Annotated in this window: 54 protein-coding genes (1 of these 54 only partly in view); 27 read left to right on the forward strand and 27 right to left on the reverse strand. The window is 56.7% G+C overall.

The window, feature by feature from the left end; all coding sequences use genetic code 11:
- Positions 1–540 precede the first annotated feature (540 nt).
- Genes kdpE through kdpF form a run of 6 tightly spaced genes read right to left on the reverse strand, consistent with a single transcriptional unit; the run spans position 541 to position 8,328 of the window.
- Positions 541–1,218 carry a two-component system response regulator KdpE gene (gene kdpE / locus K2184_RS10995; protein ID WP_004100256.1) on the reverse strand — a complete coding sequence of 226 codons (678 nt, stop codon included), beginning with the start codon at positions 1,216–1,218 and terminating at the stop codon, positions 541–543.
- A complete protein-coding gene (gene kdpD, locus K2184_RS11000) occupies positions 1,215–3,902 on the reverse strand; it encodes a two-component system sensor histidine kinase KdpD (protein WP_163525746.1) in 2,688 nt (895 codons plus the stop codon). The genes kdpE and kdpD overlap by 4 nt, the downstream gene beginning before the upstream one ends.
- 1 nt (position 3,903) lies before the next feature.
- The gene (gene kdpC, locus K2184_RS11005; RefSeq protein WP_016807942.1) at positions 3,904–4,479 is read right to left on the reverse strand and encodes a potassium-transporting ATPase subunit KdpC; all 576 of its coding nucleotides are present in this window, start codon (positions 4,477–4,479) and stop codon (positions 3,904–3,906) included.
- A 10-nt stretch (positions 4,480–4,489) separates the two neighbouring features.
- Positions 4,490–6,538, reverse strand: coding sequence for a potassium-transporting ATPase subunit KdpB (kdpB, locus tag K2184_RS11010; RefSeq protein ID WP_017146339.1), 2,049 nt, complete (start codon positions 6,536–6,538; stop codon positions 4,490–4,492).
- Between the two features lie 21 nt (positions 6,539–6,559).
- Positions 6,560–8,239, reverse strand: coding sequence for a potassium-transporting ATPase subunit KdpA (gene kdpA / locus K2184_RS11015; protein ID WP_023320577.1), 1,680 nt, complete (start codon positions 8,237–8,239; stop codon positions 6,560–6,562).
- The gene (gene kdpF / locus K2184_RS11020; protein ID WP_016807944.1) at positions 8,239–8,328 is read right to left on the reverse strand and encodes a K(+)-transporting ATPase subunit F; all 90 of its coding nucleotides are present in this window, start codon (positions 8,326–8,328) and stop codon (positions 8,239–8,241) included. The genes kdpA and kdpF overlap by 1 nt, the downstream gene beginning before the upstream one ends.
- Positions 8,329–8,638: 310 nt before the next feature.
- Here kdpF and K2184_RS11025 point away from each other — a divergent pair, with 310 nt between their 5' ends.
- Positions 8,639–8,845 (forward strand): DUF2517 family protein, encoded by a 207-nt coding sequence (locus K2184_RS11025; protein ID WP_004100261.1) that lies wholly within the window; start codon positions 8,639–8,641, stop codon positions 8,843–8,845.
- A 253-nt stretch (positions 8,846–9,098) separates the two neighbouring features.
- Entirely contained in the window at positions 9,099–10,541 is a 1,443-nt protein-coding gene (phrB, locus tag K2184_RS11030) for a deoxyribodipyrimidine photo-lyase (protein ID WP_004111435.1), read from the forward strand.
- On the opposite strand, the gene dtpD is transcribed toward phrB, so the two are convergent.
- Positions 10,510–11,991, reverse strand: coding sequence for a dipeptide permease DtpD (gene dtpD / locus K2184_RS11035; RefSeq protein WP_004111436.1), 1,482 nt, complete (start codon positions 11,989–11,991; stop codon positions 10,510–10,512). The genes phrB and dtpD overlap by 32 nt on opposite strands.
- Positions 11,992–12,261: 270 nt before the next feature.
- On the opposite strand from dtpD, the gene K2184_RS11040 reads away from it, so the two are divergent.
- The 8 genes from K2184_RS11040 to nei all read left to right on the forward strand — a co-directional run bounded on the left by K2184_RS11040 (position 12,262) and on the right by nei (position 18,584).
- Positions 12,262–13,005 (forward strand): type 2 GTP cyclohydrolase I, encoded by a 744-nt coding sequence (locus tag K2184_RS11040; protein WP_004100265.1) that lies wholly within the window; start codon positions 12,262–12,264, stop codon positions 13,003–13,005.
- 15 nt (positions 13,006–13,020) lie between these two features.
- Positions 13,021–13,677 carry a 5-oxoprolinase subunit PxpB gene (pxpB, locus tag K2184_RS11045; RefSeq protein ID WP_004100266.1) on the forward strand — a complete coding sequence of 219 codons (657 nt, stop codon included), beginning with the start codon at positions 13,021–13,023 and terminating at the stop codon, positions 13,675–13,677.
- The gene (pxpC, locus tag K2184_RS11050) at positions 13,671–14,603 is read left to right on the forward strand and encodes a 5-oxoprolinase subunit PxpC (RefSeq protein ID WP_163525747.1); all 933 of its coding nucleotides are present in this window, start codon (positions 13,671–13,673) and stop codon (positions 14,601–14,603) included. The genes pxpB and pxpC overlap by 7 nt, the downstream gene beginning before the upstream one ends.
- Entirely contained in the window at positions 14,593–15,339 is a 747-nt protein-coding gene (gene pxpA / locus K2184_RS11055) for a 5-oxoprolinase subunit PxpA (protein WP_004100269.1), read from the forward strand. The genes pxpC and pxpA overlap by 11 nt, the downstream gene beginning before the upstream one ends.
- Before the next feature lie 66 nt (positions 15,340–15,405).
- Positions 15,406–16,131: a DUF969 domain-containing protein gene (locus tag K2184_RS11060; protein WP_163525748.1), complete on the forward strand. Its 726-nt coding sequence runs from the start codon at positions 15,406–15,408 to the stop codon at positions 16,129–16,131.
- Positions 16,128–17,123 (forward strand): DUF979 domain-containing protein, encoded by a 996-nt coding sequence (locus K2184_RS11065; protein ID WP_004100273.1) that lies wholly within the window; start codon positions 16,128–16,130, stop codon positions 17,121–17,123. The genes K2184_RS11060 and K2184_RS11065 overlap by 4 nt, the downstream gene beginning before the upstream one ends.
- A gap of 9 nt (positions 17,124–17,132) precedes the next feature.
- A complete protein-coding gene (gene pcp / locus K2184_RS11070) occupies positions 17,133–17,777 on the forward strand; it encodes a pyroglutamyl-peptidase I (RefSeq protein WP_004100274.1) in 645 nt (214 codons plus the stop codon).
- Between the two features lie 15 nt (positions 17,778–17,792).
- Positions 17,793–18,584 (forward strand): endonuclease VIII, encoded by a 792-nt coding sequence (gene nei, locus K2184_RS11075; protein ID WP_016807948.1) that lies wholly within the window; start codon positions 17,793–17,795, stop codon positions 18,582–18,584.
- A gap of 45 nt (positions 18,585–18,629) precedes the next feature.
- Here nei and gltA read toward each other — a convergent pair whose 3' ends face one another.
- Together gltA and K2184_RS11085 are read right to left on the reverse strand one after the other, a co-directional pair.
- Positions 18,630–19,913, reverse strand: coding sequence for a citrate synthase (gltA, locus tag K2184_RS11080; RefSeq protein WP_004100276.1), 1,284 nt, complete (start codon positions 19,911–19,913; stop codon positions 18,630–18,632).
- 213 nt (positions 19,914–20,126) lie between these two features.
- Positions 20,127–20,279, reverse strand: coding sequence for a hypothetical protein (locus K2184_RS11085; RefSeq protein WP_418268728.1), 153 nt, complete (start codon positions 20,277–20,279; stop codon positions 20,127–20,129).
- A 274-nt stretch (positions 20,280–20,553) separates the two neighbouring features.
- Between K2184_RS11085 and sdhC the strand changes: the two genes are divergently transcribed.
- The 8 genes from sdhC to sucD all read left to right on the forward strand — a co-directional run bounded on the left by sdhC (position 20,554) and on the right by sucD (position 30,359).
- Complete coding sequence (gene sdhC, locus K2184_RS11090; RefSeq protein ID WP_004100277.1) at positions 20,554–20,958, forward strand: succinate dehydrogenase cytochrome b556 subunit; 405 nt, start codon at positions 20,554–20,556, stop codon at positions 20,956–20,958.
- Entirely contained in the window at positions 20,952–21,299 is a 348-nt protein-coding gene (sdhD, locus tag K2184_RS11095) for a succinate dehydrogenase membrane anchor subunit (RefSeq protein ID WP_004100278.1), read from the forward strand. The genes sdhC and sdhD overlap by 7 nt, the downstream gene beginning before the upstream one ends.
- Positions 21,299–23,065 (forward strand): succinate dehydrogenase flavoprotein subunit, encoded by a 1,767-nt coding sequence (sdhA, locus tag K2184_RS11100; protein WP_004100279.1) that lies wholly within the window; start codon positions 21,299–21,301, stop codon positions 23,063–23,065. Before sdhD ends, sdhA begins: the two co-directional genes overlap by 1 nt.
- A gap of 15 nt (positions 23,066–23,080) precedes the next feature.
- Complete coding sequence (sdhB, locus tag K2184_RS11105; protein WP_004100281.1) at positions 23,081–23,797, forward strand: succinate dehydrogenase iron-sulfur subunit SdhB; 717 nt, start codon at positions 23,081–23,083, stop codon at positions 23,795–23,797.
- 380 nt (positions 23,798–24,177) lie between these two features.
- Positions 24,178–26,985 carry a 2-oxoglutarate dehydrogenase E1 component gene (gene sucA, locus K2184_RS11110; RefSeq protein ID WP_004100282.1) on the forward strand — a complete coding sequence of 936 codons (2,808 nt, stop codon included), beginning with the start codon at positions 24,178–24,180 and terminating at the stop codon, positions 26,983–26,985.
- Positions 26,986–26,999: 14 nt separating this feature from the next.
- Positions 27,000–28,220, forward strand: a complete 1,221-nt coding sequence (gene odhB / locus K2184_RS11115) for a 2-oxoglutarate dehydrogenase complex dihydrolipoyllysine-residue succinyltransferase (RefSeq protein WP_163525749.1) — start codon at positions 27,000–27,002, stop codon at positions 28,218–28,220.
- Positions 28,221–28,323: 103 nt separating this feature from the next.
- Positions 28,324–29,490, forward strand: coding sequence for an ADP-forming succinate--CoA ligase subunit beta (sucC, locus tag K2184_RS11120; RefSeq protein WP_004100286.1), 1,167 nt, complete (start codon positions 28,324–28,326; stop codon positions 29,488–29,490).
- Entirely contained in the window at positions 29,490–30,359 is an 870-nt protein-coding gene (gene sucD / locus K2184_RS11125; RefSeq protein WP_004100288.1) for a succinate--CoA ligase subunit alpha, read from the forward strand. The genes sucC and sucD overlap by 1 nt, the downstream gene beginning before the upstream one ends.
- A gap of 97 nt (positions 30,360–30,456) precedes the next feature.
- Here the strand turns inward: sucD and K2184_RS11130 are convergent, their stop codons facing one another.
- The 8 genes from K2184_RS11130 to otnK are packed head-to-tail and all read right to left on the reverse strand — an operon-like array spanning position 30,457 to position 37,208.
- Complete coding sequence (locus tag K2184_RS11130) at positions 30,457–31,110, reverse strand: aspartate/glutamate racemase family protein (protein WP_023329450.1); 654 nt, start codon at positions 31,108–31,110, stop codon at positions 30,457–30,459.
- A complete protein-coding gene (locus K2184_RS11135; RefSeq protein ID WP_004100290.1) occupies positions 31,107–31,526 on the reverse strand; it encodes a GlcG/HbpS family heme-binding protein in 420 nt (139 codons plus the stop codon). Before K2184_RS11135 ends, K2184_RS11130 begins: the two co-directional genes overlap by 4 nt.
- A 5-nt stretch (positions 31,527–31,531) precedes the next feature.
- On the reverse strand, positions 31,532–32,875 hold the full coding sequence (locus K2184_RS11140; protein ID WP_016807950.1) for a bile acid:sodium symporter family protein: 1,344 nt from the start codon (positions 32,873–32,875) through the stop codon (positions 31,532–31,534).
- Positions 32,876–32,896: 21 nt separating this feature from the next.
- Positions 32,897–33,709, reverse strand: coding sequence for a 3-keto-5-aminohexanoate cleavage protein (locus tag K2184_RS11145; protein ID WP_004111450.1), 813 nt, complete (start codon positions 33,707–33,709; stop codon positions 32,897–32,899).
- 22 nt (positions 33,710–33,731) lie between these two features.
- On the reverse strand, positions 33,732–34,514 hold the full coding sequence (locus tag K2184_RS11150) for a hydroxypyruvate isomerase family protein (RefSeq protein ID WP_004111452.1): 783 nt from the start codon (positions 34,512–34,514) through the stop codon (positions 33,732–33,734).
- On the reverse strand, positions 34,495–35,304 hold the full coding sequence (locus K2184_RS11155) for a DeoR/GlpR family DNA-binding transcription regulator (RefSeq protein ID WP_017146329.1): 810 nt from the start codon (positions 35,302–35,304) through the stop codon (positions 34,495–34,497). Before K2184_RS11155 ends, K2184_RS11150 begins: the two co-directional genes overlap by 20 nt.
- 6 nt (positions 35,305–35,310) lie before the next feature.
- Positions 35,311–35,955 carry a 3-oxo-tetronate 4-phosphate decarboxylase gene (gene otnC / locus K2184_RS11160; protein ID WP_004111456.1) on the reverse strand — a complete coding sequence of 215 codons (645 nt, stop codon included), beginning with the start codon at positions 35,953–35,955 and terminating at the stop codon, positions 35,311–35,313.
- Positions 35,952–37,208 (reverse strand): 3-oxo-tetronate kinase, encoded by a 1,257-nt coding sequence (otnK, locus tag K2184_RS11165; protein ID WP_163525750.1) that lies wholly within the window; start codon positions 37,206–37,208, stop codon positions 35,952–35,954. The genes otnC and otnK overlap by 4 nt, the downstream gene beginning before the upstream one ends.
- A gap of 378 nt (positions 37,209–37,586) precedes the next feature.
- On the opposite strand from otnK, the gene K2184_RS11170 reads away from it, so the two are divergent.
- On the forward strand, positions 37,587–38,279 hold the full coding sequence (locus K2184_RS11170; RefSeq protein ID WP_163525751.1) for a helix-turn-helix transcriptional regulator: 693 nt from the start codon (positions 37,587–37,589) through the stop codon (positions 38,277–38,279).
- 382 nt (positions 38,280–38,661) lie between these two features.
- Positions 38,662–39,564 carry a LysR substrate-binding domain-containing protein gene (locus K2184_RS11175; protein WP_004100304.1) on the forward strand — a complete coding sequence of 301 codons (903 nt, stop codon included), beginning with the start codon at positions 38,662–38,664 and terminating at the stop codon, positions 39,562–39,564.
- 271 nt (positions 39,565–39,835) lie between these two features.
- On the opposite strand, the gene cobO is transcribed toward K2184_RS11175, so the two are convergent.
- The 10 genes from cobO to glmS form a co-directional block, all read right to left on the reverse strand.
- The gene (cobO, locus tag K2184_RS11180; RefSeq protein ID WP_004100306.1) at positions 39,836–40,438 is read right to left on the reverse strand and encodes a cob(I)yrinic acid a,c-diamide adenosyltransferase; all 603 of its coding nucleotides are present in this window, start codon (positions 40,436–40,438) and stop codon (positions 39,836–39,838) included.
- 9 nt (positions 40,439–40,447) lie between these two features.
- On the reverse strand, positions 40,448–42,100 hold the full coding sequence (locus tag K2184_RS11185) for a class I fumarate hydratase (RefSeq protein ID WP_004100308.1): 1,653 nt from the start codon (positions 42,098–42,100) through the stop codon (positions 40,448–40,450).
- A gap of 11 nt (positions 42,101–42,111) precedes the next feature.
- Positions 42,112–43,113, reverse strand: coding sequence for a glutaminase A (gene glsA, locus K2184_RS11190; RefSeq protein WP_016807957.1), 1,002 nt, complete (start codon positions 43,111–43,113; stop codon positions 42,112–42,114).
- 74 nt (positions 43,114–43,187) lie between these two features.
- Positions 43,188–44,495: a dicarboxylate/amino acid:cation symporter gene (locus tag K2184_RS11195; RefSeq protein ID WP_004100312.1), complete on the reverse strand. Its 1,308-nt coding sequence runs from the start codon at positions 44,493–44,495 to the stop codon at positions 43,188–43,190.
- Positions 44,496–44,859: 364 nt separating this feature from the next.
- Positions 44,860–45,177 carry a DUF4387 domain-containing protein gene (locus K2184_RS11200; RefSeq protein ID WP_004100314.1) on the reverse strand — a complete coding sequence of 106 codons (318 nt, stop codon included), beginning with the start codon at positions 45,175–45,177 and terminating at the stop codon, positions 44,860–44,862.
- The gene (locus tag K2184_RS11205; RefSeq protein ID WP_004100315.1) at positions 45,174–46,544 is read right to left on the reverse strand and encodes an acyclic terpene utilization AtuA family protein; all 1,371 of its coding nucleotides are present in this window, start codon (positions 46,542–46,544) and stop codon (positions 45,174–45,176) included. The genes K2184_RS11200 and K2184_RS11205 overlap by 4 nt, the downstream gene beginning before the upstream one ends.
- A gap of 3 nt (positions 46,545–46,547) precedes the next feature.
- Entirely contained in the window at positions 46,548–47,789 is a 1,242-nt protein-coding gene (locus K2184_RS11210; RefSeq protein ID WP_004100316.1) for a methylaspartate ammonia-lyase, read from the reverse strand.
- Positions 47,789–49,234 carry a methylaspartate mutase subunit E gene (locus K2184_RS11215; RefSeq protein WP_163525752.1) on the reverse strand — a complete coding sequence of 482 codons (1,446 nt, stop codon included), beginning with the start codon at positions 49,232–49,234 and terminating at the stop codon, positions 47,789–47,791. The genes K2184_RS11210 and K2184_RS11215 overlap by 1 nt, the downstream gene beginning before the upstream one ends.
- Positions 49,235–49,250: 16 nt before the next feature.
- Positions 49,251–50,639 carry a methylaspartate mutase accessory protein GlmL gene (gene glmL, locus K2184_RS11220; RefSeq protein ID WP_049127271.1) on the reverse strand — a complete coding sequence of 463 codons (1,389 nt, stop codon included), beginning with the start codon at positions 50,637–50,639 and terminating at the stop codon, positions 49,251–49,253.
- Positions 50,639–51,088 (reverse strand): methylaspartate mutase subunit S, encoded by a 450-nt coding sequence (glmS, locus tag K2184_RS11225; protein ID WP_004100319.1) that lies wholly within the window; start codon positions 51,086–51,088, stop codon positions 50,639–50,641. The genes glmL and glmS overlap by 1 nt, the downstream gene beginning before the upstream one ends.
- 1,207 nt (positions 51,089–52,295) lie before the next feature.
- Here glmS and cydA point away from each other — a divergent pair.
- The 7 genes from cydA to tolR all read left to right on the forward strand — a co-directional run.
- Positions 52,296–53,864 (forward strand): cytochrome ubiquinol oxidase subunit I, encoded by a 1,569-nt coding sequence (gene cydA, locus K2184_RS11230; protein ID WP_004100321.1) that lies wholly within the window; start codon positions 52,296–52,298, stop codon positions 53,862–53,864.
- A gap of 15 nt (positions 53,865–53,879) precedes the next feature.
- A complete protein-coding gene (gene cydB, locus K2184_RS11235) occupies positions 53,880–55,019 on the forward strand; it encodes a cytochrome d ubiquinol oxidase subunit II (protein ID WP_004100323.1) in 1,140 nt (379 codons plus the stop codon).
- 15 nt (positions 55,020–55,034) lie between these two features.
- Complete coding sequence (gene cydX / locus K2184_RS11240) at positions 55,035–55,148, forward strand: cytochrome bd-I oxidase subunit CydX (protein WP_004100325.1); 114 nt, start codon at positions 55,035–55,037, stop codon at positions 55,146–55,148.
- Positions 55,148–55,438, forward strand: a complete 291-nt coding sequence (ybgE, locus tag K2184_RS11245; RefSeq protein WP_004100327.1) for a cyd operon protein YbgE — start codon at positions 55,148–55,150, stop codon at positions 55,436–55,438. The genes cydX and ybgE overlap by 1 nt, the downstream gene beginning before the upstream one ends.
- A gap of 149 nt (positions 55,439–55,587) precedes the next feature.
- Positions 55,588–55,992, forward strand: a complete 405-nt coding sequence (gene ybgC, locus K2184_RS11250) for a tol-pal system-associated acyl-CoA thioesterase (RefSeq protein ID WP_004100330.1) — start codon at positions 55,588–55,590, stop codon at positions 55,990–55,992.
- Positions 55,989–56,681: a Tol-Pal system protein TolQ gene (tolQ, locus tag K2184_RS11255; RefSeq protein WP_004100332.1), complete on the forward strand. Its 693-nt coding sequence runs from the start codon at positions 55,989–55,991 to the stop codon at positions 56,679–56,681. The genes ybgC and tolQ overlap by 4 nt, the downstream gene beginning before the upstream one ends.
- A 3-nt stretch (positions 56,682–56,684) precedes the next feature.
- Positions 56,685–56,892, forward strand: partial view of a colicin uptake protein TolR gene (gene tolR, locus K2184_RS11260; RefSeq protein ID WP_004100333.1) — the beginning only. Its footprint extends 221 nt past the window's final position; only the first 208 of its 429 coding nucleotides appear in the window; it begins with the start codon at positions 56,685–56,687; its stop codon lies beyond the right edge, outside the window.

Here is a 56,892-nt window from a genome sequence, read left to right on the forward strand (position 1 = left end):
TACAGGCCCGGCACATTTCCCGGAGGCGGCGCTTGAGGCGCCTGTCCGGGCTACCGGCCCGCAGTCGACGGTGAACCCGTAGCCCGGTCATACAGCAGCGCCACCGGGATGAAACAGCGCAGATGTTTCATGCCCGGCACATTTCCCGGAGGCGGCGCTTGACGCGCCTGTCCGGGCTACCGGCCCGCAGTCGACGGTGAACCCGTAGCCCGGTCAACGCAGCGCCACCGGGATGAAACAGCGAAGATGTTACAGGCCCGGCACATTTCCCGGAGGCGGCGCTTGAGGCGCCTGTCCGGGCTACCGGCCCGCAGTCGACGGTGAACCCGTAGCCCGGTCATACAGCAGCGCCACCGGGATGAAACAGCGCAGATGTTACAGGCCCGGCACATTTCCCGGAGGCGGCGCTTGGCGCGCCTGTCCGGGCGACTCCGCCTGCATTCCCCGGATTGCGACGTAAACGCCTTATCCGGGCTACCGCCTGGCAGACGACGGCGGAACTGTAGCCCGGCTAAGCGAAGCGCGAGCCGGGGACAACGGCTAGGGCATAAACCGATAGCCGATCCCCGTTTCGGTCAGCAAGTGCTGCGGACGGGCCGGGTCGGCCTCCAGCTTTTGCCGCAGGTGCCCCATATAAATCCGCAGGTAGTGGCTGTGCTCCACCGCATTTGGCCCCCAGACCTGGTTGAGCAGCTGTCGCTGGGTCAGCACTTTGCCAGGGTTGTTGAGCAGGACCACCAGCAGGCGAAACTCAATCGGCGTCAGGTGGATCTCTTCATCGCCGCGCACGATGCGGCGGGCGGGGATATCAACGTCAATATCGGCAAAACGCACTCGCGGCTCGTCGGCCTGGGCGCCGGCATGGCGACGCATCGCCACCCTCAGTCGCGCCTGCAGCTCGCCAATGCCAAAGGGTTTACTGAGATAGTCATCGGCTCCTGCGTCGAGGGCGGCGATTTTGTCCTGCTCCTCGGTGCGCGCCGACAGCACGATAATCGGCATCTGGCTCCACTGGCGAACCTCGCGAATAAACGCGTTGCCGTCGCCATCGGGCAGACCCAGATCGAGAATAGCTAAATCCGGCTTGCGGGTCGCGGCTTCGATCAGCCCGCGCTGCAGCGTCTCTGCTTCAAATACGCGCATGCCGTCGGCTTCCAGCGCGGTGCGCAGAAAGCGGCGGATAGCGTTTTCGTCTTCGATAATCAGAACGTTAATCACATTTCCTCGGCTAACTCTTCCAGTTCAGGGGGCGCTTCTCGCGGCAGTGTAACACGGAAACAGGCGCCGCCTTGCGGGCGCGTCTCGGCGCTAATCGTTCCGCCGTGCACCTCAACGATGGCCTGACAAATCGCCAGTCCCAGGCCTACGCCGGGGATCGCCGACTCTTTATTGCCGCGGGCGAATTTATCAAAGATAGCCTGTTCCTGCCCTGGAGGAATACCCGGCCCGTTATCCCACACCTCAAGCAATAAATGGTGCGGGTCGACATGCGCCGCGATGCCGATTTGCGCCTGCGGCCCGGTGTACTTCACCGCGTTTTCCAGCAGATTAATCAGCACCCGTTCAAATAGCGGGCCATCGACGTGTACCAGCAGCAGCGGGTCCGGCAGATCGAGCTGAATATGCCGCCCACCGAGCCCCGGTTCCAGCATGCGCAGCGCGCTGCCGACCACCTCTTCGAGGGTTAACCACTCTTTATGCAAATTAAAGCCGCCGGACTGAATCCGCGCCATATCCAGCAGATTATTCACCAGCCGGGTGGTGTTCAGTACGTGCTGGCGTATCTCATTGGCCTGCGGCGCGTGTTTCGACCCTTCGCTGGCAAGATCGAGGGTCAGGATCTCCGCCTGGCCGAACAGCACCGTCAGCGGGGTGCGTAAATCATGAGACAGTGCCGCCAGTAGCGAGTTGCGCAGGCTTTCCCGCTCGCTGTTCAGCCGCGCCTGCTCTTCGCTGGCGGTGAGCGTCAGTCTCTCCAGCGCGCTGGCGACCAGCAGGGTAAAGGTTTCCAGCAGGCGCTGTTGTTCGGGGATCATCAGCTGGCGCAGGTTAGCCGGCTCCACCACCACCAGCCCCCAGTTACGGGCGGCGCTTTTCAGCGGCAGGATTTGGTAGGGGACGCCGGGTAACGTATCGGTACCCGCCCCGGCGGGCAGCCCCTTATCGAAGCTCCAGCGGGCGATCGCGTCGTCCCAGGTGATGGCCGCGGTGGGTTGAGTCAATGGAGAGAGCCGGTTCATCTCATCGGGCAGCAGTAGCTGACTGCGCGCCTGAAACGTCGAGGCGATAAACCGTTCGCTGGTGGCGGCGATATCTTCACGGCTGCGGCCCACCGCCAGCGCTTTGGACATTTCGTACAGATGCCGGGTGCGCCGCTCGCGATAGCGCGCCACCCGCGCCTGGTAGCGAACGCCGGCGGTGAGGTTGCCGATAAGCAGCCCGACGGTCAGCATCACGCCAAAGGTGAGTAAATACTGTACATCTGAAACCGCCAGCGTACCGCGCGGCGCAACGAAAAACAGATCGAAGCTGACCACGTTAATCACCGTCGCCAGTACCGACGGCCAACGGCCATACACGAGAGCGATAATCACCACGCCAAGCAGATACAGCATCACCAGGTTGGCGGCCTCAAAGGCCATCAGCCACTGCATGGCGACAACGGTAATCACCGCGCACAGCGCGATGGCGACGACGCAGCCCTGGAGTTGTAGACGCCATTTATCCATCGCCGTCCGGCTATCGCTGGCGCGAGCCGGCAGGGAGGCGGCTTTTTCATCCAGCGCGATCACCACCAGATCGAGATCCGGGGCGTGACGGGCCAGCCGATCGGCGAAGCCGCCGCGATCCCACCAGCGCCTTTTCTGCTGGCGGCCAATCACTATCTTGCCGAGATTATGTTCGCGGGCGTAGTGCAGAACGGCCTTCTCTTCGGATGGATCGGAGAGGGTGGCGGTTTCCGCTCCCAGCTCCTGCGCCAGCCTGAGCGCGGCGAGAATCGCCCGCCGCTTCGCCTCCGACAGGCGGTGCAGCGACGGGGTTTCAACATACACCGCATGCCAGACGCTGCCCAATCTGGCGGCCAGCCGGGCTGCGGCGCGCACCAGCTTTTCGCTGCCGGTGTTATGGCCGATGCAGAGCAAAATGGCGTCGCGGGTATGCCAGACTTTTTCCTGGCCCTGGCGATCGCGCCAGGCGCGCATCTGCTCATCGACTCGATCGGCAGTACGGCGTAGCGCCAGCTCGCGCAGGGCGATGAGATTGCCCTTGCGAAAGAAGTTTTCAATGGCCCGCTCAGCCTGGCCGCCGATATAGACTTTACCTTCATTGAGCCGCTGACGCAGATCGTCCGGAGGCAGGTCAACCAGCACCACATCGTCGGCGGCGTCGAAAAACGGATCGGGGACGGTTTCGCGAACCTGCACGCCGGTGATGCCGCTGACGACATCGTTCAGGCTCTCGAGGTGCTGAACGTTAACGGTGGTAAACACGTCGATGCCGGCTTCCAGCAGCTCTTCGACGTCCTGCCAGCGTTTAGGATGACGCGATCCGGGCGCGTTGCTGTGCGCCAGCTCATCGACCAGGATCAGCGCCGGGCGGCGGGCCAGGGCGCCGTCAAGGTCAAACTCCTTCACGTAGCGCCCGCGGTGGGAAAGGCGGCGCTGGGGCAGGGTACTCAGCCCCTCAAGCATCGCCGCCGTCTCTTTACGCCCGTGGGTTTCCGCCACGCCAATCAGGATATCCAGCCCCTGGGCGCGCAGCCGCTGCGCTTCCGCCAGCATCGCCCAGGTTTTACCGACCCCAGCGCAGGCGCCGAAAAATATCTTTAGCTTACCGCGATGCGGGGCGGCGGCGTGTTGCAGCAGGCGATCAGGGTCCGGACGCAGCGGCTCATCACTCATCTTACTTATCCTTCAGGGCATCCAGCGACATATTCAGCTGCAGTATATTTACCACAGGTTGGCCGAGAAAACTGAGCAACGGTTTTTGCGTTGCCTCGTTCACCAGTTGCGTGACCTGCTCCACGCTGAGCTGTCGCGCTTTGGCGACGCGCGGCGCCTGCCACAGGGCGGCGGCAGGCGTCAGGCTGTAATCCAGTCCGCTCGCCGAGGCGGTGACCAGCTCCACCGGAACCGTGGCGCTGGCGTCCGGATTGGCGGCGCGCAGGGCCTGCACCCGTTCGCTGATGGCGTTGTCCAGCGCCGGATTGCTGGCGGCCAGGTTGCTGCCGCCGGAGGCCAGCGGGTTATCCGGCATCTCCGCCGTGGCGGAAGGGCGGCCCTGGAAATAGCCCGGCGCGGTAAAGTTCTGCCCGATGAGACGGGAACCGCGCACTTCGCCGTCAATCCGCACCAGCGAGCCGTTGGCCTGCTGTGGGAACCACCACTGTCCCAGCGCGGTGGTCAACAGCGGGTAGACGCCGCCGGTGAGCAGCGTTAACAGAATAAACAGTACAAGGGCAGGACGAATGAATGACATGGTTTTTTCCTCACAGCAGCCCGGTCAGGGTCAATAACAGGTCGATAGCTTTGATACCGATAAAGGGCACCAGCAGTCCGCCCAGGCCGTAGACCCACAGGTTGCGGCGCAGCATCGCCGAGGCCGTCAGCGGCTTATAGCTCACGCCCTTCAGCGCCAGCGGGATCAGGAAGATGATAATCAGCGCATTAAAAATCACCGCGCTCAGGATCGCCGAAGAGGGCGAGTGCAGATGCATCACGTTGAGCATCGCCAGCGGCGGATAGACGGCGGCAAAGGCGGCCGGAATGATGGCAAAGTACTTCGCCACGTCGTTGGCGATACTGAAGGTGGTCAGGGAGCCGCGGGTCATCAGCATCTGTTTACCGATATGTACGACCTCGATCAGTTTGGTGGGGTTAGAGTCGAGATCCACCATATTGCCCGCCTCTTTCGCCGCCTGGGTACCGGAGTTCATCGCGACCGCCACGTCGGCCTGCGCCAGCGCCGGGGCGTCGTTGGTACCGTCGCCGGTCATCGCCACCAGCCGACCTTCCGCTTGATACTGGCGGATCAACGCCAGCTTGGCCTCCGGCGTCGCTTCGGCGAGAAAGTCGTCCACTCCGGCTTCCGCGGCGATAGCGGCGGCGGTCAGTCGGTTATCGCCGGTGATCATCACCGTTTTAATCCCCATTTTACGCAGTTGGGCAAAACGCTCTTTGATGCCGCCTTTCACGATATCTTTCAGCGAGATAATCCCCAGCACCCGCTCGCCTTCGGCGACCACCAGCGGCGTCGCGCCAAGACGCGCCACTTCTTCAACCTGCTTATCGACATCGGCCGGAAAGTGGCCGCCGTTGGCCTCAACGTGGCGGCGGATGGCATCTACGGAACCTTTGCGGATCATCCGCTGGTCGATGTTGATGCCGCTCATCCGGGTCTGGGCGGTAAACGGCACAAAGGTGGCATGCAGCGACTGGAGATCGCGCTCGCGCAGGTTAAAGCGCTGTTTGGCCAGGACGACGATGCTGCGGCCTTCCGGCGTTTCATCGGCCAGCGACGACAGCTGGGCGGCATCGGCAAGGGTTTTCTCTTCCACGCCCTGCGCAGGCAGGAATGCCGAAGCCTGGCGGTTGCCGAGGGTAATGGTGCCGGTTTTGTCCAGCAGCAGGACGTCGACGTCGCCCGCCGCCTCAACCGCGCGGCCGCTGGTGGCGATGACGTTCGCGCCGAGCATGCGGCTCATCCCGGCAACGCCGATGGCCGACAGCAGGCCCCCAATAGTGGTGGGGATCAGGCATACCAGCAGCGCCACCAGTACCGTTACGCTGACCGCATTACCGCTCCAGGCGGAGAAGGGCCAGATAGTGGCGGTGGCCAGCAGGAATACCAGCGTCAGGGCAATAAGCAGGATGGTTAGCGCAATTTCGTTCGGCGTCTTGCGGCGCTGAGCGCCTTCAACCATGGCGATCATCCGGTCAAGGAAGGTTTCGCCCGGGTTGACGCTACAGCGGATCACCAGCCAGTCGGAGAGAATACGCGTCCCGCCGGTCACCGAGGCGAAGTCGCCGCCGGATTCGCGGATAACCGGCGCGGACTCACCGGTAATGGCGCTCTCATCTACCGACGCGCCGCCTTCGATAACTTCGCCATCGCAGGGGATAATATCTCCCGCTTCCACCAGCACCACGTCACCTTTACGCAGCTCTTCGGCGGGGACGTGGTCAATTTGCGCATCGTGCTGCGGCGCGCGCAGCTTACGGGCAAAGGCGGTCTTTTTGACACCTTTGAGGCTGTTGGCCTGCGCTTTACTGCGGCCTTCCGCCATCGCTTCGGCGAAGTTGGCGAACAGGACGGTGAACCACAGCCAGAGACTAATAGCGGCGGTAAATCCGGCGCTGCCGGCGATTTGCCCGCTCGCCATGGCAATGGCCAGCAGGGTGGTGAGCAGGCTGCCGATCCAGACGATAAACATCACCGGGTTACGCCACTGTACGGCAGGGCTCAGTTTTTTCACGGCGTCCAGCAGGGCCTGACGCACCAGCGTCGGCTCCAGCAGGGCTAATGATTTGCGACTCATAACAGGTTGCTCCGCAATCGCTTAAAGTAAGGAAAAGTGTTCTGCCAGCGGGCCGAGCGCCAGCGCGGGAATAAAGGTCAGGGCGCCGACCAACAGCACGGTGCCGATCAGCAGGCCGATAAACAGCGCGTCATGGGTGGCGAGCGTGCCGCTGCCGGCGGGCTGAATCTTCTTCGTCACCAGCGAACCGGCAATCGCCATCACCGGGATAATCACCGCGAAGCGGCCGACCAGCATGCAGAATGCCAGCAGCAGGTTCCAGAATGGCGTTGCCGCGCTAAGGCCGCCAAAGGCGCTGCCGTTGTTGTTCGCCGCTGAGGTGACGGCATACAGTACTTCGCTGAAGCCATGCGGCCCGGGGTTAAACATGCCCGCGCGACCGGCCTCGGTCAGCATCGCCAGCGCCGTGCCGAGGAGCACCAGCGTCGGGGTAACGAGGATCGCCAGCGCGATCATTTTCATTTCGCGGACGTCGATTTTTTTCCCGAGGTATTCCGGGGTGCGGCCAATCATCAGCCCGGCGATAAACACGGCCAGCATCACGAACAGCAGCATGCCGTACAGACCCGAGCCGACGCCGCCGAAGACCACTTCGCCTATCTGCATCAGCCACATAGGGACCATCCCGCCCAGCGCGGTAAAGGAGTCGTGCATGGCGTTGACTGCCCCGCAGGACGCGGCGGTGGTGACCACGGCAAACAGGCTGCTGGCGAGAATACCGAACCGGCTCTCTTTGCCTTCCATGTTGCTACTGCTGTCGGCGCCAAGGCTCAGCAAGTGAAGGTTGCCGCGGGTTTCTGCCCACATCACTACCGCCACGCAGACGATGAAGATGAGCGTCATCGCCCACAGAATCGCCCGACCCTGACGGCGATCGCCCACCGCCTCACCGAAAGCGAAGCACAGCGCCGCCGGAATGAGAAAGATCGCCAGCATCTGCACCAGGTTGGTCAGCGCGGTGGGGTTTTCAAAGGGATGCGCCGAGTTGGCGTTAAAGAAGCCGCCGCCGTTGGTACCCAGCATTTTTATCGCTTCCTGCGAAGCCACCGGCCCCAACGGCAGCATCTGGCGTACCCCTTCAAGCGAGGTAAATTCGTGATTCGGCGATAAACTTTGCGGCACGCCCTGCTGGATAAAGAACAGCGCAATCAGCAGCGAAATCGGCAGCAGCACCCAGAGAGTAATGCGGGTCAGATCGACCCAGGCGTTGCCCAGAGTGGTGACTTTCTGCCGGGCGTATGCGCGGGTGAGGGCAAAGATCACCGCGATGCCGGTAGCGGCGGAGAGGAAGTTTTGCACCGCCAGCCCGGCCATCTGGCTAAGGCTACTCATGGTGGCTTCACCGGCATAGGCCTGCCAGTTGGTGTTACTGACAAAGCTCACCGCCGTATTCAGCGCCAGATCCCATGACAGACCGGGCAGATGCTGCGGGTTGAGCGGCAGAGAGCCCTGAAACATCAGCAGAGCGAACAGCGCCGCCAGACCCAGCGCGTTAAACAGCAGAATCGCCACTAAATACTGGAGCCAGTTCATCTCCTGCGAACGAATCCCCGCTGCCTGCCATAAACCGCGTTCAATCCGGGCCAGACCCGGTAGCGGCATATCATTGATCATCGTCGCCAGCGCCGTACCCAGCGGACGAGCGAGGATCATTAGCAGCAGAATAAAAGTCGCGATGAGTAAAAAACCTTGAGCGGCCATCAGAATGCCTCCGCATGTATCAGGGCATAAACCAGATAAACCAGCAACAGGAACACCAGCGCTACGCCAGCGATTACGCCTGTAGTCACAATCCACCTCCGGATGTCTTTTTTGATTTACGAGGAGAATAGGAAGTCGGGCGCAAAGATTTCGCAAAAATCAGCCACGGGGGTGTAAAAAAAATATAAAAATGGCCAAAACCACAATTTAACTAATGATTAGTATTAATTTAACCTTTATGTAACTTAATTACCGGATGAATGTAAATAAATCCTGAATAGGCGTTTTTTAGTGGTCGGATGAGTAGTAAAATTACAGCCAAAGCGGTACTATTTTAAGCAGAGAAACAGATTAACTTTACCGGCTTTACTTGCCGGCCTGACAAAGGGGAGAGAAATTATGGCGTTGTACAAAACTTATCCTGCTCATATCATCTTTGCGCGTCGCGCTTTCGCCGTGGCGGCTGGCGTACTGGCGCTGCCGGTGATGCTGTTCTGGAAAGATCGCGCCCGTTTTTACAGCTGGCTGCACCGCGTGTGGGCAAAGACCAGCGAACAGCCGGTATGGATGGCGCAGGCCGAAAAAGCCTCCGCAGATTTTTATTAATAACGGCTTATGGCTAAGCGCGTGCGCGCCGCGGAAACAGGCAATGCATTGAGATTGCGGTTTATTTACCCTGTCTCCTCCGCCAGACTCGCGACACAGCGTGCCAACAGATTGCTTTATCATCATGCCGCCGGTTTATCCGGCGGTTTTTTTTTGCCATGAGTGGCTTACACTTATTCACTCCCCGAAGGTTAACCTGCGGGAGGATTAAATATACGTCGAACTTATCAATTTTCATGATGAAAGGAATGTTATGGCCACCCATCTGGTCTGGTTTCGCGCGGATTTGCGCATCCACGATAACCTGGCGCTCGCCGCCGCCTGCCGCGATCCGCATGCCAGGGTGCTGGGATTATTCATCGCCACGCCAGGGCAATGGCGTCAGCACGGTATGGCGCCGCGCCAGGCGGCGTTTATGGTCAGTCATCTGCACAGCCTGCAAGCGGCGCTGGCCGAAAAGGGGATCCCGCTGCAGATTGAACATGCTGAAGATTTCACCGCCAGCGTAGAGCTACTCGTCAGCATTTGCCGGCAGCAGCAGGTGACGCATCTGTTTTACAACTACCAGTATGAAATCAATGAGCGCCAGCGCGATGCGGCGGTGGAGAGAACCTTAGCAGAGGTGACCTGTCAGGGGTTTGATGACAGCGTGCTGCTGCCGCCCGGCAGCGTGCTGACCGGCAGCCGCGAAATGTATAAGGTATTTACGCCGTTTAAAAATGCTTTTATTCGGCGTTTACAGGAGGCGCTGCCGGAGTGCGTCGCCGCGCCGAAAGTCCGTGCGGGTGGGCCCATCACAGCCTCGTCTGCAGTAAAAATAGATTTTCCACAGACGTCATTTGATAGCGAACTGTTCGCCGCGGATGAAAAAAGCGCTATCGCCCGGCTTCGCGGCTTCTGCCAGCAAAAGGCCGCCGAATATGAACAGCAGCGCGATTTTCCGGCCATCGAAGGGACCAGCCGGCTGTCGCCGTGCCTGGCGGTGGGCGCGCTCTCGCCGCGCCAGTGTCTGCACCGCTTGCTGGTGGAGTTGCCGCGGGCGCTGGATGGCGAAGCCGGAGCGGTATGGCTCAACGAGCTTATCTGGCGCGAGTTTTATCGCCACCTGATGGTTTACTACCCGGACTTGTGTAAAGGTCGGCCTTTTATTGGCTGGACCGATAAGGTTGCCTGGCTGGACGATAAATCCGCGCTTCAGGCCTGGCAGCGTGGGCAAACCGGCTTCCCGATTGTCGACGCCGCGATGCGTCAGCTTAATGCGACCGGCTGGATGCATAACCGCCTGCGGATGATTGTCGCCAGTTTTCTGGCGAAAGATCTGCGCATCGACTGGCGGCTGGGGGAGCGCTATTTTATCGAACAGCTTATAGATGGCGATTTGGCGGCGAATAATGGCGGCTGGCAGTGGGCGGCTTCGACCGGCACCGATGCCGCGCCCTATTTTCGTATTTTTAACCCTACGACCCAGGGAGAGCGCTTCGACAAAGCGGGGCAGTTTATTCGTCAATGGCTACCGGAGCTGGCCGGGGTGCCTGAGAAAGCGCTGCATCAACCGTGGCTGTGGGCGGAGAAACAGGGCGTAACGCTGGATTATCCGCGCCCGATTGTCGATCACAAACAGGCGCGGCTGGAGACGCTGGCGGCCTGGGAAGCCGCCAGAGAAGTTAAGACTCCACCGCCAGGCGGCGAGCCCTGATCTTAACGGAGTGATACAGCCAGATAGCCAGCACCAGGCCGACGCAGGCCAGCGAGCCCCAGGTTATCTGGCTGAACACCTCAATGTAGGCATTAATTGAATAGTTGATGGCTCCGGCGGCGTCGAACGATCCCTGCGAGGTTTGATCGGCAATAACCCCAGCCAGATAGTTGGCGATAGCGCCGGAGAGCAGCATATATATGCCGGTCAGCACGCCGGTCACGCCGGGGATCTCGATACGGGTAATCTGCGACATCGCCACCGGGTCGATAAACAGTTCGGCAAACCCCATCACCGCCAGGCCCAGCACCATCAGCGGCATTGAGGAGTGCCCATAGGCGGCTGACCAACGTGCGCTAAGGGTCAGGATGCAGAACCCGGCGCTCATCAGGCCAAGGCCCAGCGCGAACTTACCCCAGATGCGCACGGTACGGTTGCCGTTGATGTTTTCTTTCACCAGCCACGCCAGAACCACCCCGCAGAGCATCACCGCAAAGGCATTGACCGACTGGAACATCGCGGTCGGAATCTCATAGCCCATAAAATGACGGTTAACAAAACGGTCGATGTACAGGCTGATGGAGCTGCCGCCCTGCTGCGCAAAGGCCCAGAACAGCAGGCTGAAGCAGGTGAGCACCATAATCAGGCGCAGCTCTTTACGCTGCCTGGCGGTCTCTGCCCGCAGGTAGATCCGCGCCAGTACCGCCAGACCAATCACCGTCGCGACAATCAGCGCGTACACCGACCACTCCTGCCAGAACAGCACGGTGATCAGCAGCGGCGCGGCGATCAGCAGAACCAGCAGCCAGCCCCAGTTCGGTAAGACAAAACTCCGCGCCCGCAGCGCTTCGCGATTCACGCCCCGGGTGTGGCGGAAATGGTGATTACCGCTGAGGAAAATCACCAGCCCGGCAATCATGCCAACGGCCGCCAGCGCGAAGCCCATCGCCCAGCTGTACTCTTGCTGTACGTAGCCGCAGGCGATTGGCGCGACGATAGACCCGACGTTGCCCGCCGCGTACATCAGCGAAAAACCGCCATCGCGACGCGGGTCTGTGGGTTCATACAGTTCACCGAGCAGACAGCTGACGTTGGATTTAAACAGCCCGTAGCCGCAGACAATAATCGCCAGCGACAGATAGAGAAAGGTGGGGGCGATTTCGCTGGCGCCGAGCACCAGATGGCCGATGGCCATCAGCAGCGCGCCGAGCATCACTGCCATACGGTTGCCCAGCAGCTTATCGGCCAGGAAGCCGCCGAGAATCGGCGTGACGTAGACTAAAGAACAGTAGGCGCTGAACAGCGCATAGGCATGATTATCGTCATACTTGAGCTGATTGGTGAGATAAAGAATGAGCAGCGCGCGCATGCCGTAAAAACTGAAGTATTCCCAGATTTGCAGCGCGACGACGTAATAAATCGCCCGCGGCTGTGAAGATTGTGTGTTCATGAAACGCTTTGTCCTGCCATAAAAATGAAAGTCGATCTTTCTGCATGAATAGCCACTCGCTAGTGATATTCATGGCCTTATAGGCTTTCTGGTTATTTAATATGCTGTAATAGTGCATAAATATACACGAATGCGCGAGGGAGTGAGTAGACAAATTGCGGGATTTTGTGAATGGGCAAAATTGGCGGCGACGCGGCAGGACTATCGACGGATTGGGCGGATACCGTTATGTTATTCCTCTGCATAAAACGATGACCTGGTGGAACGGCAATGAAAAATAGTGAACTGGAACAACTGATTAATGAAAAACTCAATAGCGCGGCCATCAGTGATTACGCACCCAATGGGCTCCAGGTGGAAGGTCGCGAGACGGTTCGGAAAATCGTCACCGGCGTAACCGCCAGCCAGGCGCTGCTTGATGAGGCCGTCCGTCTTGAGGCGGATGCGGTCATCGTCCACCACGGCTACTTCTGGAAAGGCGAGTCGCCGATTATTCGCGGCATGAAGCGTAACCGCCTCAAAACGCTGCTGGCTAACGACATCAACCTTTACGGCTGGCATCTGCCGCTTGATGCCCATCCGGAGCTGGGCAATAACGCCCAGCTGGCGTCGCTGCTCGGCATTAATGTGATGGGCGAAATTGAACCGCTGGTGCCGTGGGGCGAACTGTCGATGGCGGTCTCGGGCCTGGAACTGGCGTCGTGGATTGAAGCGCGGCTGGGGCGCAAACCGCTGTGGTGCGGCGACACCGGGCCGGACAAAGTGGCCCGCGTGGCGTGGTGTACCGGCGGCGGCCAGAGCTTTATCGACAGCGCAGCCCGCTTTGGCGTTGATGCATTTATTACCGGCGAAGTTTCAGAGCAAACCATCCATTCGGCGCGCGAGCAGGGGCTGCATTTTTACGCCGCCGGACATCATGCCACCGAGCGTGGCGGAATTCGCGCGTTAAGCGAATGGCTGACGGAAAATACCGAGCTGGATGTCACCTTTATTGATATCCCGAACCCGGCCTGATGAACGGAGGTAAAAGTGCAGCGAGCGCGTTGTTATTTATTAGGTGAAACGGCAGTCGTCCTGGAGCTTGAACCTCCGGTGACGCTGGAGAGTCAGAAGCGGATCTGGCGATTAGCCCAACGGCTGGTTGGTCATACCGAGGTGGTGGAAGCCGTTCCGGGTATGAACAACATTACCGTGATACTGCGAAATCCCCAGCAGACGGCGTGGGACGCGATCGAGCGCCTGCAAATCTGGTGGGAGGAGTGCGATACGCTCGAACCGGAATCGCGGGAGATTCTGGTGCCGGTCGTTTACGGCGGCGAAGGCGGTCCGGATTTGGGGGAAGTGGCTCGCCACAGCGGACTGAGCGAAAAGCAGGTGGTGGAGCTGCATTCATCGGTGGAGTACGTGGTGTGGTTCCTCGGCTTCCAGCCGGGGTTCCCCTACTTCGGCGGCCTGCCGGAGCGCCTGGCGATGCCGCGGCGGGCGGAACCGCGCCTGCTGGTGCCGGCGGGTTCGGTAGGGATCGGCGGAGCGCAGACCGGGATTTATCCGCTGGCGACGCCGGGAGGTTGGCAGCTGCTGGGCCGAACGCCGCTGGCGCTATTTGATCCGAAGCGCAAGGAGCCGGTGCTGCTGCGCTCCGGCGACAGAGTGCGTTTCGTCCCGCAAAAGGAGGGCGTATGTTAAAAATCATCCGTGCCGGGATGTATACCTCGGTGCAGGACGGCGGGCGTGAAGGTCTGCGTCAGCTGGGCATCAGCCGCTGCGGTGCGATGGATAAACCGGCGCTGGTTACCGCGAATCTGCTGGTGGGCAACGGGGCCAATGCCGCGGCGCTGGAGATCACGCTGGGCCAGGTGGATATTCAATTTGAACGCAGCGGCTGGTTCGCGCTCACCGGTGCCGCCTGCGAGGCGAAGCTTGACGGCGAGCCGGTGTGGGTGGGCTGGCGGACGGCGGTCAAGGCCGGGCAGCGTCTGGTGCTCAAGAATCCACAGCACGGCGTGCGCAGCTATCTGGCAGTGGCGGGCGGCATCGCGGTGCCGAAGGTGCTGGGCTCGCGCAGTACCGATCTGAAAGTGGGTATTGGCGGTCTGGAAGGTCGACGTTTGCAGGAAGGAGACCGACTGAAGCTGGGGAAATCGGATAAGCAGTTCCGCGGGCCGCGCGGGGTGAAGCAACTGCCCATCGGCAACCGCATCCGCGCGCTGCCCGGCCCCGAGTATCAGGAGTTTGACAGCGTGTCGCAGGACACTTTCTGGCGTTCGCCGTGGCAGCTTAGCCCGCAGAGCAACCGCATGGGCTATCGTCTGCAGGGGCAACCGCTGAAGCGGACGACCGATCGCGAGATGCTTTCGCACGGTCTGCTGCCTGGCGTGGTGCAGGTTCCGCATAACGGTCAACCTATCGTACTGATGAACGATGCCCAGACCACCGGCGGTTACCCGCGCATCGCGACGATTATCGAGGCCGATATGTATCAGCTGGCGCAAATCCCGCTGGGGCAGCCGATCCACTTTGTTCCCTGCTCTCTGGAGGAGGCGCTGAAGGCGCGCGCCGACCGGCAACGTTATTTTGAACAACTGGCATGGAGACTGAACGATGAAGATTGATTTAAACGCCGACCTTGGCGAAGGCTGCGCCAACGATAGCGCGCTACTGCAGCTGGTCTCTTCCGCCAATATCGCCTGCGGTTTCCATGCGGGCGATGCGGTGATGATGCTGCAGTGCGTGCGCGAAGCGCTGAAATATGGCGTCGCGGTGGGCGCGCACCCCAGCTTCCCCGACCGGGAAAATTTTGGCCGCACGGCGATGCAGCTGCCGCCGGAGACGGTTTATGCGCAAACGCTGTATCAGGTGGGCGCGCTGGCGGCGCTGGTGCGCGCGCAGGGCGGCGAACTACAGCACGTCAAACCGCACGGCATGCTCTATAACCAGGCGGCAAAAGATCCGCAGCTTGCTGACGCTATCGCCAAAGCGGTATATGACGTTGACGCCGGTCTGGTGCTGGTGGGCCTGGCGGGCAGCGAGCTGATTCGCGCCGGGCAGCGTTATCAACTGACCACCCGCCAGGAGGTCTTCGCCGACCGCGGCTATCTGGCGGACGGTAGCCTGGTGCCGCGCACCCAGCCTGGGGCATTGATCGAGAGTGAAGAGCAGTCGCTGGCGCAAACGCTGGAAATGGTGCAGCACAGCCGGGTACGCAGCATCACCGGCGAATGGGCGCACGTGGTGGCGGAAACCGTTTGTCTGCACGGCGACGGCGAGCATGCGCTGGATTTTGCGCGTCGCCTGCGCGCGGCGTTCGCCGGACGTAACATTCAGGTGAGCGCGGAAGCAGAAGAATAAAAATAATATTATTAATCAATAAATTAACAACAAACAACACTTCACAACAACATACAGGATGTAATTATGGGAGAGTCATTATCTCTCTGGCCGCTGATCGGCATTGCCGCGATCGTGGTCGGATTTGTTCTGCGTTTTAACCCGGTGCTGGTGGTTATTGTTTCCGGGATCATCACGGGTCTGACGGCGCATATGCCGATCGCGACCATTCTGGAGAAGCTGGGTGAAGGATTTCTCAATACCCGCAATCTGCCGTTTATTCTTCTGTTGCCGCTGGCGGTGATTGGCCTGCTGGAGCGGCACGGTCTGAAAGAGCGCGCGCAGACGTGGATCGCGAAAATCCGCAGCGCCACCGCTGGTCGTCTGCTAATCGTCTATCTTTTCGTGCGTGAAGTGACCGCGGCGATGGGCCTTACCAGCCTGGGCGGTCATCCGCAGATGGTGCGCCCGCTTCTGGCGCCGATGGCGGAAGGGGCGGCGGAAAAAAACTTTGGCGCCTTGCCGGGAAATGTCCGCTATCGCCTGCGCGCGATGTCGGCGGCCACCGACAACGTGGGCCTGTTCTTCGGCGAAGATATTTTCGTTGCCTTCGGGGCGATTATCTTTATGCATAACTTTATGCTGGAGTCGGGGGGCATTCAGACTGAGCCGCTGCATATTGCCCTGTGGGGGATCCCAACGGCGGTATGCGCCTTCCTGATCCACTCTGCCCGCCTGTGGCGCCTCGACCGTCATCTCCAGCGCGAGCTGGACAAGGTTAACGCCGGGCAGACGAAAGGCGGTGCCGTATGAATTTTCAGCAAACCTGGTTGTACTGGCTGGCGGGCGTCGTTCTGCTGGTGGTAGCGGTGATGTCATGGCGCGATAAGGCTAATCCGCGCAGGCTGACAACCGGTCTGTTCTGGGGTCTGTACGGCGTGGTCTTTCTGTTCGGCGACTGGACCTATGCGCTGGTCGGCGACAAGCGCCTCGTCAATATCGGCGTTGGCGTGGTGGTCGTGGTGCTGGCGCTGATCGCCGGATTTGGCGGCGTGCGTCTCGGTCGTTATCACCAGCGCTCGCAGGAAGAACGCAGCGCCAGCGCCGCGCGCCTCGGCAATCGGCTGTTTTTCCCGGCGCTGGCGATCCCGGTAGTGACGGTGATCGGCGTCCTGCTGTTTAATAATTTGCCCTCGCTGCAGGTCGCCATCTTTGGCCCGGGCAATCACGCCACGCTGATTACGCTGTTTTCAATGACCGCGGGCACGTTGATTGGTCTGGTAATGGCTATCCGCATGACCCATGAAACGGCGGTTCAGCCGTTACAGGAAGCTCGCCGTCTGCTGGATTCTGTGGGCTGGGCGTTTATTTTGCCGCAAATTCTGGCGGTTCTTGGGCTGCTGTTTACCGCCGCGGGCGTCGGCAACAGCATCTCCTGGCTGACGCAGCACTATCTGGCGGTGGACAGCCGGTTTATCGCCGTCGCCGTCTATACCCTTGGGATGGCGCTGCTGACGATGGTGATGGGCAACGCGTTTGCCGCTTTCCCCATCGTGACGGCAGGGGTCGGGATCCCGATTCTGGTGCTGCAGCACGGCGGTAACCCGGCGGTGATGGCGGCAATTGGCATGTTCTCCGGCTACTGTGGAACGCTGATGACGCCTATGGCGGCGAACTTCAATATCGTCCCGGCCGCGCTGCTGGAGCTGCCGGACAAAAACGCGGTGATCAAAGCCCAGGTGCCGACCGGCATTATGTTACTTATCGTGAACGTATTTTTGCTCTATTTCCTGATGTTCCTGTAAGGAGGGATGATGGCTGGCGTATTGATTACCGGTTTTGAACCGTTCGGCGGCGAAGCGGTTAACCCTTCGTGGGAAGTGGTAAAGCAGCTGGATGGCGCTATCATTGCCGGGCAACCGGTGGTGGCGCGGCAGCTGCCCTGCGTCTTCGGCGAGGCCCTGACGGTGCTGAACGTCGCGCTGGATGAGCTGCAGCCGCGCCTGATCCTGGCGATTGGTCAGGCGGGCGGTCGCGTCGACATCACCGTTGAACGGGTAGCGATCAACGTCGATGATGCGCGGATCCCGGATAATAAAGGTCTGCAGCCCATTGACGTACCGATCGTGGCTGACGGTCCGGCGGCGTACTTTAGCACGCTGCCGATCAAAGCGATCGTTGCCGCGCTGCGCAGCAAGGGGATCCCGGCGTCGGTATCGCAGACGGCGGGGACGTTTGTCTGTAATCACGTGATGTACGGTCTGCTGCATAGCCTGCGTAACAGCAGCGGAGTGAAGGGCGGGTTTATCCATATTCCGTATTTGCCTGAGCAGGCTGCGGCTCACCCCGGTGCCGCCAGTATGGCGGTAGAGACGGTGCGTGCGGCGCTGGAAACGGCTATCGCCGTTGCCCTGCAGCAGGATGGCGACGTGAAAATCGGCGGCGGCGCAACGCATTAACACAAGGATATTATTATGCCGGAAGGTCCGGAAATTCGCCGTGCGGCGGATAGCCTGGAAGCGGCGATTAAAGGCGAACCCCTGACTGAGGCGTGGTTCGCCTTCCCGCAGTTACAACATTATCAATCCCAGCTTGTCGGCCAGCGAGTAACACGCATTGAAACACGCGGTAAGGCGCTGTTGACCCATTTCTCCGGCGGATTAACGCTGTATAGCCACAATCAGCTGTATGGCGTCTGGCGAGTGGTGGACGCGGGGGCGCAGCCAGAAACCACGCGCGTGTTGCGCGTTCGGCTGCAGACGGCGCGTAGAGCGATTTTGCTCTACAGCGCCTCCGATATTGAAATGCTGACGCCCGAGCAGCTCGCCCGACATCCATTTTTGCTGCGGGTCGGACCGGATGTGCTCGATATGAGCCTTAGCGTTGAACAGGTTAAAGAGCGGCTGTTGTCGGCGAAATTCCGCAACCGCCAGTTCTCCGGACTGCTGCTGGATCAGGCGTTTCTTGCCGGATTGGGCAACTATCTGCGCGTGGAGATCCTCTGGCAGGTCGGGCTAACCGGTCGTCATAAAGCCTCTGAACTGGATGAAAAGCAGCTCGATGCGCTGGCGCATGCGCTGCTGGAGATCCCGCGTTTGTCCTATAACACGCGCGGTCTGGTGGACGACAATAAGCACCACGGCGCGCTGTTTCGCTTTAAGGTTTTTCATCGCCAGGGTGAGGTCTGCGAGCGCTGCGGCGGGATTATCGAGAGGACCATGCTCTCGTCGCGGCCGTTTTACTGGTGCCCCGGATGCCAGCAATAAAAAAACGCGCCTTCAGGCGCGTTTTTTGTCGCTGCGAAAGCTGACTTAGCGAGCGATATCGTTCTTGAAGTCGCGTTTTTCGTAGCCGGTATAGAGCTGACGCGGACGGGCGATTTTCATGCCATCGCTGTGCATTTCGTTCCAGTGCGCAATCCAGCCCACGGTACGCGCCATCGCGAAGATAACGGTAAACATCGAAGACGGAATGCCCATCGCTTTGAGGATGATACCGGAGTAGAAATCGACGTTCGGGTAGAGTTTCTTCTCGATGAAGTACGGATCGTTGAGCGCAATGTGCTCAAGCTCCATGGCTACTTCCAGCAGATCGTCCTTCGTTCCCAGTTCTTTCAGCACTTCATGACAGGTTTCACGCATCACGGTGGCGCGCGGGTCGTAGTTTTTGTACACGCGGTGGCCAAAGCCCATCAGGCGGAAAGAGTCGTTTTTGTCTTTCGCGCGACGGACGAATTCCGGAATGTGTTCAACGGAGCTGATCTCTTCGAGCATCTTCAGCGCCGCTTCGTTGGCGCCGCCGTGTGCCGGCCCCCACAGGGAAGCAATGCCCGCAGCGATGCAGGCGAACGGGTTGGCGCCGGAAGAGCCGGCAGTCCGCACGGTGGAGGTAGAAGCGTTCTGTTCGTGGTCGGCGTGCAGGATCAGAATACGGTCCATTGCGCGTTCCAGAATCGGGTTCACTTCATATTTTTCACACGGCGTGGAGAACATCATATTCAGGAAGTTACCCGCGTAGGAGAGGTCGTTGCGCGGATAAACGAAAGGCTGGCCGATGGAATATTTGTAACACATTGCCGCCATCGTCGGCATCTTGGAGAGCAGACGGAATGCGGCGATATCGCGGTGGCGTGGGTTATTTACATCCAGCGAATCGTGATAGAACGCCGCCAGCGCGCCGGTAATACCGCACATTACGGCCATCGGATGAGAATCGCGGCGGAACGCGTGGAACAGACGAGTGATCTGCTCGTGAATCATGGTGTGGCGCGTCACGATGGTTTTAAATTCGTCGTACTGTGCCTGGGTCGGTTTCTCACCGTTTAACAGGATGTAGCATACTTCCAGATAGTTAGAGTCGGTTGCTAACTGATCGATCGGGAAACCGCGGTGCAGCAGGATACCTTCATCACCGTCGATAAAGGTGATTTTAGATTCGCAGGATGCGGTTGAGGTGAAACCAGGGTCAAAAGTAAATACGCCTTTTGAACCAAGACTACGAATATCAATAACATCCTGACCGAGAGTGCCCTTTAGCACATCCAGTTCAATAGCAGTATCACCACCCAGGGTGATTTTTGCTTTAGCATCAGACATTTATGGTCTCCTTAGCGCCTTTATTGCTTAAGACTGCCGGGGTGGTGGATTTGCATTCGGCCCGTAGCAGATGACGTTACCAGTTTGTTATGTTGCACATCGCTCTGCGTCGCGAAAGGGGCAGGGTACAGAGCAAGGGCGCTTGATGGTACGTCTTCAGCCTACGATGAAACAGCAGCAAATCAGCGTTTTAGCAGCCCGAATATTATAAAACTATATACCACTAATAACTGTCCTGATTACATCGGTCAATACTCTCTCACTGTTGCATAACTTATTCTCAGGTAAAAGAGTGACCCCATAACTTTTGCGTATTATTGCATTTATCTGGTAATGGTTGTAACAATAATGTTTAATATTTGTCAAATCAGATGATTAAAAATTAAAAATATGTTGTTATCGTGACATAGATCACTGTTCGGGAGAAAACCCGACAAACTATATGTAGGTTAATTGTAATGATTTTGTGAACGGCCTATACTGCCGCCAGGTCTCCGGAACACCCTGCAATCCCGAGCCACCCAGCGTTATTTTGTCACGCTTTAACTCCTGGAAAGGCGTTTTAACATGACTTTTAGTTATAGATAAGGACGCTGTCTGACCCGCAAGCAGACCGGAGGAAGGAAACAATAAGAACAGCATGTGGGCGTTATTCATGGTAAGAAATGTGAAAAAACAAAGACCTGTCAATCTGGATCTGCAAACGATCCGGTTCCCAATCACGGCGATAGCGTCCATTCTCCATCGCGTATCCGGAGTGATCACCTTCGTGGCGATCGGGATTCTGCTTTGGCTGCTGGGCACCAGCCTTTCCTCTCCCGAAGGTTTCCTTACAGCGGCATCCATTATGGATAGCTTCTTTGTGAAATTCATCATGTGGGGCATCCTGACCGCGCTGGCGTATCACGCGGTGGTCGGTATCCGCCATCTGCTGATGGATTTTGGCTATCTTGCAGAAACTCTCGAATCAGGGACACGCTCCGCCAAAATTTCTTTTGTTATTACTGTCGTGCTTTCACTTCTCGCAGGAGTCCTCGTATGGTAAGCAACGCCTCAGCACTAGGACGCAACGGCGTACATGACTTTATTCTGGTCCGTGCTACCGCTATCGTTCTGACCCTCTACATCATCTATATGGTTGGCTTCTTTGCCACCACCGGTGAAATTTCATGGGAAGTCTGGACGGGCTTTTTCTCCTCCGCGTTCACTAAAGTCTTCACCCTGCTGGCTCTCGTTTCCATTCTGATCCACGCCTGGATCGGCATGTGGCAGGTGTTAACGGACTACGTTAAACCACTGGCCGTGCGCTTAATTCTGCAACTGCTGATCGTTGTTGCGCTGGTGGCTTACGTTCTTTATGGATTTGTTGTGGTGTGGGGTGTGTAATGAAATTGCCTGTCAGAGAATTTGATGCAGTTGTGATTGGTGCCGGTGGCGCAGGTATGCGCGCGGCGCTGCAGATTTCCCAGAGCGGCCAAAGCTGTGCGCTGCTCTCCAAAGTTTTCCCAACCCGTTCCCATACCGTTTCCGCACAGGGCGGTATCACCGTCGCGCTCGGTAATACCCATGAAGATAACTGGGAATGGCACATGTACGACACCGTTAAGGGGTCGGACTACATTGGCGATCAGGATGCCATCGAATATATGTGTAAAACCGGCCCGGAAGCGATTCTGGAGCTGGACCATATGGGTCTGCCGTTCTCGCGTCTCGATAACGGCACGATTTATCAGCGCCCGTTCGGCGGCCAGTCGAAAAACTTCGGCGGCGAGCAGGCGGCACGTACCGCTGCAGCGGCTGACCGTACCGGTCACGCCCTGCTACATACTCTCTATCAGCAGAACCTGAAAAATCACACCACGATTTTCTCCGAGTGGTACGCGCTGGATCTGGTGAAAAACGCCGATGGCGCGGTGGTCGGCTGTACCGCCCTGTGCATCGAGACCGGTGAAGTGGTTTACTTCAAAGCCCGCGCTACCGTGCTGGCGACCGGCGGCGCCGGCCGTATTTATCAGTCCACCACCAATGCGCATATCAATACCGGCGACGGCGTTGGCATGGCGATCCGCGCCGGCGTTCCGGTACAGGATATGGAAATGTGGCAGTTCCACCCGACCGGTATTGCCGGGGCGGGGGTTCTGGTGACCGAAGGCTGCCGCGGCGAAGGCGGCTATCTGCTGAATAAACACGGCGAGCGCTTTATGGAGCGTTATGCGCCGAACGCGAAAGACCTGGCGGGTCGCGACGTAGTGGCGCGTTCCATCATGATCGAAATCCGTGAAGGTCGCGGCTGCGACGGTCCGTGGGGCCCGCACGCCAAGCTGAAACTCGATCACCTCGGTAAAGAAGTGCTTGAGTCCCGCCTGCCGGGTATCCTGGAACTCTCCCGTACCTTTGCCCACGTCGACCCGGTGAAAGAGCCGATTCCGGTCATTCCAACCTGCCACTATATGATGGGCGGTATTCCGACCAAAGTGAGCGGCCAGGCGCTGACCGTCAACGAGCAGGGCGAAGACGTGGTGATTCCGGGGCTGTTTGCGGTAGGCGAAATCGCCTGCGTATCGGTACACGGCGCAAACCGTCTGGGCGGCAACTCGCTGCTTGACCTGGTGGTCTTTGGCCGCGCGGTAGGTCTGCATCTGCAAGAGTCTATCGCCGAGCAGGGCGTACTGCGCGATGCGACGGATGACGAGATCGACGCTTCTCTGGAACGTCTGAACCGCTGGAACGGCAACCGGAATGGCGAAGATCCGGTCGAAATCCGCAAAGCGCTGCAAGAGTGTATGCAGCATAACTTCTCGGTATTCCGCGAAGGGGATGCGATGGCGAAGGGCCTTGAGCAGCTGAAAGCCATCCGCGAGCGTCTGAAAAACGCCCGTCTGGATGATACTTCCAGCGAGTTCAACACCCAGCGCGTTGAGTGCCTGGAGCTGGATAACCTGATGGAAACCGCTTACGCCACCGCAATGTCTGCAAATTATCGTACCGAAAGCCGCGGCGCGCATAGCCGCTTCGACTTCCCGGATCGTGATGATGAAAACTGGCTGTGCCATTCCCTGTATCTGCCAGAGTCGGAATCCATGACGCGTCGTAGCGTCAATATGGAACCGAAACTGCGTCCGGCATTCCCGCCGAAGATTCGTACTTATTAATGCGGAGACAGGAATATGAAACTCGAGTTTTCAGTTTATCGTTATAACCCGGACGTAGACGATGCTCCGCGTATGCAGGATTACACCCTGGAAGCGGAAGAGGGTCGTGACATGATGCTGCTGGATGCGTTAATCCAGCTGAAAGAGAAAGATCCGTCGCTGTCGTTCCGTCGCTCCTGTCGTGAAGGGGTATGCGGTTCCGACGGTCTGAACATGAACGGTAAAAATGGTCTGGCGTGCATCACGCCGATCTCCGCGCTGAATCAGCCGGGTAAGAAAATTGTTATCCGTCCGCTGCCAGGATTACCGGTTATCCGTGATTTGGTGGTAGACATGGGGCAATTCTATGCACAATATGAGAAGATTAAGCCTTACTTATTGAATAATGGGCAAAATCCTCCGGCTCGTGAGCATCTGCAGACGCCAGAGCAGCGTGAGAAACTCGATGGTTTGTACGAGTGTATTCTCTGCGCATGTTGTTCGACTTCTTGCCCGTCGTTCTGGTGGAACCCGGACAAGTTTATCGGCCCGGCTGGCCTGCTGGCCGCGTATCGCTTCCTGATCGACAGCCGCGATACCGAAACCAGCGATCGCCTCGAAGGGCTGAGCGATGCTTTCAGCGTATTCCGCTGTCACAGCATTATGAACTGCGTCAGTGTGTGTCCTAAGGGGCTGAACCCGACGCGCGCCATCGGCCATATTAAGTCGATGCTGCTGCAGCGCAGTGCGTGAGTAACCCGGTCTGTCCCGGATGGCGCTACCGCGTATCCGGGCAATCCGAAGCAGTAGCCCCGGCAAGCGTTCGCGCCGCCGGGGGATATAGCAGGAAATCTTTAAAAACCGCCAAATATGTACCAGTAATCAAGGCGTTCAGAGCGAGGTAAGGCGGCAACTGAACGCATCCCCGGGAGCATAGTGAACTATGTGATCGGGGTAAGTGAAGGCTGCTAACGCAACCGCAGCCTGAACGCCGAAGATTAATGGCAGTTTTTAAAGGTTCCTTAGCGGACGAAACCACAACTCCTCCGCAACAAGTGAACCCCGGCACGTACAACTTCTGTGCGTGGTAGTTTCTACGGCGAAATAAGCATATAAATGCTTAAGGGATCACGATGCAGAACGGCGCAATGAAAGCCTGGCTGGACTCTTCTTACCTCTCTGGTTCGAACCAGAGCTGGATAGAACAGCTCTATGAAGACTTCTTAACCGATCCTGACTCTGTTGACGCCAACTGGCGTTCTATGTTCCAGCAGTTACCTGGCACCGGAGTCAAACCGGATCAATTTCATTCCAAAACGCGTGATTATTTCCGCCGCCTGGCGAAGGATGCCTCGCGTTACACTTCTTCGATTTCCGACCCTGACACCAATGTGAAGCAGGTTAAAGTCCTGCAGCTCATCAACGCATACCGCTTCCGTGGTCACCAGCATGCGAATCTCGATCCGCTGGGACTGTGGCAGCAAGAGAGAGTGGCGGATCTCGATCCGGCTTACCACGATCTGACCGAGGCCGATTTCCAGGAGATCTATAACGTAGGTTCTTTCGCCATCGGCAAAGATACGATGAAGCTGGGCGATCTGATCTCCGCCCTTAAGCAGACCTACTGCGGCTCCATCGGCGCGGAATATATGCATATTACCTCCACCGAAGAAAAACGCTGGATCCAGCAGCGCATTGAGTCGGTAGCAGGCAAAGCGAACTTTAGCGCCGAAGAGAAAAAACGCTTCCTCAGCGAATTGACCGCGGCGGAAGGCCTGGAGCGCTACCTCGGCGCGAAATTCCCGGGCGCTAAACGCTTCTCGCTGGAAGGCGGCGACGCGCTGATCCCGATGCTGAAAGAGATTATCCGCCACGCGGGTAAGAGCGGCACCCGCGAAGTGGTGCTGGGTATGGCGCACCGCGGACGTCTGAACGTGCTGGTCAACGTGCTGGGTAAAAAACCGCAGGACCTGTTCGACGAGTTCGCCGGTAAACATAAAGAACACCTCGGCACCGGTGACGTGAAGTACCACATGGGCTTCTCTTCCGATATGGAAACCGAAGGCGGCCTGGTGCACCTGGCGCTGGCGTTTAACCCGTCGCATCTGGAAATCGTCAGCCCGGTGGTTATCGGCTCCGTCCGCGCTCGTCTCGATCGTCTCGACGAACCGAGCAGCAACAAAGTTCTGCCGATCACCATTCACGGCGACGCCGCGGTAACCGGCCAGGGCGTGGTTCAGGAAACCCTGAACATGTCCAAAGCGCGCGGTTACGAAGTCGGCGGTACCGTACGCATCGTTATCAACAACCAGGTGGGTTTCACCACTTCCAACCCGCTGGATGCGCGTTCTACCCCGTACTGTACCGATATTGGTAAAATGGTCCAGGCGCCTATTTTCCACGTGAATGCCGACGATCCGGAAGCGGTCGCTTTCGTGACTCGCCTGGCGCTGGACTTCCGTAACACCTTTAAACGCGATGTCTTCATCGACCTGGTGTGCTACCGCCGTCACGGCCACAACGAAGCCGACGAGCCGAGCGCAACCCAGCCGCTGATGTATCAGAAAATCAAAAAGCATCCGACCCCGCGCAAAATCTACGCTGACAAGCTGGAAGCGGATAACGTCGCGACGCTGGAAGACGCCACTGAGCAGGTTAACCTCTACCGTGATGCGCTGGATGCCGGCGAATGCGTGGTGAAGGAGTGGCGTCCGATGAATATGCACTCCTTTACCTGGTCTCCGTACCTCAACCACGAGTGGGATGAGAGCTATCCAGACAAAGTTGAACCTAAGCGTCTGCAGGAGCTGGCAAAACGCATCAGTACGGTACCGGAAGCCGTTGAAATGCAGTCGCGCGTGGCGAAAATCTACGGCGATCGTCAGCTTATGGCCGCCGGCGAGAAGATGTTTGACTGGGGCGGCGCGGAAAACCTCGCCTACGCCACGCTGGTCGATGAAGGCATTTCGGTGCGTCTGTCTGGCGAAGACTCCGGGCGCGGAACCTTCTTCCACCGCCATGCGGTGATTCACAACCAGAAAAATGGCTCAACCTATACGCCGCTGCAGCACGTGCACAACGGCCAGGGCCATTTTAAAGTCTGGGACTCCGTGCTGTCGGAAGAAGCAGTGCTGGCGTTTGAATACGGCTACGCCACCGCTGAGCCGCGCACCCTGACCATCTGGGAAGCGCAGTTCGGCGACTTCGCCAACGGCGCGCAGGTGGTCATCGACCAGTTCATCAGCTCCGGCGAGCAGAAATGGGGCCGTATGTGCGGCCTGGTGATGCTGCTGCCGCACGGCTACGAAGGCCAGGGCCCGGAGCACTCCTCCGCGCGTCTGGAGCGCTATCTGCAGCTCTGCGCTGAGCAGAATATGCAGGTTTGCGTACCGTCCACCCCGGCGCAGGTTTACCATATGCTTCGTCGCCAGGCGCTGCGCGGCATGCGTCGTCCGCTGATCGTGATGTCGCCGAAATCGCTGCTACGTCACCCGCTGGCGGTATCAAGCATGGACGAACTGGCTAACGGCACTTTCCAGCCGGCGATCGGTGAAATCGACCAGCTCGATCCGAAAGCAGTGAAGCGGGTTGTGCTGTGCTCTGGTAAGGTTTACTACGACCTGCTGGAACAGCGTCGTAAAAACGAGCAAAAAGATGTCGCTATCGTTCGCATAGAGCAGCTCTATCCGTTCCCGCATCAGGCGGTACAGGAAGCGCTGAAGCCTTATGCGCACGTGCATGATTTTGTCTGGTGCCAGGAAGAACCGCTCAACCAGGGCGCGTGGTACTGCAGCCAGCATCACTTCCGTGAAGTGATTCCGTTTGGGGCCTCTCTGCGTTATGCAGGCCGCCCGGCCTCCGCCTCTCCGGCGGTAGGATACCTGTCCGTTCACCAGAAACAGCAACAAGATCTGGTCAATGACGCGCTGAACGTCGATTAATTAAAGGATACATAATGAGTAGCGTAGATATTCTGGTTCCCGACCTGCCTGAGTCCGTAGCTGACGCAACGGTTGCCACCTGGCATAAAAAACCGGGCGATGCGGTTGTTCGTGACGAAGTGCTGGTAGAAATCGAAACTGACAAAGTGGTACTGGAAGTACCGGCTTCAGCGGATGGCATTCTGGACGCGGTGATTGAAGACGAAGGCGCCACCGTGCTTTCCCGTCAGATCCTCGGCCGCCTGCGCGAAGGTAACAGCGCGGGCAAAGAGTCCGGTGCGAAAGCTGATGCTAAAGAGTCGACTCCGGCCCAGCGTCAGCAGGCTTCTCTGGAAGAGCAAAATAACGATGCGCTGAGCCCGGCAATCCGCCGTCTGCTGGCGGAACACAGTCTCGACGCGGCAGCCATTAAAGGCACCGGCGTTGGCGGCCGTCTGACCCGCGAAGACGTTGAGAAACACCTGGCGAAAGCGCCAGCGAAGGCGGAGGCCCCGGCCGCAGCGCCAGCCGCTGCTCCGGCTCCACAGCTGGGCAATCGCTCTGAAAAACGTGTGCCGATGAGCCGTCTGCGCAAGCGCGTTGCCGAGCGTCTGCTGGAAGCGAAAAATTCTACCGCCATGCTGACGACCTTCAACGAAGTCAACATGAAGCCGATTATGGATCTGCGTAAGCAGTACGGCGAAGCGTTTGAAAAACGTCACGGTATCCGTCTGGGCTTTATGTCCTTCTACGTGAAGGCGGTAGTGGAAGCGCTGAAGCGCTACCCGGAAGTGAACGCCTCTATCGATGGCGATGACGTGGTGTACCACAACTACTTCGACGTCAGCATGGCGGTCTCTACGCCGCGCGGCCTGGTAACGCCGGTTCTGCGCGATGTCGACCTGCTGGGCATGGCGGATATCGAGAAGAAAATTAAAGAGCTGGCAGTAAAAGGCCGCGACGGCAAGCTGACCGTAGACGATCTGACCGGCGGTAACTTCACCATTACCAACGGCGGCGTATTCGGTTCACTGATGTCCACGCCGATCATCAACCCGCCGCAGAGCGCGATTCTGGGTATGCATGCCATTAAAGATCGCCCGATGGCGGTGAATGGTAAGGTAGAAATTCTGCCGATGATGTACCTGGCGCTCTCCTACGACCACCGTCTGATCGACGGACGTGAATCGGTAGGCTACCTGGTAGCGATTAAAGAGCTGCTGGAAGACCCGACTCGTCTGCTGCTGGACGTGTAGTCAGCAAGAGTATTACCTACCGTAGGCCGGATAACGCGCCCTGGCGCCGTTATCAGGCCTACAGGTTTAAAGATAATTATTCCCTGAAGGATGGACTGAACACATGAACTTACATGAATATCAGGCAAAACAACTTTTTGCCCGCTATGGCTTACCGGCGCCGGTGGGTTATGCCTGTACTACTCCGCGTGAAGCAGAAGAAGCCGCTTCTAAAATCGGCGCGGGTCCGTGGGTAGTGAAATGTCAGGTTCACGCTGGTGGCCGCGGTAAAGCGGGCGGTGTGAAGGTAGTAAAAAGCAAAGAAGACATTCGCGCATTTGCTGAGCACTGGCTGGGCAAGCGCCTCGTCACCTATCAAACAGATGCGAACGGCCAGCCGGTTAACCAGATTCTGGTTGAAGCCGCGACCGATATCGATAAAGAGCTATACCTGGGCGCAGTAGTTGACCGCAGCTCCCGTCGCGTGGTCTTCATGGCCTCCACCGAAGGCGGCGTGGAAATCGAAAAAGTGGCGGAAGAGACTCCGCATCTGATCCACAAGATCGCCCTCGATCCGCTGGCGGGCCCGATGCCTTACCAGGGTCGTGAACTGGCGTTTAAACTGGGTCTGGAAGGTAAACAGGTTCAGCAGTTCACTAAAATTTTCATGGGCCTGGCGACCATTTTCCTTGAGCGCGACCTGGCGCTGATCGAGATCAACCCGCTGGTTATCACCAAACAGGGCGATCTGATCTGCCTCGACGGCAAGCTGGGCGCTGACGGCAACGCGCTGTTCCGCCAGCCGGATCTGCGCGAAATGCGCGACCAGTCGCAGGAAGATCCGCGCGAAGCGCAGGCTGCGCAGTGGGAACTGAACTACGTCGCGCTGGACGGCAACATTGGTTGCATGGTTAACGGCGCGGGCCTGGCGATGGGCACCATGGACATCGTTAAGCTGCACGGCGGCGAACCGGCTAACTTCCTTGACGTTGGCGGCGGCGCAACCAAAGAGCGCGTCACTGAAGCGTTCAAAATCATCCTCTCTGATGACAACGTAAAAGCGGTTCTGGTTAACATCTTCGGCGGTATTGTACGCTGCGACCTGATTGCCGACGGCATCATCGGCGCGGTTGCCGAAGTGGGCGTTAACGTACCGGTAGTCGTACGTCTGGAAGGTAACAACGCCGAACTGGGCGCGAAGAAACTGGCTGACAGCGGCCTGAATATTATTGCAGCGAAAAGTCTGACGGATGCAGCTCAGCAGGTTGTTGCCGCAGTGGAGGGGAAATAATGTCCGTTTTAATTAATAAAGACACCAAGGTTATCTGCCAGGGTTTCACCGGTAGCCAGGGCACATTCCACTCTGAACAAGCCATCGCTTACGGTACGCAAATGGTCGGCGGCGTCACCCCGGGCAAAGGCGGCACCACGCATCTGGGCCTGCCGGTATTCAATACCGTTCGCGAAGCGGTCGAAGCCACCGGCGCAACCGCATCCGTCATCTACGTTCCGGCGCCGTTCTGCAAAGATTCTATTCTGGAAGCTATCGATGCTGGCATTAAGCTGATTATCACCATCACCGAAGGTATCCCGACGCTGGATATGCTGACCGTGAAAGTGAAGCTCGACGAAGCGGGCGTGCGCATGATCGGGCCGAACTGCCCGGGCGTGATCACTCCGGGCGAATGCAAAATCGGCATCATGCCGGGCCACATTCACCAGCCGGGTAAAGTGGGCATCGTTTCCCGTTCCGGTACCCTGACCTATGAAGCGGTTAAGCAGACCACCGACTACGGCTTTGGTCAGTCCACCTGCGTGGGCATCGGCGGCGACCCGATTCCGGGATCCAACTTCATCGATATCCTGAAACTGTTCCAGGAAGATCCGCAGACCGAAGCGATTGTGATGATCGGTGAGATCGGCGGTAGCGCGGAAGAAGAAGCGGCCGCTTACATCAAAGATCACGTGACCAAACCGGTTGTCGGCTACATCGCCGGCGTGACCGCGCCGAAAGGCAAACGTATGGGGCACGCGGGTGCCATCATTGCGGGTGGTAAAGGGACGGCGGATGAAAAATTCGCCGCTCTGGAAGCCGCTGGCGTGAAAACCGTTCGCAGCCTGGCCGATATCGGCGAAGCGCTGAAAACCGTCATTAAGTAATAAGTAAAAAAACAGCCCTGACTTTCTGCATGGTCAAGGGCTGGTCCAGTTTCGACATGGTTGGCCATCTGATGATGGCCTTTTTTTTGCCCGTAACTCAGCTCTCCGCCAGCGCTTTCAGCCAGCGAATCCCGCTTTCTGGTGAGGTCATGACCGGTACCGGCGGGGCAGGGAGCTGCTGCAATACCCGGGCCATTGAGGCTTGCGCCAGCATCACTACATCCGCCTGGCTAAACGCGCTTTGTAGCCCTTCACTGACGATTCGGTCATGGGTATCCATATCGCCTGCCAGCAGCGCGTGGAATGCCTCTTCCATTAATATGGGGGTAATGGCGCGCGGCTTACCGCTCTCCTGTACTTTGCGCTGGACGTAATCCAGCGTCGGCTTTAGCGTGGTCGCTACGGTTGCCAGCACGGCGATACGCTCGCCTTTTTCAATCGCTTCTTCGACCATCGCGCTGTCAATACGGGCGAGCTGAAGCGGCGTCAGAAACTGGCACTGTTCCACCGCCGTGCCAATAGAAGAGCAGGCGGTAATGAAAATATCGCAGTCCGCTTTTTCGGCAATATGCACGTAGTCGGCGATGCGGGCGGCAATATTCGGCGTTACCCCTCCGGCCTTCATTACCTGCTTGATCATGGATTCTTCCACCAGATGCATGACTTCCACTTCCGGCATGATATCGGCAATCAGCTGCTGCATCATCGCGAGCGTCGCTGAACTGGTGTGCAGCATAGCGATCTTTTTCATTGGGCTATCTCCTTAAGCAAATTTTCTGCGACGGCCAGCGCCGCGTCGTGATCTTCCTGTGCCGATAGCCCGCCTACCGCGACGGCGCCGAGACATTTACCGTCGTACAGAAGCGGGACCCCGCCGGGCAGGGCGGTAAAATGCGGATCGGCAAAGTAACTGATGTCCAGCTGCTCTTTTTGCAGGCGCTGTAAAAATGCCTGCGTGGTACAGCCGAGGCGACTGCTGGTATGCGCCTTGCGCTGGGTAAGTTCAATGGTTAACAATTTGGCATTGTCCATCCGCGCGAAGCTGAGCAGCTCCCCGCTGGCGTCGCACACCGCTACGCTTAGCGGGCGCTTTGCATAGCAGGAGTCAGCGAGGTCAAGCGCGAACGCTACGGCGCGTAAAGCCTGTTCCAGAGTGAGAGTCGTCATGGTGATTATCCTTTTGAAAGATGTTCAGAAACGGTTTGAGCGGGGTTGTTCGCGGCGGCCTGCGCCTGTCGGGCGTCCTTTTTGCGCCAGTAGTTCGCCAGCAGCGAGCCGCTGACGTTGCCAAGCGGAGTCATCACCGCGGAAGCAAGGCCCACTGTTGCCAGCTTGCCCATCGCGGCGGCAAGCCCCGACGCCATTCCGCCGTTTTGCAGTCCGACTTCAAAGGCCACGGTACGGGCGGACTGTACGTCCATGCGAAAAATCCAGCGACTCATCAGATAACCAATCAGGAAACCGCCGAGGTTATGCATCAGCATGGCGAAACAGAGCAGGAAGCCGACCTGCACCAGGTTGTCGCGTCCCGCAGCGGCGGCGGTGGTCGTGAAGAAAATAATCCCTATCATCGAGATAGTCGGCATGATTTTCTTAATACCTTCAACGCGACCATACAGCCAGTTGTAAAACAGCGCCCAGACGAGACCGCCAGCCACGAAGTTGACAACCACGGCGTACATTTGCGCTTCGGCGCCGGCGCTGGCGAACAGCGTGTTCCAGCCTCCGGCGCTCATATACAGCAGCCACAGAGCGCCGAGCCCGGCCAGTCCCTGCACAATACGGCGGCCGCGTATACTGGCGTAGGTTTTCAGGTAGTCGTGTAAGATCGCCGCGCCGATCGGGATGAGCACGATTTTCACCACGTCCATCACCATTGCGGTCAGCTGAATATCGATCATCGAGCCCGCCAGCAGGTTAACCCACAGCGGCGTCATCACCGTGGCCGCCAGGGTTGATACTGCCGCTATCGATACCGCCAGCGCCAGGTTAGCGTTGGCGATGTAAACCATCACCGTCGAAGAGAGGCCGCTGGGACACGCGCCAATCAGCAGGATGCCCACCGCGACTTCCGGCGGAAAGTTGAAGACCAGGGTAATGGTCAGGCCGAGCAGGGGCATAATGACAAAATGGCAGAAGGTACCGATAAACACCGCCCACGGCATTTTGGCGACATCGATAAAATCCTGGATCGTCAGCTTGGTGCCCATGCTGAACATAGTGGCCTGGATGACCAGGAAAACGATCCATTTATGGGTGATGTTAAAGCCGCCCCAGACGATCAGATCCGTAGACCAGGTCATCGCGGCAACGAAACCGGCGATGATCCACAAGGTAAACTGATAGCTGCGTAACCCCGGCCAGTATCCTGCTCCCGCCGCAAAACCGGCGGTGAACATCACCAGCCCAGGCTGCCAGAGCGCGGGTGAATGCATCAGCGCGCCAACCGCCGCCAGGGCGGCGCCGGCGATGCTGACGCCGAGACCGGTTTTGTGAATAACAGTGGTCATAGTCATAGCGAAATGTCCTTTCTGTTGTTATTGCTGCCGGGGGGGAATAGATAACATTTGCCGCGCAATGTCGGGCGTGGCGACTTTCTTATCCATGCTGCGAATCAGGGTGGCGAGTTTGGCGACCTGCTGATAGTTATTCTGGGCTTTTTCTTCCGCGCTTAAATAATAGCTATCCTCAAAGCCAATTCGAACCTCGCTGGCGCCCATGGCGACTGCGGCAGCGATAATGTCGAAATTCTTTCTGCCAAAATGCGTTATTCCCCATAAGGCCTCGCGGGGGAGCATGCTGCGCATGGCAATTAATGTATCAATCGTGGCGGGAGTAGTGCCGCGATGCCCCAGTACAATATTAAACAGCATCGGAGTTTTGAATTTGATATTTTCCTGCAGAGCCAGGATATTATTAATCATGCCAATTTCGAAAACTTCAAATTCGGGAATTATGTTATGCTCGATGATTTGTCTTGCACAATATTCGACGTCCGGGCCGGGATTAAAGTAAACGGCATCGCCAAGGTTAACGGAGCCGACGTTAAGCGACGCCATCTCCACTCCTGAGCAGGCCAGGGGCGCGCAGCGTTCGGCGATGGACAGCGAAGAGACGCCGCCGGTAGAGGCCTGAATTATCAGGTTTGAATGGCGCATCACAGGGTCGATTGTGGCCTGAAAATCGACGGTGTCCGGCGTCAGACGCCCCTGCTTATCACGGACGTGCAGATGAACAATCGCCGCGCCATATTCTACGCTGGCGAGTATTTCCTGCGCCAGTTCTTCGGGTATGACTCGAGGGCAATCCGCGGCAACGGGTGCCAGCGAGATAATAACGGTATCCGACATATTTTCCTCCGGTACAGAGAGATTAAAATTCCAGGTAAGGCGTTATCCAGCGTAATGATTCGGGGCCTGATGTTGAGGGTTGATATTCACAACCAATCCAGCCCTTGTAGTTCATTTTTTTAATAAAATCGAATAACCATGCTTCATTTAATTCGCCGGTCCCAGGTTCATGGCGATAAGGAACGGAAGCAATTTGAATATGTTTGATAAGCGTAAAGTAGCGTTCAATATTTTTTGCGACGTTGCCGTGAATTTTCTGGCAGTGATAAATATCAAACTGTAAACCGATATTGTTCCTGGCGACCTGGTCAATGATTGCTGCGGCCAGCGGAAAGCTATCAATAAAATAGCCGGGCATATCCTGCGAGTTTAATGGTTCAATCAGCACGTCTATTCCCGCAACAGCCAGCACATCGCAGGCGATACGCAGCCTGTTGCGCAAGAGCTCAAGCTGGGCCTGATGCGTCAGAGCGTCGCAGCGCAAGCCCGCCATAACGTGAACCCGGCGGCAGCCCAGCGCCGTGGCATAATGACGAGCCCGCTCCAGACTGCGGTGAAACTCCTCTTCGCGCCCGGGTAGCGCTGCCAGCCCGCGTTCACCCTGAGACCAGTTGCCTGCCGGAGCGTTCATCAGCACCAGCGGTAGAGACGTTTGCCGCTGTGCCGCCTGCAGCTGTTCCAGCGGGTGTTGCCAGAGAAATAGCCCTTCAATGCCGTGAAAACCGGCCGCTTTTGCCGCCTGGAAACGGGCCGCTATCGGTAAATCGGTAAATAGCCAGTCGAGGTTAGCCGCGAGCTTCAGCATGATGCGCTCCCTCCCGGCTATCTACCAGATGCAGTTTCACCCCCTGGCTGGCAATAGTGTGTTGCGCATCCTCCGGTAGCCGGTTATCAGAAACAATATCGGTCAATTGCTCCAGCCCGCAGATATGGAACATGCCGTATTTGCCAAATTTACTGCTATCGCAGACCAGTACCCGACGCCGGGAAACGGTGAGCACCGCCTCCTTGACCGAGGCTTTCCCTTCGCTCGGCGTTGACATCCCGCGTTCGGTATCCCACGAAGAGGAGCTCAGAAACGCCACGTCAATATTAATGGTGCGAAGAAAGCTGGCGGCGCTTTTACCAATGCTTGAGCGGTTGCGCTGGTCCACCAGGCCGCCGGTGTGATAGAGCGTGATATGCGGCATATCCATCAGGTAGTGGCTGATGGAAAAGTCGTTGGTGACGACCGTCAGGTTAAAACAGCGGCTGGCGGCCACCGCTTTCGCCACTTCAAACAACGAGGTGCCGGCATCGAGGTAGAGCGTTTGACCCGGCTCGATGAGCATCGCCGCCAGCTGGCCCATTTTGCGTTTTACTTCATGATGCAACTCCGCTTTCTCTCGCCACGGCAGCTCGGATTTAAGCAGGTTATTGAGCTTTACGCCGCCGTTAATGGCGATAACCTTGCCTTCTTCTTCCAGCAGCTGAATGTCGCGGCGTACCGTCATATGCGACACGCTCATCAGCTCCGCCAGTTCATTGAAGGAGGCGGCGTTTTTTTCATGCACGTAGCGGTAAATAAAGTCGCGCCGTTGTTCCGGGATCATCATCGCACCTCAGGCCTGTCGGGATTGTTCGAGTTCGGCCACCGCTGCTTCTGAGAGCGGGACATAGCCGAGCGGTTTTAAGGTCAGCCAGATACGGGCGCTGTCTTCCAGTTCTTCGGCGTTAAACACCGCCTCGCGCAGCGAGCGACCGCTCACTACCGGCCCGTGGTTGGCCAGTAGCGCCGCCGTATGGTCTGCGGCGATGTCACTGAGCGCGCTGGCAATGCCCTCGTGTCCGGGTTTGAAATAGGGCAGCAGCGGCAGCCGTCCGACGCGCATCACGTAGTACGGCGTTAGCGGCGGCAGGCAGTTTTCCGGCGTGGCGCACGGTAGACAGGAGAGCGCGGTCAGCCACGGAGAGTGCAGATGTACTACGGCCCCGCAGGAAGGCCGGTGGCGGTACCACGCCAGATGCATAGGGACCTCTTTTGACGGCTTATCGCCGCTGAGATGCACGCCATCGGCATCCAGTCGACTCAGGGTGGCGGCCTGCAGTTCACCCAGACAAGAATTGGTTGGGGTCACCAGATAGCCGCCGTCCGGCAGCTTCACGCTGAGATTGCCGGAACCGCCGCTGCTGTAGCCGCGCATAAACAGCGAGCGCCCATAGTGGACCAGCTGTTCGCGGAGTTGGTGTTCACTCACCGGATTCATGATGGATACTCCTGGGCCGTAAAAAAGAAATCTTCGTCGCCAAAGTTGCCTGACTTCAGGGCCAGCGCCAGGCCGGAGGAGAAGACCCAGGGTACGCCCGGCGCGATCGCTCTGCCGACGGCCAGGCGCTTCACCTGTAGCGCTTCCACGACGGTGCCGGAGGTTTCTCCGCCAGCGACAATAAAGGTGTTGACGCCTGCGGCCAGAAGTTTGGCGCTCAGCCGGGCGAAAGTGCGTTCGATTGCCTGACTGGCGGCCTGTTCGCCGTATTCCTGTTGAATGCGCTGTAGCGCCTCTGGCGGCTGGGTGGCATAAAGTAGCGGCGCGAGCGGGTCGCTGATATGCGCCATCGCCCAGGTAGACAGCTCGTCGCTGTAGCTTTCGGTATCCGACAGGCAGCGGGCAACGTCAAGCAAACAGGATGCCGCCAGGGCTTTATAGCGGTTGACCTGGCGGTTGCTCATCGTCGAACAGCTGCCGGAGAACACGACTGCTCTGGCGGGAGAGGGAAAGCGGTGCGGCGACGCAACAGGATGACCACCAGCGTTAGCGGCCAGCGCGCCGCCGAGACCGGAACCTCCGGCCAGCAGCGGATACTCCTGCAGCGCCTGAGCCAGGGTATGGAGATCGGTGCCGTCCAGCGTATCGACAATCACATGGCGCGTCCCTTCAGTCTGATAGCGTTCTAAGGCGTAAGTGACCGCTTCCACACCGCTGCGAATCGTATTGAGAGCAATGTGCCCAACCGGGCTGGCCGTCTGCGCGGCCAGCAGGCGCGGTACGCTGGCATCGGTCATCGGATTTAGCGGATGTTTTTCCATACCGGATTCGTTAAGCAGCACCCCGTTCACAAACAGATGGCCGTGGACCACCGTGCGCCCGTTTTGCGGCAGAGCGGGGCAGTGAACGATTAGCGGGGCCTGAATGTCGTTCATCAGCGCATCGCTTACCGGGCCGATGTTGCCCGCCGGCGTGGAATCAAAGGTTGAGCAATACTTGAAATAGAGCTGGCGGACGCCGGCGTTTTGTCTTAGCCAGCGGGCGCAGGCCAGGGACTGGGCGACGGCCTGTTCTGCCGGTAAAGCGCGGCTCTTCAACGAGATGACGATAGCGTCAACCTCTTCGTTCCAGCTCTGAGTGATATCGGGCATGCCGGGCAGCAGCGCGACTCGCCAGCCCTGTTCAGCCATAAAGCTTGCTATATCCGTTGCGCCGGTAAAATCGTCGGCGATAACGCCTGTAGTGACGGCCATGGATCCACTCCGTTCAAGTTGTTTTCACATTGAACCTATTATTCAGGAGGGCATTTCACATTCACATGATGATTCTCACAAACAACAACATCACGAAAACGCATGATATTTGTATAACTTTATGAAATATAACAATTAATCATTTGTCGGTCAGAAATTTGTGCTCACAGTTTTCTGTGAAGATTCGTTAAAGTTTGAGAACGCTGGCCGCCTGAGCGCGGGCAGCTCTCAGGCATCGTCCTCCTGAACCGGCGTAACGGTTGTGCATTTTGATCATATTCATCTGTTTAAATGAGATTATTTTTTGCGTCAGTCATCATCCTTTTTATCCGTAATATTTTGCATATTAACCGCTTGCAAAAGCTTACGGAGAATAAGATGGCGGAAAATAAAAGGGATAATGGCATCGTTTTTTTTAGTTCGTTAACAGATGTTTTTTCGCGGGCAACGGGGCTGACGGCGATGGTTATTAAGGTAACCGACGGTCGCTTGCCCGATTGCTATGCGGGGGCAGAGTTCTTTTCCCTACCGCTGGTTCAAAGCAATGAAATATGCGGGTATATTATTTTTGACCATCGAGCAGCAACCGATAATAATCATCGCTCGGCGGCGATAAGGCTACTGCATTTCATCGTTAGTCATTACTCAGCGATGGAAGAAGCAGAGGAGGAAGGTGCGAGACTGGCGCGACAAAAGAGCACTTTTTATTATGCACAAAAATCGCCGCATGAAATAAAACTGGCGGCTGCGCTGCGCTATATTGATGAACATTTATATGATGAGCTGTCTCTGGAATCTGTTGCCGCCCATGTTTGTCTCAGCGCTAACTACTTCAGCCGTTTTTTTAAAAAGCGTCAGGGCGTAAATTTTAAGGTGTGGGTCAATCAGAAGAAAATGCAGCGTGCCGGAGAGCTGCTCGGGGACCCGGCTAATTCCATAGACAGCGTGGCGCGTAAGCTTCAGTTTGCGCAAACCAGCTACTTTTGCCGGGTGTTCCGCGCTGCTCACCGCACGACCCCCCAGTCGTTCCGCGAACGGAACCTCTGGAGATCTTCACCTCGCATCGGTTAGCCTCGAATTCAGGTTAATACAGATTTTTCCTGGAGCATTCATAATGTGTGCCCGATCGCGGAATTTTTCAATTATGCCCATGACCAGGTAATTAATTCCCAGTGGCTCTCTTCATGTCTTCGCTAATAAACAAGTTAACGTGAAAAAATATTGACAACTTAATGCTTTTAATTGTGCAGCAATCACGTTGTTTAAATTGTCTTTATTGTAGCGCCTGGGTATTATTGGTTATTATTTGATCAGTGATAGTATGCATTAATCATGGAATAGATCAATGACACCTGACGGTAAAATAAAATATAACACCGGGGGCTAACCTGATGTCCTTGCGCGCTTTTTTTATCTATTAAACAATTTTTGCACGCCGTAAATGGAAGACGTTATGAGAGGAAAAATACCGAAAACTGAATTACTGGTGACTTTTGAGGTTGTGGCTCGCCATGAAAGTTATACCCGGGCAGCGGAAGAGTTGGCTTTAACACAAAGCGCCGTGTTCCGACAGGTCACGGCGCTGGAGGATTTCCTCCATACGTCATTATTTAATCATGCTAAAAAAAGGATTTTTTTAAATGAGGCCGGCAAGCATTATTTGTCTATCGTTAAAGAAACGTTGAACAAACTGGAGCGTGATACCAATTCGATTATGACCTGGCAACCGACGGTGCAGGTTCTTGAACTGGCCGTTAATCCCACCTTTAGCACCCACTGGCTGATCCCCAACCTGCGCGAGTTTAATAAATTAAATCCTGACATCATCGTTAATATTCATTCGCTGGCCAGCATGAGTGATTTTCTGAGCCGCGAGTACGATGCCGCCATTATGCGCGAGGATTTTTGCTCGCCGTGGTCTGAAGTGGAGTATCTGTTTGAAGAGGAAATTTTGCCGGTGTGCGGCTGCGGACTGCTGTCGGAACCCGGGCAAAAGCTGGCGGTGGAGGAGCTGCTGGGCGAATTTCCGCTGCTGCATCAAAGCACGCGGATTCACGGCTGGCAGGAGTGGTTTGCGCTGTCGAATATCACCAGCCCGCAGATCAACATCGGTCCACGTTTCGATCTGCTCTCGATGCTGATTGCGGCAGTGCGTTCAAATCTGGGAGTCGCGCTACTGCCGCGTTTTGCCATTCAGCATGACCTGGATAGCGGTGAGATGGTGATCCCCTGCGATGTGCCGATTCGTACCGGTAACCGTTTTATTATGACGTGGCAGGAGGATAAAACGGAATCCCGTCATTTGCAGGTATTTCGCGACTGGCTGCTGCAAAAATCGGTGGTGTCGGCTGCCTGACGGTGCTTTGCCCGGGCTTCCGGCCCGCAGACGGCGGTGAACCCGTAGCCCGGGCAAGGCGCGTCAAGCGCCGCCCCGGGAGCAGCGCGCAGAATACCCCAGTAGAGAGCAGAGTCGTTGAACTCCCCGGAGGCGATGCTGCGCATCTGTCCGGGCTACCGCGCTGCAAACGGCGGTGAACCCGTAGCCCGGGCAAGGCGCGTCAAGCGCCGCCCCGGGAGCAGCGCGCAGAGTAGCCCAGGGAGCAGAACGCAGCGCGAGCCGGGTCAAACTACCAGTCGATTCCTGCCTGCGCCTGAATACCACCGTCAAAGGCGTGCTTCACCGGGCGCAGCTCGCTGACCGTATCGGCAAGCTCCAGCAGGCGGGCATGGCAGCCGCGGCCGGTAACAATCACGTTCTGCTGCGGCGGACGATTGACAATAGCGGCAATTACTTCCTGTGGATCCAGATAGCGATACGCCAGCATATACGTGAGCTCATCCAGCACCACCAGATCGTAGCTCGGATCGGCCAGCATGCGCTTACTCTCTCGCCATACGACCGATGCCGCCTCAATATCCGTTTCCCGGTTTTGCGTTTCCCAGGTAAAGCCGGTGCCCATAATGTGAAACTCAACGCCCAGAGGATGCAGCGTATTGTACTCTCCATTATCCCACTGGCCTTTAATGAACTGGGCAACGCCGACGCGCTTACCATGTCCGACGGCTCGCGTTGCCGTACCAAAGGCGGCAGTAGATTTGCCCTTACCGTTGCCGGTGAAGACGATCAAGATGCCTTTTTGCTCCGTTGCCGCCGCCACGCGGGTATCAACCTGCGTTTTCAGCTTCTGCTGGCGCTGACGATGGCGGTCAGGATTGCCTCGCGCGTGCATAAATGCTCCTTAGTGCCCTGCCGGACAGGTGGCGCAGCGGTGCTGCTGCTCGAACTGGCTAAAGAAGTTGTTGCCTTTGTCGTCAACCAGCACAAACGCGGGCAGGTTTTCGACTTCCATCATCCATACCGCTTCCATGCCCAGTTCCGGATACTCAAGGCAGCGTAAACTTTTCACGTACTGCTGCGCCAGCAGGGCCGCCGCACCGCCGATGCTGCCGAGATTAAAGCCGCCGTGTTTCAGGCAGGCTTCGGTCACCTGCGGGCTGCGGTTGCCTTTTGAGAGCATGATCAGACTCCCGCCCGCGGCCTGGAAAGCATCAACATACCCGTCCATCCGTCCGCCGGTGGTGGGACCCAGCGAGCCGCAGGCAAGATTGTCTGGCGTTTTCGCCGGTCCGGCGTAGTAGACGATATGATTGCGCATGTAAGCCGGCATCGGTTCGCCATTATCCAGCCGCTCTTTAATTTTGGCATGGGCAATATCGCGGGCGACGACAATTGGACCGCTCAGCGACAGCCGGGTACCGACCGGCAGGGCTGACATATCGCGAAGGATATCGCGCAGCGGCCGATTCAGGTCGAGCTGGACGGTCTGCGCCCCGTTTTCTATCCGCTGAGAATCAGGAATGAACTTGCCCGGGTTATGTTCCAGCTTCTCCAGCCAGATGCCGTGCTTGTTGATTTTGGCTTTAATGTTTCGATCGGCGGAGCAGGAGAGGGCCATAGCGATAGGGCAGGAGCCGCCGTGCCGCGGCAGGCGGATCACGCGAATATCGTGAGCGAAATATTTGCCGCCAAACTGCGCGCCGATGCCGAACTCGCGGCTGGCGTTAAGCAACGTCGCCTCCAGCGCGGTATCGCGAAACGCCTGGCCCAGCGCATTTCCGCTGGTGGGCAGATTGTCATAATATTTGGTCGAAGCCAGCTTCGCCACCTTCAATGCCTGATCCGCCGAGAGGCCGCCCACCACAAAGGCGATGTGGTACGGCGGACAGGCGGCGGTGCCCAGCGCTTTCATTTTTTCAATCAGGAAGGCGGTGAGTTTTTCCGGCTGCAGGATGGATTTTGTTTCCTGAAACAGCGCTGCTTTGTTCGCCGAGCCGCCGCCTTTGTTGACGAACAGGAAGCGGTATTCGCTACCCGGCACGGCGCTGATGTCGATCTGCGCCGGCAGGTTAGTCTCCGTGTTGACCTCGGTGTACATATCGAGGGGGGCATTTTGCGAATAGCGTAAATTATTTTCCTGGAAGGTGTTGTAGACGCCCTGACTCAGGGCTTCAGCATCGTTGCCGCCGGTCCAGACGTTCTGGCCTTTGCTCGCCACGATGGTTGCGGTCCCGGTATCCTGGCAGTTTGGCAGCACGCCTTTTGCCGAGACTTCGGCGTTGCGCAGCAGCTGCAGCGCAACATATTTATCGTTACTGCTGGCCTGCGGATCGTGCAGGATACTGGCGATCTGTTTTAAATGTCCGGCGCGCAGGAAAAATGAAGCCTCATAAAATGCCTGCTGAGCCAGCAACGTTAACGCTTCGGGCGCAACCTTGATGACCTCTTCACCATCTAACTCTGTCACCTTAACATGTTGATTACTGAGTAGTTCATATTCCGTATTATCTTTACTCTGCACAAAGAGTTCCTGCCAGACAAAGGGTTTAGACATGTGACATCTCACTATTTCGCGAAAAAGAGATTGGCCTGCGTCGCTTTAGCGACGTACTCGATGGTTTGCTGGGCGCGAACGCTATTACCGGCTGCATCCAGCGGAGGGGAATAGACGGCGATGGCGTACCGCCCCGGCACCACGGCGATCATCCCGCCGGCAACGCCGGATTTCGCCGGAATACCGACGCTATACAGCCATCTGCCGCTGCCGTCGTACAGCCCGGCTATCGCCATTTCCGCCAGTACCTGCGGCACATAGCTGGCGTTAAGCAGTTGCCTGCCGTTGAACGGCGATTTACCGCCGTTGGCCAGCACGGCTCCCATTTTGGCGAGCTGCTCAACGGTGATATCCACCGAACATTGACGGGTGTAGATTTCGACGGCTTCCTGCGGATCGCCATAAAAGCTGCGGTAGGAATGCATCAACATGGCCAGCGCCTGGTTATGCTGGTTGGTTGCCATTTCGGATTGAAATACCGGCTCGTTCACGCTCAGCGTACTGTCGGCCCAGGCGCTGAGATTGTTGAGGATTTTATTCCAGCGGTCGGTTTTGTCCTGCGCCGCAATCAGGCTCACGGTGCTCATGGCGCCGGCGTTGACTAACGGATTCTCCGGCGCGCCTTGGGTGAGTTCGACGGCTAATCCGGAATTGAAGGGCAGGCCGGTGGCGTTGGCGCCGAGTTTATCCAACACTTCCTGCGGTCCGCGTTGCTCCATTGCCAGCGCCAGGGTGAACACTTTGCTCAGGGACTCCATCGGGAACGCTTTTTTTACGTCGCCGGTCTGGTAAATTTTGCCTTCTACCGTCGCGAGCGTAATGGCGAAATTATCCGGGCTATAGGTCGCCAGAGCGGGGATGTAGTCGGCGACTTTACCCTCGTGGTTATTTTTATATTTCTGATGCGCCTGCTCGATAATGCTGGCGTAGTCCGGTGCGCCCTGAGCTGCGGCGGCGCCGCTAAACAATAAGCTGGCGGTGAACAGGCAGGTGCCGAGAAATTTAACGTTCATGGTATGTCCTGTTGAGATTATTGAGAGGAACCGGGCCGGATAGATCCGGCCTGGGGTTCATAGCCATCTTGCCATCAGGACATCGCCACTTCGGACGTTTCGCTGGCAGGACGCTCCTGCTCGGGTTTTTTGACCGGGGCGGTGCCGCGGCAGCCTTCTCCATAGTGCTCGCCTTCCCAGCGGCCAACGATGGCGGCGCCCATGGCGTTACTCATTACGTTGGTGGCGGAGCGACCCATATCGAGGAACGGATCGACACCCATCAACAGGATCAGGCCCGCTTCCGGAATGTTGAACTGGTTCAGCGTCGCGGCAATAACTACCATTGAGGCGCGCGGTACGCCCGCCATCCCTTTTGAGGTCAGCATCAGAATCAGCAGCATGGTGATCTGCTCGCCCATGCCGAGGTGCACGTTGCAGGCCTGGGCGATAAACACCGTGGCGAACGAGCAGTAGGCCATGGAGCCAACCAGGTTAAAGGAGTAGCCAATGGGCAGAACGAAGCTGGCGATTTTGGAAGAGACGCCAAATTTTTCCAGCTTATCGAGGGTGCCCGGGAAGGCGGCTTCAGAGCTGGACGTGGTGAAGGCCAGCAGGGCGGGCTCAAGGATCGCTTTGGTCAGACGGCCAATGCACGGACCAACAATGACCGCCGACAGGCCAATCAGCATCGCCCACAGCATGCCAAGCGTCAGGTAGAACTCACCCATAAAGATACCGGCGCTGACCATTACGCCCAGACCGCGCTCGGCGATCAGCCCGGAGATAGCGGCAAAGACGGTTAGCGGCGCGAAGAGCATGACGTAGCCCGTCAGCTTCAACATTACGTGGACCAGCGAATCGAGCACTTTCACAATGGGTTCGGCTTTTTCGCCGATAGCCGCCAGGCTACAGCCGAGGAAAATGGAGAACACCACGATTTGCAGGATTTCGTTGCGCGCCATCGCATCAACGATGCTGGTCGGCACCGCGTGAGAGATAAATACCTTCAGTGTGAAGGGCTCAGATTGAACGGCCGCGACCGCTCCGGCATCGTGGGCGACGAAATTAATCCCCGCCCCCGGCTGGAACAGATTAACGATCACCAGCCCCAGCGCAATCGACAGCAGCGAGGCGCAAATAAACAGGAAAAAAGTTTTCGAGAATATCCGCCCGAGCGTTTTAGCATCGCCCATTTTGGCGATGCCAACTACCAGCGTGGATATTACCAGCGGAGCGATAATCATTTTTACCATGCGTAAAAATATAGTGGTGAAAATAGAAATATCCTGCGCGTATGATTTTGCTGTATCAGCCGATGCCATATTATTAATTGCCACCCCGGCAATCATGCCGAGTATCAGGCCTAATATGATCATTTTGGTTAAACTTATTTTTTTCATGTTTACTCCATCGGATCGAGGTTAGTCGGTGAAGTGTTGTAGGGCAGCGCACGCCTGAGCCTGCAAACCGCTCAGACGGGCGCCTGTGGTGACCAACCGCATAAATTGTCTGGAATACAGTGATACAGCGAAATCCTGTACACCAAGGGATGTTGTTGTATTTTTATATCCGTTGTCTTTCACGCTGCATTTTTGTTGGCTGCCTTTGCTCACCCCAGTCACGTACGGATGTACGCTCCTGGGGATGAATGAGGGACATCCATGTCCCTCACCGAAGGCAGCCTCCGGCTGTTCAAATTCGTTCCTGACGAATCTGTCCTTCAGTTGCCGCCTCAATGCAACTCGAAATCCATTGGATATAGAATTAGAAATCAAACTCAATACTTAATAACGGCGCATGCTGCTGAGCGCCATAAACATCATTGTCGCCAACGTTGCCGGAAATAATATCCCGCGGCATGACAATTTTTACCGCGTTAGCCGGATCAAACCAGACAATGCGATGAATAAAATCAGGTCTCACGTTATACAAGCTGGCAATAAGCTGCGGAGTTAATTGCTCAGATCGTTTTACCCGCTGATAATCCTCCCGGGTTTTAAATAAAATATCTAAAACTAATTCATACGGCCCGGCGTTTTTGGAGCGGATCACCTGCGCCAGTGAGCATAGAGATTGTTTCATGCCTGAACTCCTTCTGGCGTGACCTGCTCGATATGGAAGTCAAAGCGCAGCGCGTCGCAGGCTTCAATCAGGTGATAGATTGAAAACTCATACACCGGGCCGCTCTGAATATCGGAAGGCGAGAACGGGAAGGCGAGGTTGCCCGCGGTCGCAATGCGGTTTTCATAACCGTAGTGCAGCAGGGTAGAGCGCACCAGCGAACAGACGCTGTTGGCGGTATCCTGAGTCGGGGCGACGACGTCCAGTAAAATCCCCAGCTCGTGCCCGGCGCTTTTCATCGGCTCATGATTGCCCATCACTCCGTTCTTTCCGTACAGATGGAAAGTCATGCGGATGCTGTCGTCACTCAGCGAGAGGTTGCGCGCCACGCTGGCCTGTACCTCTGCAAGAATCGTGTCGATCCCGGCGATCATGATCGGGTCGCGGGTTCCGGCAATGGTCAGGCAGCGAAAGCCGACCCGACGCGCGCCTTCCAGCTTCAGCGCGTAGGGCGTCTCTTCGTGGCGAGAGCCGCTAACGTAGACCTCGCCTTCGTTGACCGCTTTGAAGCTGCATCCTTTGAGGTTCAGCACGCCGCCGGGCCCCGGCAGGAAGTACGGATCGGACTTCTCGTATAACGTGTGCGCCGCGGCGGACGTTTCGGTGAATTTGCGCTGTGGATTGAAGGTTTTCAGCGTAAAACCGTTGTCGTCGATGATCCCCATCGCGCAGTCGGAGCCGGACCCTGGGGTCGCCGCAATGGCCGCGCATTCAAGGATCTTGCCGCAGTGCAGGGCCAGTCCCTCATCGAAGCCCTGCATAATCGGCAGCGCCGCGAAGCAGGCTGGATCGTACGCCCGTCCGCCCAGCACCACCTGGGCGCCGGCGGCCAGCGCCCGTTGGAACGGTTCGATACCCATCTGGGCGACGATATAGGTGCTCTCTTCAATGGCTTCGTGGGTCAGCTCGGGCACAAAGTCGAGGGCGGTGATTTTGCCGTTATCCAGCGCCTGATGCACGATGGATTTCTCGACGTCAGACGGGATCAGCGCCATGGAAAACGACAGTTTTTCTTCCTGCGCAATCTCATGGATGATTTGCCGGCACCACTCCAGGTGCGGGGCCGCGCCGGAGCCGCCGGCCGTGCCGATCACCACCGGAATACTGTTTTTTACGCCGGCGACGATCATATAGCGCAGATCGCGTTTCACTCCGGCTCTGTCGGTAAAGGGTTTACCTGCTCCCAGATAATGGGGGCCGGGATCGGATGAACCGGCGTCAACGGCAATCAGATCCGGAGACTCCGCCATGGCTTTAAGAAAGCTCTCTTCCGGAAAGCCATAACCCAGAATCGCGGTCGGCGATAAGATCTTAAAGGTACGAGCCATCTCTTAATCCTTAGTCTGCAACAGCGCGATGGTGCGGTTCATTTCGTTAAACACGATGTTAAGACCTTCGTCGAAGCCCATGCCTGGCTTGATCAGCATGCGCACAGGACGCGCGGCCAGCGCGACGTGAACGCAGGTGCGGGCGCTGATCTCGGTTTCGTTACAGGTCCCGCCCTGATAGGCTTCCATAGCATGTTTGTTGCAGTACAGCACCGCGTCCACAATGTTATGGACGCCGCCGAGGTCCGGGGTTTTAATCTGTACCATGTGGCAGCTGCCGGCATCGGTGAAGTCAACGATATCCTGATAGGTGTTACACCATTCATCGGCGACGATTTTCACCCCGGAACCCAGGCGGGTCAGCTCTTTGGTGATGGCGGTCAGCATGCGGATCTGATCCGGTTTGTTGCCGGCATCCACCGGGCCTTCTATATAGAGCGGCAGGCCCTGGGCCTCTTTCTCCAGGCTGGCGATATATTCGGCGCAGCGAAGCGGGTCCATATCGAAAATCAGGCCGATGGTGCCGTAAACATCGATATGCAGCGTCGGGCGGTAGCGGGGGCTGGTGCGCAGGCTTAAGATGCGGTCGGACAGCCAGCGGATATACTCGCGCAGTTTCTCCCCTTTCAGACCCAGCTTCTCTTCGACGTTGTTAATGAGCGCATGCGGCAGAACGTCAACGCCTTTGAGGATCATTTTGTCCACGGCGATGTAGCGGTCGTCGCCGCTCTGACCAAATAACGGAATCGCTTCCGGGATGCAGGGCAGCTGCCATTCGTCGCAAACCACCTCCGCCTTCAGACGGCCGCTGGCCAGCGCCGTGGCATCGAGTAGCGCCTGGGAGAGACCATAGCGGACGGCGGTATGCAGCAGTTGGCCGTCGATGCGCAGCTTGTCGAAGAAGCGGGCGTTCGGCAGGAACGTATCGACATCCCGGCCTTCCAGCAGCGGTTTAATATGATCGTTGAGGAAGGGAATAAAATTTTCCGCGAGGAACAGCGGGTCGCGGCCGCCGGCGCCGGAATACTGTACGGCGGCACAGTCACCGACCGCTACCGCGCCGTTTTCCAGAATTAGCTGCACGGAAACGCATTCACCCGCCTGGCGCACGGAGGTAAATCCGGGGGTAACCGGCGCGCCGGTATAGATGAATCCATCGTGACCCGCGCCGTTTTTAATCGCCTGCTGGTCATCAAAGTAGAATGAGGAGTAGCCAGCGGTGAAAAGGGCCTGTTTAATTTTCATTATGGTCTTCCTATTAATTGACTGTGGGATACCGCGTTGATGTCATCAACAACCATCTGGAATGAGGGCTTGCGACCTTCAAAATGCGCACGTTCTGCGACGTAATCGTGGTGCAGGGCGAGGATGTCCTTCGGCAGCGGAACCGCGCCAGCTTCAAGCACGCGAATGGCGCCGGAATTGTCGCGAACCGGCAGAATTTTGCCCGCGTTGCAGGATGCCGGAGCAAAAGGCACGTCCAGCACGCCCGCTTCAAAGGCCAGCACCGTACCGCGGGCGATATCGCCGTTACCCAGTTCGAAGACTTTCTTCAGTACCGCGCGTACCTCGCTTTTTATCAGCTCCACTTCCTGATCTACCGCGGCGCACGGCGGGAACTTCTGATCGCTGACCATATTGAGCATCTGGCGGGAGGCCCTCAGGCCCTGCGCGTTGGCCGCTGCGGTTGGAATACCGAACGCTTCATGCGGGCTCTTGGTGATCACTTTGGTGGCGCCGGACATGCCGGCCACCGCCGCGCCCCACGAGATAATGGCAAACGCTTTTGATTCATCTTCCGGAAAACCGCCCATCCACTGGTGGAAGACGGTACTCAGTTCATAATCGTCGAAACCGTAATTGCCAAAATATTCGTGAGAAAGTTCGCGAAGCGACTTAATTGCTGCAATGTCCTGGGTCAGGCTGCCCACCTGGCCGTAGCCGACGGTAATTGATTTGACGCCCTGTTCCAGCGCCAGCAGCCCTTCGATAATCGCCACCGCGTGGGACATAAACGGCGGGATCAGAGTGCCGGTCAGCGGGCCGAAAGGTTCGCGGTTAATTCGAATGCCGTGCTCTTCATAAAGGCCCATCAGACGGTCGCAGTACTGCCAGTCGCGAATCGACTTCTCCAGGGTCACGCGCTTGGCGTAGGGAATGTTGTAGGAGATACCGCCGCCTTCGTAGCTGGTAAAGCCGCTGGCCATGGAAATTTCCGCCAGCAGACGCGCGTCCGGCGTACCGTGACGTACCTGCACCGGTTTTTCCAGCGCTTCGGTCATCCGGCGGCAGGCAGCGACGCCGTGGTTAACCACCGGTAAACCGTTGAGTTTGGAGGTACCCGCTTCGATAGACTTCTGAATGCCGACCGCCGCTTCTTCGTAACGGTTAAGGCGGGTGTAGGCATCGATGGTACTGGGCAGTAGATCGCACTCTTCCTGCAGCGTCTTGAGTAGCGCAATGTGTTCATCCATCAGCGCTACGCCCGCGCGCGGCTGGCTCAACGTTTTACCTTCCTGGTCGGCCTTAAGCAGGGCGTGAGAAAAGCGTTTTTTCTCTGGAATAGTTTGCTGGTACTTCACGCCATCTTCGAAGTGCTCAACGTCCTTGCCGGTATGCCAGGTCTGCAACACCTGATGCCGCTCGGTCATGAATTCGTCATAGGTTAATTTTTTATTTCGAAGTTCCATTCGTAGCTGCCTTCATTTATAGGGTTAAACAGTGAATGCTGGTGCGAGCGGCGAGTTCGGGATAAAGCCTGGCAACGTTTGCCAGCAGCGGAAGCAGGCCTTTTGCATCGCGGTAATAGTCAAACTGGGTCGGTAAGAGAATGCGTCTGCCGTCGTCATCCAGTTCGCGGTATTTCAGCCAGCGGTGGATGTCAAAGCGGCTGGCGCGGGAGAGCCATCCACCGGATCCGACGACTTTGCGCACCGGGGTCAGGTCGCGCCCCATCTGCAGGTCGACGTTGCCCACGCAGGTGCAGACCTGTTTTTTGGTTCCCGCGTGGCGTTCGCTGGCGTAGCCCACGCAGAGCCCGGCGAGAACGGTGTCGAAATACTTTTCTTCTTCACTGGCCGGCAGATAATCCGGCTGAGCGACAAGATGGCGCAGATAGCGGTAAAAAGCCTCCTGACGCTGCGGCTGGTGGGCAAAGACCACGTTCACCAGCTCCCGGGCACTTTCACCGACAACCATCGCCGAGACGCGCATGCCGAGATCGCCTTCCACTGTGCGTTTTACATATGGCTCCGGAACGCCGTGTAGAACGGTATCCGGCGAGAGCGTGTTGGCGCTGGCGGAGTAGATATCGGTAGTCGCGCCGCCCATGTCGATCAGCATGAACTCTTTCCACGCGCTGTCGTAATGACTGATGGTTTTCACCAGTTCGTAGACGGTCCACGGCGTTGGCATCGGCTCTTCGCCGGTTTCTGCGACGATAACGTCCAGTCCTTTACCTTTGACGATCCGGGATAAGAAAACATCGCATATTGCCTTGCGGGCCGCGTACGGATTCGGGTGATCGAGATCGGGCAGAATATTGTCTACCGTGGTCAGATCTTTATGGCCGAGGATGGTCTGAATCTCGTCCTGAATGTCGCGGTTGCCGGCATAGATAATGGCGCAGTCGAGCGTTGACTCCGCCAGCGCGTGGGCGTTAGCCAGGCCGTAGCTCGCTTCACCGCCGTCGGTCCCGCCGGTAAACAGCAGAATGTCCGGCGGCGAGGCTTCCAGCGCCTGAATGTCGTGGCGATTCAGTTTATAGGAGTAGTATTGGGCGATTTTGGCCCCCGCCGAGTGGGCGGTGACTTTTGCTGACTCCAGGGTGATGGACGGCACCAGCCCCATCGCGGCGACGGCAAGACCGCCTTTGGCCGATGAGGAGTATTTCAGCGTGACGTCACCGCGGTTCAGCAGCGGGCGCGCATCGGCAACGTTAAGCACCTGGTTCAGGCTGGCAAAAAAGCCTTCCGCCAGGTGATGGGTGGTTGTCGGGGTCAGAACGTGGTTTACCAGCGTCAGCTCATCCCCCTCCTGGGTGAAGAGGGCCGCCTTGGTCCACGTCGAGCCGATATCGACTGAGACGGTTTGCATCAGATGGCCTCTTCCAGACACGGGTGTTTAACGCCATGGCGCTGGTTGATGTCGTTTGCCATCAGCTGGCAGACGTCTTCCAGATCGTGGCTGGGGGCAAAAACGCGGTTGAACCCCATCTCTTTGAACTTCGCTTCAACGTCGGCAAAGTCATGCTTTCCGACCACCAGGTTGCCGCCGACGTAAAGGAGAATGTCGCCGATACCGCGTTCGATGCAGCGCTCGCGCAGTCCCAGGCAATCGATATCGCCGTGGCCGTAAATCGACGACACGACGATGGCATCCGCACCAGTTTCGATGGCGGCATCAATATATTCATCCTGGCTGACCATCACGCCCAGATTGATTACGCGAAAATCATGGGCAGTAAAAACGCGGTCCAGGACTTTATTGCCTACTGCATGGCAGTCAGCACCAATGACGCCAATAACGAGTGTTGATTTCTTCATGGGTAATCCTCTGTAGGGCTGATGGTATAAAAATAAAAACGACGATCTAATATTTGGCAGCCTGGGTAATGGCTGCCTGTTAATAGGGCTGGAGTGTCTTTGGTTCGTCTGGAGGAAGCAATTGATCTATTTTCAGAATATCATTCAAAAAAAGCGCATTTTTGAGTTTTCGTTAAAAATCCTTTGTTTATCATGGTGATGTACTTAATGCTTATAAATTTGATTTGTCCTTTTTGAGTTCTCGTAATAAATATATTGCGATGTTTGTGAGCGAGATCTTATTTTATTTTTGGCTGGCTTCTGTATTTCTAAATAACGGGTTAAATACAATTCTTTAAAATTTTCTGTGAGCGCGGTAACGGAATTTATGGGCTGGTTTTTATATGTGTCAAAGGCAACTTGTTAGAATAAAGCTATCAAATGATGAATTGTTCGTTTCATATTCTATTTTTGTTGATGAGGCAGACATACGTCGTCAGAGAGTAAAAATGCAGACTGCAGATGATCCTTAAGAAGAGTAGGGGGCCTGACCTGCACAAAAAAGAAATCGATGGGCGGCGGTGACGGGATAAACGATAGTCACATAGGGGTGTTAATTAAAGGTAAATGCAATGATAAATATAATCAGTAAAAAAATAAACGATAGTAACTTGATAAAAAAAATCTGTGAACTACGCAACATTATCAGTTGAGGTCGGCATTTAAGCCGCTCACGAGGGCTCATTAAGTACCGCTCCGCTGTGAAATAAATGGTCTATCATTTTCAGTAACTGATGACACTCCTGAAAAACATACCGTTAACCTTATGTTTACTAGTGTTGTACACAGTAAACATAATTAACATTTAAAATGAAAATTGATTTAAATCAATGTTTAAAACTTGGAAAAGAACAAGAAATGGAGTTAAATTGTCGCGGATCAAATTGACCAAAATCTGATATTTTCGCTATAAATTGATCGCCGTCGAAAACTGCAAATTTATCACAATAAAAACCTATTTATTGTAAGGGTTTTGCAGCGTAATATAATCACGGGATCAATTTGGGTGTTTTGTTAACATGTTTGTAACTTTTCACCACTACCGTTTCCTTGACAGAGGAAACGGGCGTGACGAGAAGAAGCAAATAAATTTGTATTGGGGCATGCGTGTGACCCTTTCTAACGGGGTTCACTCTCGGAGTCTTCATGCGATGAGCAAGGAGTCATGATGTTAGATATAGTCGAACTGTCGCGCTTACAGTTTGCCTTGACCGCGATGTACCACTTCCTGTTTGTGCCGCTGACGCTTGGTATGGCGTTCCTGCTGGCCATCATGGAAACGGTCTACGTCCTTTCCGGCAAACAGATTTATAAAGATATGACCAAGTTCTGGGGCAAGTTGTTTGGTATCAACTTCGCTCTGGGTGTGGCAACCGGTTTGACCATGGAGTTCCAGTTCGGGACAAACTGGTCTTACTACTCTCACTACGTGGGCGATATCTTCGGTGCGCCGCTGGCCATTGAAGGTTTAATGGCCTTCTTCCTCGAATCTACCTTTGTAGGTCTGTTCTTCTTCGGTTGGGATCGTCTGGGCAAAGTGCAGCACATGGCCGTGACCTGGCTGGTAGCGCTCGGCTCCAACCTGTCGGCGCTGTGGATTCTTGTCGCTAACGGCTGGATGCAGAACCCGATTGCGTCGGACTTCAACTTTGAAACCATGCGTATGGAGATGGTCAGCTTCTCTGAGCTGGTTCTGAACCCGGTGGCTCAGGTTAAGTTCGTGCATACCGTGGCTTCCGGCTACGTGACCGGCGCGATGTTCATTCTTGCTATCAGCTCCTGGTATATGCTCAAAGGGCGCGACTTTGCTTTTGCCAAGCGCTCCTTTGCTATCGCAGCCAGCTTCGGCATGGCGGCAATCCTCTCCGTTATCGTTCTCGGTGATGAATCCGGTTACGAAATGGGCGACGTGCAGAAAACCAAGCTGGCGGCTATCGAAGCAGAATGGGAAACTCAGCCTGCTCCGGCGGCCTTTACCCTGTTTGGTATTCCTGACCAGAAAGCAGAGGAGAACCGCTTCGCGATTCAGATTCCTTACGCGCTGGGCATCATTGCGACTCGCTCCGTCGATAAACAGGTCACCGGCCTGAAGGATCTGATGGTTCAGCACGAAGAGCGTATCCGTAACGGGATGAAGGCTTACGCGCTGCTGGAACAGCTGCGTGCAGGTTCAACCGACCAGGCCGTTCGCGATCGGTTTAACGACGTGAAGAAAGATCTTGGCTATGGTCTGCTGCTGAAACGTTATACCGACAACGTCTCCGACGCGACGGAAGCGCAGATTGCGCAGGCGACCAAGGACTCCATTCCTGCCGTGGCGCCGCTCTATTTTGCCTTCCGTATCATGGTGGCGTGTGGCGTGCTGATGCTGCTGATTATTGGCGCCTCCTTCTGGACCGTGATTCGTAACCGCATTGGCGAGAAAAAATGGCTGCTGCGCGCTGCGTTCTATGGCCTGCCGCTGCCGTGGATTGCCGTGGAAGCCGGCTGGTTTGTTGCCGAGTATGGCCGTCAGCCCTGGGCTATCGGTGAAGTGCTACCAACGGCTGTAGCGAACTCGTCGCTGACTGCGGGCGACCTGATCTTCTCTATGGTGCTGATTTGTGGCCTGTACACGCTGTTCCTGGTGGCTGAACTGTTCCTCATGTTCAAGTTTGCCCGCAAAGGACCAAGCAGCCTGAAAACCGGTCGCTATCACTTTGAACAGTCCTCTGCGGCTATTCAGTCGGCACGCTAAGACAGGAGTCGTCAAATGATCGATTATGAAGTATTGCGTTTTATCTGGTGGCTGCTGATTGGCATTCTGCTCATTGGTTTTGCCGTCGCCGATGGCTTCGACATGGGGGTGGGCATGCTCACCCGTTTCCTCGGTCGTAACGACACCGAGCGTCGAATTATGATTAACTCCATTGCTCCGCACTGGGACGGAAACCAGGTGTGGCTGATCACCGCGGGCGGCGCGCTCTTTGCCGCCTGGCCGATGGTCTACGCCGCCGCGTTTTCCGGCTTCTACGTGGCAATGATCCTGGTGCTGGCGTCTTTATTCTTCCGTCCGGTTGGTTTCGACTATCGCTCGAAGATTGAGGACACCCGCTGGCGTAATATGTGGGACTGGGGCATCTTCGTCGGCAGCTTCGTACCGCCGCTGGTGATTGGCGTGGCGTTCGGTAACCTGCTGCAGGGCGTTCCGTTCCACGTTGATGAATATCTGCGTCTGTACTACACCGGCAACTTCTTCCAGCTGCTGAATCCGTTTGGACTGCTGGCCGGTATTGTTAGCGTGGCGATGATCCTGACGCAGGGCGCGACCTATCTGCAGATGCGTACCGTGGGCGAACTGCACCTGCGTACCCGCACCGTCTCAACGGTAGCGGCGCTGGTGACGCTGGTCTGCTTCGCGCTGGCAGGCGTTTGGGTCTACTATGGCATCGACGGTTACGTAGTGAAATCCGTCATGGATCATACCGGCCCGTCTAACCCGCTGACCAAAGAAGTGGCTCGTGAGGCCGGCGCGTGGATGGTGAACTTTAATAATATGCCGGCGCTATGGGCGATTCCTGCACTGGGCGTGGCGCTGCCGCTGCTGACCGTCATTTCGACCAAAGCAGATAAAGGCGCCTGGGCATTTCTGTTCTCCTCGCTGACGCTGGCGTGCATCATTCTGACTGCCGGTATCGCCATGTTCCCGTTCATTATGCCTTCAAGCACGGCGATGAACGCGAGCCTGACCATGTGGGATGCCACCTCCAGCCAGCTGACGCTGAACCTGATGACTTACGTGGCGATTGTCTTCGTACCGATTATTCTGGCCTACACCACCTGGTGTTACTGGAAAATGTTCGGTCGCATCACTCGCGAAGACATCGAAAAGAACACCCACTCGCTGTACTAAGGTAAGGAGCTATATATGTGGTATTTCGCATGGATTTTGGGAACGCTTCTTGCTTGTGCCTTTGGGGTGATTACCGCGCTGGCGCTTGAGCACGTGGAAGCCACCAAAGCAGGTAAAGAAGAACACTGATGAGTATTATCGCGACTCTTTACGCGATAATGGACAAGCGCCCGTTAAGGGCGCTTTCCTTATTGATGGCGCTGGCGCTAGCGGGCTGCATCTTCTGGGACCCGTCGCGCTTTGCGGCCAAAACCAGTGAGCTGGAAATCTGGCACGGCTTCCTGCTGATGTGGGCGGTGTGTACCGGCGTTATCCACGGCGTGGGCTTTCGCCCGCGCGCCATCCACTGGCAGGGAATTTTTTGTCCGCTTATCGCTGATATTGTGCTCGTTTTGGGCCTGTTCTTTTTCTTCTTTTGAATAAGAAATCTCTGTTAACCATATGGGCTTGCATAAGCCCATAAAAATTTACTCCTCGTTTACTTTCCCCCATTCCAAACCACGATTCCCGCGCGTATAGTAGCGAAGTTTGAAAGCACTAACCTTTTGTTGCATTACCGGGATGTAAAGTGAATACAACGCTGTTTCGATGGCCGGTTCGGGTCTACTACGAAGACACCGACGCCGGTGGTGTGGTTTACCACGCCAGCTACGTCGCTTTCTATGAAAGAGCACGCACAGAGATGCTGCGCCATCATCACTTCAGCCAACAGGTTTTGCTGGCTGAACGAGTTGCCTTTGTGGTTCGCAAAATGACGCTGGAGTATTTTGCGCCCGCCAGACTCGACGACATGCTCGAAATCCAGACGGAGATAACCTCAATGCGAGGGGCGACCCTGGTTTTCACGCAGCGAATCGTCAACGCCGAGAACGTAGTTTTGAATGAAGCTGAAGTTCTGATCGTGTGCGTTGATCCACTCTTAATGAAGCCTCGTGCGCTTCCCAAGTCTATTGTCGCGGAGTTTAAGCAGTGACTGAGATGAATATCCTTGATTTGTTCCTGAAGGCAAGCCTTCTGGTTAAACTTATCATGTTGATTTTAGTTTGTTTTTCTATCGCCTCCTGGGCCATTATTATCCAGAGAACGCGCATTCTCAACTCGGCGTCGCGTGAAGCCGAAGCGTTTGAAGATAAGTTCTGGTCAGGTATTGAGCTTTCTCGTCTGTATCAGGAAAGCCAGGGCCGTCGCGATAATCTGACCGGTTCGGAACAAATCTTCTACAGCGGTTTTAAAGAGTTTGCTCGTCTGCATCGCGCCAACAGCCATGCGCCGGAAGCAATTGTCGAAGGGGCATCGCGCGCGATGCGTATCTCGATGAATCGCGAGCTGGAATCCCTGGAGACGCACATCCCGTTCCTCGGTACGGTAGGTTCTATCAGCCCGTATATCGGTCTGTTTGGTACCGTATGGGGGATCATGCACGCCTTTATCGCGCTGGGCGCGGTAAAACAGGCGACGCTGCAAATGGTGGCACCGGGTATTGCAGAGGCGCTCATTGCGACCGCAATTGGTCTCTTTGCCGCTATCCCGGCGGTTATGGCTTATAACCGTCTGAACCAGCGCGTGAACAAACTTGAGCTGAACTACGACAACTTTATGGAAGAGTTCACCGCTATTCTGCACCGTCAGGCGTTTACCAGCAGCGAAAGCAATAAGGGGTAAGCCATGGCCAGAGCACGTGGACGCGGGCGTCGCGAACTGAAGTCCGAGATCAACATCGTTCCGCTGCTGGATGTCCTGCTGGTGCTGTTGCTGATCTTTATGGCGACAGCGCCGATCATTACGCAGAGCGTAGAGGTCGACCTGCCGGATGCAACGGAATCGCAGGCGGTAAAAAGCAACGATGAACCGCCGGTGATCGTTGAGGTTTCCG

Origin of the sequence: Klebsiella sp. K5-306 (assembly GCF_051835185.1) — a bacterium.
GTDB classification, from domain to species: domain Bacteria; phylum Pseudomonadota; class Gammaproteobacteria; order Enterobacterales; family Enterobacteriaceae; genus Klebsiella; species Klebsiella oxytoca.

What these genes read in the sequence shown, in the direction of transcription:
- K2184_RS11145 (WP_004111450.1), bottom strand. Translation starts at nt 33,709, where the DNA reads ATGTCGGATACCGTTATTATCTCGCTGGCACCCGTTGCCGCGGATTGC.
- ybgE (WP_004100327.1), top strand. Translation starts at nt 55,148, where the DNA reads ATGAGTATTATCGCGACTCTTTACGCGATAATGGACAAGCGCCCGTTA.
- sdhA (WP_004100279.1), top strand. Translation starts at nt 21,299, where the DNA reads ATGAAATTGCCTGTCAGAGAATTTGATGCAGTTGTGATTGGTGCCGGT.
- gltA (WP_004100276.1), bottom strand. Translation starts at nt 19,913, where the DNA reads ATGTCTGATGCTAAAGCAAAAATCACCCTGGGTGGTGATACTGCTATT.
- kdpA (WP_023320577.1), bottom strand. Translation starts at nt 8,239, where the DNA reads ATGGCCGCTCAAGGTTTTTTACTCATCGCGACTTTTATTCTGCTGCTA.
- glsA (WP_016807957.1), bottom strand. Translation starts at nt 43,113, where the DNA reads ATGAACGTTAAATTTCTCGGCACCTGCCTGTTCACCGCCAGCTTATTG.
- K2184_RS11205 (WP_004100315.1), bottom strand. Translation starts at nt 46,544, where the DNA reads ATGGCTCGTACCTTTAAGATCTTATCGCCGACCGCGATTCTGGGTTAT.
- sucD (WP_004100288.1), top strand. Translation starts at nt 29,490, where the DNA reads ATGTCCGTTTTAATTAATAAAGACACCAAGGTTATCTGCCAGGGTTTC.
- sdhD (WP_004100278.1), top strand. Translation starts at nt 20,952, where the DNA reads ATGGTAAGCAACGCCTCAGCACTAGGACGCAACGGCGTACATGACTTT.
- cydX (WP_004100325.1), top strand. Translation starts at nt 55,035, where the DNA reads ATGTGGTATTTCGCATGGATTTTGGGAACGCTTCTTGCTTGTGCCTTT.
- K2184_RS11155 (WP_017146329.1), bottom strand. Translation starts at nt 35,304, where the DNA reads ATGATGATCCCGGAACAACGGCGCGACTTTATTTACCGCTACGTGCAT.
- pcp (WP_004100274.1), top strand. Translation starts at nt 17,133, where the DNA reads ATGGCTGGCGTATTGATTACCGGTTTTGAACCGTTCGGCGGCGAAGCG.
- cobO (WP_004100306.1), bottom strand. Translation starts at nt 40,438, where the DNA reads ATGCACGCGCGAGGCAATCCTGACCGCCATCGTCAGCGCCAGCAGAAG.
- K2184_RS11150 (WP_004111452.1), bottom strand. Translation starts at nt 34,514, where the DNA reads ATGCTGAAGCTCGCGGCTAACCTCGACTGGCTATTTACCGATTTACCG.
- odhB (WP_163525749.1), top strand. Translation starts at nt 27,000, where the DNA reads ATGAGTAGCGTAGATATTCTGGTTCCCGACCTGCCTGAGTCCGTAGCT.
- pxpC (WP_163525747.1), top strand. Translation starts at nt 13,671, where the DNA reads ATGTTAAAAATCATCCGTGCCGGGATGTATACCTCGGTGCAGGACGGC.
- phrB (WP_004111435.1), top strand. Translation starts at nt 9,099, where the DNA reads ATGGCCACCCATCTGGTCTGGTTTCGCGCGGATTTGCGCATCCACGAT.
- K2184_RS11040 (WP_004100265.1), top strand. Translation starts at nt 12,262, where the DNA reads ATGAAAAATAGTGAACTGGAACAACTGATTAATGAAAAACTCAATAGC.
- sdhC (WP_004100277.1), top strand. Translation starts at nt 20,554, where the DNA reads ATGTGGGCGTTATTCATGGTAAGAAATGTGAAAAAACAAAGACCTGTC.
- K2184_RS11215 (WP_163525752.1), bottom strand. Translation starts at nt 49,234, where the DNA reads ATGGAACTTCGAAATAAAAAATTAACCTATGACGAATTCATGACCGAG.
- dtpD (WP_004111436.1), bottom strand. Translation starts at nt 11,991, where the DNA reads ATGAACACACAATCTTCACAGCCGCGGGCGATTTATTACGTCGTCGCG.
- K2184_RS11065 (WP_004100273.1), top strand. Translation starts at nt 16,128, where the DNA reads ATGAATTTTCAGCAAACCTGGTTGTACTGGCTGGCGGGCGTCGTTCTG.
- K2184_RS11210 (WP_004100316.1), bottom strand. Translation starts at nt 47,789, where the DNA reads ATGAAAATTAAACAGGCCCTTTTCACCGCTGGCTACTCCTCATTCTAC.
- cydB (WP_004100323.1), top strand. Translation starts at nt 53,880, where the DNA reads ATGATCGATTATGAAGTATTGCGTTTTATCTGGTGGCTGCTGATTGGC.
- K2184_RS11025 (WP_004100261.1), top strand. Translation starts at nt 8,639, where the DNA reads ATGGCGTTGTACAAAACTTATCCTGCTCATATCATCTTTGCGCGTCGC.
- sucC (WP_004100286.1), top strand. Translation starts at nt 28,324, where the DNA reads ATGAACTTACATGAATATCAGGCAAAACAACTTTTTGCCCGCTATGGC.
- cydA (WP_004100321.1), top strand. Translation starts at nt 52,296, where the DNA reads ATGTTAGATATAGTCGAACTGTCGCGCTTACAGTTTGCCTTGACCGCG.
- K2184_RS11170 (WP_163525751.1), top strand. Translation starts at nt 37,587, where the DNA reads ATGGCGGAAAATAAAAGGGATAATGGCATCGTTTTTTTTAGTTCGTTA.
- pxpA (WP_004100269.1), top strand. Translation starts at nt 14,593, where the DNA reads ATGAAGATTGATTTAAACGCCGACCTTGGCGAAGGCTGCGCCAACGAT.
- kdpB (WP_017146339.1), bottom strand. Translation starts at nt 6,538, where the DNA reads ATGAGTCGCAAATCATTAGCCCTGCTGGAGCCGACGCTGGTGCGTCAG.
- K2184_RS11060 (WP_163525748.1), top strand. Translation starts at nt 15,406, where the DNA reads ATGGGAGAGTCATTATCTCTCTGGCCGCTGATCGGCATTGCCGCGATC.
- kdpC (WP_016807942.1), bottom strand. Translation starts at nt 4,479, where the DNA reads ATGTCATTCATTCGTCCTGCCCTTGTACTGTTTATTCTGTTAACGCTG.
- glmL (WP_049127271.1), bottom strand. Translation starts at nt 50,639, where the DNA reads ATGCAAACCGTCTCAGTCGATATCGGCTCGACGTGGACCAAGGCGGCC.
- sucA (WP_004100282.1), top strand. Translation starts at nt 24,178, where the DNA reads ATGCAGAACGGCGCAATGAAAGCCTGGCTGGACTCTTCTTACCTCTCT.
- glmS (WP_004100319.1), bottom strand. Translation starts at nt 51,088, where the DNA reads ATGAAGAAATCAACACTCGTTATTGGCGTCATTGGTGCTGACTGCCAT.
- K2184_RS11200 (WP_004100314.1), bottom strand. Translation starts at nt 45,177, where the DNA reads ATGAAACAATCTCTATGCTCACTGGCGCAGGTGATCCGCTCCAAAAAC.
- kdpD (WP_163525746.1), bottom strand. Translation starts at nt 3,902, where the DNA reads ATGAGTGATGAGCCGCTGCGTCCGGACCCTGATCGCCTGCTGCAACAC.
- K2184_RS11185 (WP_004100308.1), bottom strand. Translation starts at nt 42,100, where the DNA reads ATGTCTAAACCCTTTGTCTGGCAGGAACTCTTTGTGCAGAGTAAAGAT.
- otnC (WP_004111456.1), bottom strand. Translation starts at nt 35,955, where the DNA reads ATGAATCCGGTGAGTGAACACCAACTCCGCGAACAGCTGGTCCACTAT.
- otnK (WP_163525750.1), bottom strand. Translation starts at nt 37,208, where the DNA reads ATGGCCGTCACTACAGGCGTTATCGCCGACGATTTTACCGGCGCAACG.
- sdhB (WP_004100281.1), top strand. Translation starts at nt 23,081, where the DNA reads ATGAAACTCGAGTTTTCAGTTTATCGTTATAACCCGGACGTAGACGAT.
- K2184_RS11135 (WP_004100290.1), bottom strand. Translation starts at nt 31,526, where the DNA reads ATGACGACTCTCACTCTGGAACAGGCTTTACGCGCCGTAGCGTTCGCG.
- nei (WP_016807948.1), top strand. Translation starts at nt 17,793, where the DNA reads ATGCCGGAAGGTCCGGAAATTCGCCGTGCGGCGGATAGCCTGGAAGCG.
- K2184_RS11140 (WP_016807950.1), bottom strand. Translation starts at nt 32,875, where the DNA reads ATGACTATGACCACTGTTATTCACAAAACCGGTCTCGGCGTCAGCATC.
- K2184_RS11175 (WP_004100304.1), top strand. Translation starts at nt 38,662, where the DNA reads ATGAGAGGAAAAATACCGAAAACTGAATTACTGGTGACTTTTGAGGTT.
- K2184_RS11195 (WP_004100312.1), bottom strand. Translation starts at nt 44,495, where the DNA reads ATGAAAAAAATAAGTTTAACCAAAATGATCATATTAGGCCTGATACTC.
- K2184_RS11130 (WP_023329450.1), bottom strand. Translation starts at nt 31,110, where the DNA reads ATGAAAAAGATCGCTATGCTGCACACCAGTTCAGCGACGCTCGCGATG.